Source organism: Modestobacter sp. NPDC049651, from assembly GCF_040659695.1.
GTDB lineage: Bacteria > Actinomycetota > Actinomycetes > Mycobacteriales > Geodermatophilaceae > Modestobacter.
Genome location: NZ_JBFAOG010000020.1, coordinates 1 through 57,671, shown reverse-complemented (window position 1 = coordinate 57,671; position 57,671 = coordinate 1). Strand labels below are relative to the sequence as shown.

At 75.8% G+C, this 57,671-nt stretch carries 51 protein-coding genes and 1 pseudogene (1 of these 52 running past the window's edge); 31 read left to right on the top strand and 21 right to left on the bottom strand.

Features of this window, described 5'->3' with window-relative positions; translation table 11 throughout:
- On the top strand, positions 1-128 hold the end of the coding sequence (locus AB0J00_RS20080) for an NADP oxidoreductase (RefSeq protein ID WP_357748320.1). The gene continues 1,249 nt to the left of window position 1, outside the view; 128 of the gene's 1,377 nt are visible here — the last part of the coding sequence; its start codon lies off the left edge, out of view; it ends in the stop codon at positions 126-128.
- Between the two features lie 18 nt (positions 129-146).
- Complete coding sequence (locus tag AB0J00_RS20075) at positions 147-1,265, top strand: PLP-dependent aminotransferase family protein (RefSeq protein ID WP_357748318.1); 1,119 nt, start codon at positions 147-149, stop codon at positions 1,263-1,265.
- 51 nt (positions 1,266-1,316) lie between these two features.
- Here AB0J00_RS20075 and ppc read toward each other — a convergent pair whose 3' ends face one another.
- The 3 genes from ppc to AB0J00_RS20060 all read right to left on the bottom strand — a co-directional run bounded on the left by ppc (position 1,317) and on the right by AB0J00_RS20060 (position 9,386).
- Positions 1,317-4,121 carry a phosphoenolpyruvate carboxylase gene (gene ppc / locus AB0J00_RS20070; protein ID WP_357748316.1) on the bottom strand — a complete coding sequence of 935 codons (2,805 nt, stop codon included), beginning with the start codon at positions 4,119-4,121 and terminating at the stop codon, positions 1,317-1,319.
- 117 nt (positions 4,122-4,238) lie between these two features.
- Positions 4,239-6,884, bottom strand: a complete 2,646-nt coding sequence (locus tag AB0J00_RS20065) for a hypothetical protein (RefSeq protein ID WP_357748307.1) — start codon at positions 6,882-6,884, stop codon at positions 4,239-4,241.
- Between the two features lie 267 nt (positions 6,885-7,151).
- Positions 7,152-9,386, bottom strand: coding sequence for a fibronectin type III domain-containing protein (locus AB0J00_RS20060; RefSeq protein ID WP_357748306.1), 2,235 nt, complete (start codon positions 9,384-9,386; stop codon positions 7,152-7,154).
- Positions 9,387-9,651: 265 nt separating this feature from the next.
- Between AB0J00_RS20060 and AB0J00_RS20055 the strand changes: the two genes are divergently transcribed.
- A complete protein-coding gene (locus AB0J00_RS20055) occupies positions 9,652-10,569 on the top strand; it encodes an SMP-30/gluconolactonase/LRE family protein (RefSeq protein ID WP_357748303.1) in 918 nt (305 codons plus the stop codon).
- Between the two features lie 78 nt (positions 10,570-10,647).
- Here the strand turns inward: AB0J00_RS20055 and AB0J00_RS20050 are convergent, their stop codons facing one another.
- Positions 10,648-11,844 (bottom strand): ABC transporter permease, encoded by a 1,197-nt coding sequence (locus AB0J00_RS20050; RefSeq protein ID WP_357748301.1) that lies wholly within the window; start codon positions 11,842-11,844, stop codon positions 10,648-10,650.
- The gene (locus tag AB0J00_RS20045) at positions 11,841-12,749 is read right to left on the bottom strand and encodes an ATP-binding cassette domain-containing protein (RefSeq protein ID WP_357748298.1); all 909 of its coding nucleotides are present in this window, start codon (positions 12,747-12,749) and stop codon (positions 11,841-11,843) included. Before AB0J00_RS20045 ends, AB0J00_RS20050 begins: the two co-directional genes overlap by 4 nt.
- A gap of 149 nt (positions 12,750-12,898) precedes the next feature.
- Here AB0J00_RS20045 and AB0J00_RS20040 point away from each other — a divergent pair, with 149 nt between their 5' ends.
- On the top strand, positions 12,899-13,573 hold the full coding sequence (locus AB0J00_RS20040; protein ID WP_357748296.1) for a UdgX family uracil-DNA binding protein: 675 nt from the start codon (positions 12,899-12,901) through the stop codon (positions 13,571-13,573).
- Positions 13,574-13,620: 47 nt separating this feature from the next.
- Here AB0J00_RS20040 and AB0J00_RS20035 read toward each other — a convergent pair whose 3' ends face one another.
- The 3 genes from AB0J00_RS20035 to pdxH are packed head-to-tail and all read right to left on the bottom strand — an operon-like array spanning position 13,621 to position 16,850.
- Positions 13,621-14,805 (bottom strand): sugar phosphate nucleotidyltransferase, encoded by a 1,185-nt coding sequence (locus AB0J00_RS20035; protein ID WP_357748294.1) that lies wholly within the window; start codon positions 14,803-14,805, stop codon positions 13,621-13,623.
- Between the two features lie 42 nt (positions 14,806-14,847).
- Positions 14,848-16,197: an MFS transporter gene (locus AB0J00_RS20030; RefSeq protein ID WP_357748291.1), complete on the bottom strand. Its 1,350-nt coding sequence runs from the start codon at positions 16,195-16,197 to the stop codon at positions 14,848-14,850.
- Complete coding sequence (gene pdxH, locus AB0J00_RS20025) at positions 16,194-16,850, bottom strand: pyridoxamine 5'-phosphate oxidase (RefSeq protein ID WP_357748289.1); 657 nt, start codon at positions 16,848-16,850, stop codon at positions 16,194-16,196. Before pdxH ends, AB0J00_RS20030 begins: the two co-directional genes overlap by 4 nt.
- Before the next feature lie 166 nt (positions 16,851-17,016).
- Here pdxH and AB0J00_RS20020 point away from each other — a divergent pair, with 166 nt between their 5' ends.
- The 11 genes from AB0J00_RS20020 to AB0J00_RS19970 all read left to right on the top strand — a co-directional run bounded on the left by AB0J00_RS20020 (position 17,017) and on the right by AB0J00_RS19970 (position 28,662).
- Positions 17,017-18,135, top strand: a complete 1,119-nt coding sequence (locus tag AB0J00_RS20020; RefSeq protein ID WP_357748287.1) for a citrate synthase 2 — start codon at positions 17,017-17,019, stop codon at positions 18,133-18,135.
- A 10-nt stretch (positions 18,136-18,145) separates the two neighbouring features.
- The gene (gene serC / locus AB0J00_RS20015; protein WP_357748284.1) at positions 18,146-19,261 is read left to right on the top strand and encodes a phosphoserine transaminase; all 1,116 of its coding nucleotides are present in this window, start codon (positions 18,146-18,148) and stop codon (positions 19,259-19,261) included.
- Positions 19,262-19,424: 163 nt separating this feature from the next.
- Positions 19,425-20,603: an inositol-3-phosphate synthase gene (locus AB0J00_RS20010; RefSeq protein WP_357748282.1), complete on the top strand. Its 1,179-nt coding sequence runs from the start codon at positions 19,425-19,427 to the stop codon at positions 20,601-20,603.
- On the top strand, positions 20,600-21,514 hold the full coding sequence (locus tag AB0J00_RS20005) for a hypothetical protein (protein ID WP_357748280.1): 915 nt from the start codon (positions 20,600-20,602) through the stop codon (positions 21,512-21,514). Before AB0J00_RS20010 ends, AB0J00_RS20005 begins: the two co-directional genes overlap by 4 nt.
- Positions 21,511-22,551 carry a methyltransferase domain-containing protein gene (locus AB0J00_RS20000; RefSeq protein ID WP_357748277.1) on the top strand — a complete coding sequence of 347 codons (1,041 nt, stop codon included), beginning with the start codon at positions 21,511-21,513 and terminating at the stop codon, positions 22,549-22,551. The genes AB0J00_RS20005 and AB0J00_RS20000 overlap by 4 nt, the downstream gene beginning before the upstream one ends.
- Complete coding sequence (locus AB0J00_RS19995) at positions 22,548-23,567, top strand: Gfo/Idh/MocA family oxidoreductase (RefSeq protein ID WP_357748275.1); 1,020 nt, start codon at positions 22,548-22,550, stop codon at positions 23,565-23,567. The genes AB0J00_RS20000 and AB0J00_RS19995 overlap by 4 nt, the downstream gene beginning before the upstream one ends.
- Entirely contained in the window at positions 23,564-24,448 is an 885-nt protein-coding gene (locus tag AB0J00_RS19990; RefSeq protein ID WP_357748272.1) for an MBL fold metallo-hydrolase, read from the top strand. The genes AB0J00_RS19995 and AB0J00_RS19990 overlap by 4 nt, the downstream gene beginning before the upstream one ends.
- The gene (locus AB0J00_RS19985; protein WP_357748270.1) at positions 24,445-25,896 is read left to right on the top strand and encodes a YcaO-like family protein; all 1,452 of its coding nucleotides are present in this window, start codon (positions 24,445-24,447) and stop codon (positions 25,894-25,896) included. The genes AB0J00_RS19990 and AB0J00_RS19985 overlap by 4 nt, the downstream gene beginning before the upstream one ends.
- On the top strand, positions 25,893-26,738 hold the full coding sequence (locus AB0J00_RS19980) for a sugar phosphate isomerase/epimerase family protein (RefSeq protein WP_357748267.1): 846 nt from the start codon (positions 25,893-25,895) through the stop codon (positions 26,736-26,738). Before AB0J00_RS19985 ends, AB0J00_RS19980 begins: the two co-directional genes overlap by 4 nt.
- A complete protein-coding gene (locus AB0J00_RS19975; RefSeq protein ID WP_357748265.1) occupies positions 26,735-27,943 on the top strand; it encodes a glycosyltransferase family 4 protein in 1,209 nt (402 codons plus the stop codon). The genes AB0J00_RS19980 and AB0J00_RS19975 overlap by 4 nt, the downstream gene beginning before the upstream one ends.
- On the top strand, positions 27,943-28,662 hold the full coding sequence (locus AB0J00_RS19970) for a PIG-L family deacetylase (protein WP_357748262.1): 720 nt from the start codon (positions 27,943-27,945) through the stop codon (positions 28,660-28,662). The genes AB0J00_RS19975 and AB0J00_RS19970 overlap by 1 nt, the downstream gene beginning before the upstream one ends.
- 12 nt (positions 28,663-28,674) lie before the next feature.
- On the opposite strand, the gene AB0J00_RS19965 is transcribed toward AB0J00_RS19970, so the two are convergent.
- Genes AB0J00_RS19965 through AB0J00_RS19955 form a run of 3 tightly spaced genes read right to left on the bottom strand, consistent with a single transcriptional unit; the run spans position 28,675 to position 33,868 of the window.
- Positions 28,675-30,162 carry a circularly permuted type 2 ATP-grasp protein gene (locus AB0J00_RS19965; protein ID WP_357748260.1) on the bottom strand — a complete coding sequence of 496 codons (1,488 nt, stop codon included), beginning with the start codon at positions 30,160-30,162 and terminating at the stop codon, positions 28,675-28,677.
- Between the two features lie 39 nt (positions 30,163-30,201).
- On the bottom strand, positions 30,202-32,058 hold the full coding sequence (locus AB0J00_RS19960; RefSeq protein WP_357748257.1) for an alpha/beta fold hydrolase: 1,857 nt from the start codon (positions 32,056-32,058) through the stop codon (positions 30,202-30,204).
- Between the two features lie 25 nt (positions 32,059-32,083).
- Complete coding sequence (locus tag AB0J00_RS19955) at positions 32,084-33,868, bottom strand: N-acetylglutaminylglutamine amidotransferase (protein ID WP_357748255.1); 1,785 nt, start codon at positions 33,866-33,868, stop codon at positions 32,084-32,086.
- Between the two features lie 311 nt (positions 33,869-34,179).
- Between AB0J00_RS19955 and sepH the strand changes: the two genes are divergently transcribed.
- From sepH to AB0J00_RS19930, 5 genes are all read left to right on the top strand, one after another.
- On the top strand, positions 34,180-35,145 hold the full coding sequence (gene sepH / locus AB0J00_RS19950) for a septation protein SepH (protein ID WP_357748253.1): 966 nt from the start codon (positions 34,180-34,182) through the stop codon (positions 35,143-35,145).
- A 54-nt stretch (positions 35,146-35,199) separates the two neighbouring features.
- Complete coding sequence (locus tag AB0J00_RS19945) at positions 35,200-37,029, top strand: ABC transporter ATP-binding protein (protein ID WP_357748251.1); 1,830 nt, start codon at positions 35,200-35,202, stop codon at positions 37,027-37,029.
- A complete protein-coding gene (locus tag AB0J00_RS19940; protein WP_357748248.1) occupies positions 37,026-38,852 on the top strand; it encodes an ABC transporter ATP-binding protein in 1,827 nt (608 codons plus the stop codon). The genes AB0J00_RS19945 and AB0J00_RS19940 overlap by 4 nt, the downstream gene beginning before the upstream one ends.
- 27 nt (positions 38,853-38,879) lie before the next feature.
- Positions 38,880-39,290, top strand: coding sequence for a VOC family protein (locus tag AB0J00_RS19935; protein WP_357748246.1), 411 nt, complete (start codon positions 38,880-38,882; stop codon positions 39,288-39,290).
- 106 nt (positions 39,291-39,396) lie between these two features.
- Complete coding sequence (locus AB0J00_RS19930; protein ID WP_357748243.1) at positions 39,397-39,867, top strand: general stress protein; 471 nt, start codon at positions 39,397-39,399, stop codon at positions 39,865-39,867.
- 16 nt (positions 39,868-39,883) lie between these two features.
- On the opposite strand, the gene AB0J00_RS19925 is transcribed toward AB0J00_RS19930, so the two are convergent.
- Together AB0J00_RS19925 and AB0J00_RS19920 are read right to left on the bottom strand one after the other, a co-directional pair.
- Positions 39,884-40,084 carry a hypothetical protein gene (locus tag AB0J00_RS19925; protein WP_357748241.1) on the bottom strand — a complete coding sequence of 67 codons (201 nt, stop codon included), beginning with the start codon at positions 40,082-40,084 and terminating at the stop codon, positions 39,884-39,886.
- Positions 40,085-40,127: 43 nt separating this feature from the next.
- Positions 40,128-40,937 (bottom strand): RNA methyltransferase, encoded by an 810-nt coding sequence (locus tag AB0J00_RS19920; protein WP_357748239.1) that lies wholly within the window; start codon positions 40,935-40,937, stop codon positions 40,128-40,130.
- Between the two features lie 72 nt (positions 40,938-41,009).
- Here AB0J00_RS19920 and AB0J00_RS19915 point away from each other — a divergent pair, with 72 nt between their 5' ends.
- From AB0J00_RS19915 to AB0J00_RS19890, 6 genes are all read left to right on the top strand, one after another.
- Positions 41,010-41,966 carry an NAD(P)-binding protein gene (locus AB0J00_RS19915; protein WP_357748236.1) on the top strand — a complete coding sequence of 319 codons (957 nt, stop codon included), beginning with the start codon at positions 41,010-41,012 and terminating at the stop codon, positions 41,964-41,966.
- Between the two features lie 88 nt (positions 41,967-42,054).
- Positions 42,055-43,152, top strand: a complete 1,098-nt coding sequence (locus tag AB0J00_RS19910) for an ABC transporter permease (protein WP_357748234.1) — start codon at positions 42,055-42,057, stop codon at positions 43,150-43,152.
- 38 nt (positions 43,153-43,190) lie between these two features.
- Positions 43,191-43,880: an ATP-binding cassette domain-containing protein gene (locus AB0J00_RS19905; RefSeq protein ID WP_357748231.1), complete on the top strand. Its 690-nt coding sequence runs from the start codon at positions 43,191-43,193 to the stop codon at positions 43,878-43,880.
- Positions 43,877-44,542, top strand: coding sequence for an ABC transporter ATP-binding protein (locus tag AB0J00_RS19900; protein WP_357748228.1), 666 nt, complete (start codon positions 43,877-43,879; stop codon positions 44,540-44,542). Before AB0J00_RS19905 ends, AB0J00_RS19900 begins: the two co-directional genes overlap by 4 nt.
- Entirely contained in the window at positions 44,539-47,166 is a 2,628-nt protein-coding gene (locus AB0J00_RS19895) for a hypothetical protein (RefSeq protein WP_357748225.1), read from the top strand. Before AB0J00_RS19900 ends, AB0J00_RS19895 begins: the two co-directional genes overlap by 4 nt.
- 16 nt (positions 47,167-47,182) lie before the next feature.
- Complete coding sequence (locus AB0J00_RS19890) at positions 47,183-47,824, top strand: phosphoribosyltransferase family protein (RefSeq protein WP_357748223.1); 642 nt, start codon at positions 47,183-47,185, stop codon at positions 47,822-47,824.
- On the opposite strand, the gene AB0J00_RS19885 is transcribed toward AB0J00_RS19890, so the two are convergent.
- From AB0J00_RS19885 to AB0J00_RS19860, 6 genes are all read right to left on the bottom strand, one after another.
- Positions 47,821-48,648 carry a thioesterase family protein gene (locus AB0J00_RS19885; RefSeq protein WP_357748221.1) on the bottom strand — a complete coding sequence of 276 codons (828 nt, stop codon included), beginning with the start codon at positions 48,646-48,648 and terminating at the stop codon, positions 47,821-47,823. The genes AB0J00_RS19890 and AB0J00_RS19885 overlap by 4 nt on opposite strands.
- A 23-nt stretch (positions 48,649-48,671) precedes the next feature.
- Positions 48,672-49,208 carry an RNA 2',3'-cyclic phosphodiesterase gene (gene thpR, locus AB0J00_RS19880; RefSeq protein ID WP_357748358.1) on the bottom strand — a complete coding sequence of 179 codons (537 nt, stop codon included), beginning with the start codon at positions 49,206-49,208 and terminating at the stop codon, positions 48,672-48,674.
- 32 nt (positions 49,209-49,240) lie between these two features.
- Complete coding sequence (locus AB0J00_RS19875; protein ID WP_357748219.1) at positions 49,241-49,678, bottom strand: hypothetical protein; 438 nt, start codon at positions 49,676-49,678, stop codon at positions 49,241-49,243.
- Between the two features lie 20 nt (positions 49,679-49,698).
- Positions 49,699-51,087 (bottom strand): MFS transporter, encoded by a 1,389-nt coding sequence (locus AB0J00_RS19870; protein ID WP_357748217.1) that lies wholly within the window; start codon positions 51,085-51,087, stop codon positions 49,699-49,701.
- A complete protein-coding gene (locus AB0J00_RS19865; RefSeq protein ID WP_357748214.1) occupies positions 51,084-51,518 on the bottom strand; it encodes a MarR family transcriptional regulator in 435 nt (144 codons plus the stop codon). The genes AB0J00_RS19870 and AB0J00_RS19865 overlap by 4 nt, the downstream gene beginning before the upstream one ends.
- A 73-nt stretch (positions 51,519-51,591) precedes the next feature.
- Complete coding sequence (locus AB0J00_RS19860) at positions 51,592-53,070, bottom strand: NCS2 family permease (RefSeq protein WP_357748211.1); 1,479 nt, start codon at positions 53,068-53,070, stop codon at positions 51,592-51,594.
- A 134-nt stretch (positions 53,071-53,204) separates the two neighbouring features.
- Here AB0J00_RS19860 and AB0J00_RS19855 point away from each other — a divergent pair, with 134 nt between their 5' ends.
- Positions 53,205-53,426 (top strand): DUF2530 domain-containing protein, encoded by a 222-nt coding sequence (locus AB0J00_RS19855; RefSeq protein WP_357748209.1) that lies wholly within the window; start codon positions 53,205-53,207, stop codon positions 53,424-53,426.
- Between the two features lie 94 nt (positions 53,427-53,520).
- Here AB0J00_RS19855 and AB0J00_RS19850 read toward each other — a convergent pair whose 3' ends face one another.
- Positions 53,521-54,327: a DUF3027 domain-containing protein gene (locus tag AB0J00_RS19850; protein ID WP_357748207.1), complete on the bottom strand. Its 807-nt coding sequence runs from the start codon at positions 54,325-54,327 to the stop codon at positions 53,521-53,523.
- Between the two features lie 86 nt (positions 54,328-54,413).
- On the opposite strand from AB0J00_RS19850, the gene AB0J00_RS19845 reads away from it, so the two are divergent.
- Together AB0J00_RS19845 and AB0J00_RS19840 are read left to right on the top strand one after the other, a co-directional pair.
- Positions 54,414-55,895 carry an MFS transporter gene (locus AB0J00_RS19845; protein WP_357748204.1) on the top strand — a complete coding sequence of 494 codons (1,482 nt, stop codon included), beginning with the start codon at positions 54,414-54,416 and terminating at the stop codon, positions 55,893-55,895.
- Positions 55,892-56,419, top strand: coding sequence for a DUF2771 family protein (locus tag AB0J00_RS19840; protein ID WP_357748201.1), 528 nt, complete (start codon positions 55,892-55,894; stop codon positions 56,417-56,419). Before AB0J00_RS19845 ends, AB0J00_RS19840 begins: the two co-directional genes overlap by 4 nt.
- Positions 56,420-56,603: 184 nt before the next feature.
- Here AB0J00_RS19840 and AB0J00_RS19835 read toward each other — a convergent pair.
- Positions 56,604-56,795 (bottom strand): annotated as a pseudogene (locus AB0J00_RS19835) (cold-shock protein); the annotation flags it as partial.
- A gap of 115 nt (positions 56,796-56,910) precedes the next feature.
- On the opposite strand from AB0J00_RS19835, the gene AB0J00_RS19830 reads away from it, so the two are divergent.
- Together AB0J00_RS19830 and AB0J00_RS19825 are read left to right on the top strand one after the other, a co-directional pair.
- Complete coding sequence (locus AB0J00_RS19830; RefSeq protein ID WP_357748199.1) at positions 56,911-57,279, top strand: DUF202 domain-containing protein; 369 nt, start codon at positions 56,911-56,913, stop codon at positions 57,277-57,279.
- Complete coding sequence (locus tag AB0J00_RS19825) at positions 57,276-57,599, top strand: DUF202 domain-containing protein (RefSeq protein WP_357748196.1); 324 nt, start codon at positions 57,276-57,278, stop codon at positions 57,597-57,599. The genes AB0J00_RS19830 and AB0J00_RS19825 overlap by 4 nt, the downstream gene beginning before the upstream one ends.
- Positions 57,600-57,671: the final 72 nt, after the last annotated feature.

Genomic DNA, 57,671 nt, shown 5'->3' with positions numbered 1-57,671 from the left:
ACTGGCGGGCGATCGACGCCGCGGAGGTCGCGCTGGGTGCCCGGCACGGCCGCGCGCGCACCACGATCCACGACCGCGCGGGGCTGCTGGCCGCCGTCCGGGAGGCGGCCGCCCACCGGGAGGGCTGAACCCTGGACAATGGCAGCGTGACCACCGGAACGCAGGCCCCTGCCATCTCCTTCGCGCGCGGTGCCCCGTCGACCGACATCGTCGACGTCGAGGGCCTCAAGCAGGCCGCCGTCGCCGCGTTCGACGCCGACCCCGCGGGCGTCACCGGCTACGGCACCGCGGTCGGCTACGTGCCGCTGCGCCGCTGGATCGCCGAGAAGCACGGCGTCCCCATCGACCACGTGCTGGTCACCAACGGCTCGATGCAGGCCGACGCGTTCCTGTTCGACGAGCTGGTCTCCCCCGGCACGGCCGTGGTCACCGAGCGCCCCACCTACGACCGCACCCTGCTGGGGCTGCGCTCGCGCGGCGCCGACCTGCACCTGGTCACGCTCGAGGAGGACGGCGTCGCGGTCGACGAGATCGCCGCGCTGCTGGACCAGGGCGTGCGCCCGGCGTTCGCGCACATCATCCCGAACTTCCAGAACCCGGCGGGCTACACGCTGTCGCTGGCCAAGCGGCAGCGGCTGCTGGAGCTGGCCCGCGAGCACGACTTCCTGGTGTTCGAGGACGACCCGTACGTCGACATCCGGTTCAGCGGCGAGCCGCTGCCGCGGATGTTCGACCTGGACGGCGGGGCCGCGAGCGAGCACGTCGTCTACGCCTCGTCGTTCTCCAAGACCGTGTGCCCCGGCGCGCGGGTGGGCTACCTGGTCGGGCCGCCGGCGCTGATCGACCGGATCCGGGTGCGGGCCACCAACACCTACATCGCGCCGAGCATGCTGGCCCAGGCCACGGTGTTCCGGTTCGTCACCGGCGAGCGGTTCCCCTCCGCGCTGGAGACGGTGAAGAACGCGCTGGCCGAGCGGGTCGGCGCGCTGGACGAGGCGCTGCGCCGGCACCTGCCGCAGGCGACCTTCGTGCGCCCGGAGGGCGGCTACTTCCTGTGGGTCTCGCTGCCCGCCGGTGAGGGCCACGACGTCGCGACGATCACCGCCGAGGCCGCGAGCCGGGGCGTGGCCATCGTGCCGGGCACCGACTTCCTGCTCGAGGGCGGGGAGAACTCGTTCCGGCTGGCCTACTCGGCGGTGCAGACCGACCAGGTCGACGAGGGCGTCCGCCGGCTCGCCGAGGCGATCGAGGCCGCCCGCTCCTGAGCTCAGTGGAGTCCCAGCGCATCGTTTCCCGAGCGCTGGGACTCCACTGCCTCAGCCGGAGTTGCGCAGCGCCGTCGCGACGCCGTTGATCGCCAGCTGGATGCAGCGGCGCACCAGCTCGTCGTCGGGGCCGTCCCCGAAGTCGGCACGGCGGCGCCGGCGCAGCATCTCCACCTGCAGGTGGTGCAGCGGCTCCAGGTAGGGGAACCGGTTGCGGATCGACCGGGCCAGCGCCGGGTTGTCCGCGAGCAGGTGCTCGTCGCCGGTGACCGCCAGCAGCATCCGCACGGTGCGCTCGTGCTCGGCGACGACCTGGCCGAACACCCGCTCGCGCAGCTCCTCGTCGGGCACCAGCGAGGCGTAGCGGGCGGCCAGGTCCAGGTCGGTCTTGGCCAGCACCATGCCCATGTTCGACAGCACGGTGCGGAAGAACGGCCAGCGCGCGTGCAGGTCCTGCAGCACCTCCAGCCGGGACGGGTCCCCGCCGACCCACGACTCCAGCGCGGAGCCGGTGCCGTACCAGCCGGGCAGCATGATCCGCGTCTGCGACCAGCTGAACACCCACGGGATGGCCCGCAGGTCGGTGATCTTGTCCCCGGCCTTGCGGGACGGCGGGCGGCTGCCGATGTTCAGCTCGGCCAGCTCCCGGATGGGGGTGGCGGCGCGGAACCACTCGACGAAGCCCGGCGTCTCGTGCACCAGCGCGCTGTACGCCGCTCGGGCGCGGGCGGCGAGGTCGTCGAACAGGGCGTAGGTCTCCGCGGCGTCGTCCCCGAGCCCCTCGCTGTTGACCAGCGTCGACTCCAGGGTCGCCGCGACCAGCGCCTCGAGGTTGCGGCGGGCGAGGTCGGGCGTGGAGTACTTGGCCGCGATGACCTCGCCCTGCTCGGTGATCCGCAGCGCGCCCGCCACCGAGCCGGGCGGCTGGGCCTTGATGGCCTCGTAGCTGGGGCCGCCGCCGCGGCCGACCGTGCCGCCGCGGCCGTGGAACAGCCGCAGCCGGATGCCGTGCGCCTCGGCGACGTCGACCAGTGCCAGCTCGGCGCGGTACAGCGCCCAGTTGGCCGCCAGGTAGCCGCCGTCCTTGTTGCTGTCGGAGTAGCCGAGCATGACCTCCTGCAGCTCGCCCTTGCTGGTCACCAGCGCGCGGTACAGCGGCTGGGCCAGCATCGCCTCGAGCGTGCGGCCGGCGGCCTGCAGGTCGTCGATCGTCTCGAACAGCGGGGAGATGTTCACCGTGCTGGCCGGGCCGTCCGGGCCGTCGGGGTCGAGCAGGCCGACCTCCTTGAGCAGGACGGCGACCTCCAGCACGTCGCTCACCGACTCGCACATGCTGATCACGTAGTTCGGGATCGCGCGGGGGCCCAGCAGCCGCACCTGCTCGGCGGCGGCGACCAGCAGGTCCAGCTCGCCGCGGGCCAGCTCGGACAGCTCGGCGTCCGGGCGCACCAGCGGGCGGCGCAGCCGCAGCTCGCCGGTGAGCAGCTCGACCCGGGCGGCCTCGTCCAGCGCGGCGTAGTCGTCGCAGACGCCGGCCCAGGCCAGCAGCTCGGCGAGCACCTCCTCGTGCACCGAGGAGTTCTGCCGCATGTCCAGCCCGCACAGGTGGAAGCCGAACACCTCGACCGCGTCCCGCAGCCGGGCCAGCCGGTCGTCGGCGAGCGCGCCGGCGCCGTGGCTGCGCAGCGACGCGTCGACGGTGGCGAGGTCGGCGAGCAGCTCGTCGGGCGTGCCGTAGGCGGGCAGGACGGCGTCCGGCTGCTCCCCCGGCACGTGCCCGAGCACCCGCAGGGCGGTGGCCGCGAGCCGCCGGTAGATGCCGCGCAGCGCCCGCCGGTAGGGCTCGTCGGCGCGGAACGGTGAGTCGTCCTGCGCGGAGTCGGCCAGCGCGTACAGCTCCGCGGTCGGCCGCACCAGCCGGTCGGACATCGACAGCTCGTCGCCCAGGCAGACCAGCTCGGCCAGGTGGTGGCCCAGCGCCGTCTCCGCCTGCCGGGTGGTGGCCCGGCGGACGGCGTCGGCGGTGACGAACGGGTTGCCGTCGCGGTCGCCGCCGATCCACGAGCCGGGCTGCAGCATCGGGGTGGGCAGCAGGTCGGCGTCCGGCCAGCGCTTCCGCAGCGCCCGGCGCAGCTGCGTGTTGATCTCGGGGACGACCTCGAACAGCGAGAGGTCGTAGTAGCGCAGCGCCTCGTCGATCTCGTCGGCCAGCCGCAGCCGGGACAGCCGGAGCAGCGCCGTCTGCCAGAGGGTGAGGACCTCCCGCCAGAGGTGCGCCGACCAGGCCGGGTCCTCGTCCTCGCGCCGCCGCATGAGCTCGCTGACCGCCCGCTGCACCTGCGAGATGGTGCGGCGGCGGGTCTCGGTGGGGTGCGCCGTGACCACCGGGACGACGAGCGCCCCGGACAGCTCGCGGGCCACCGTCGCGCCGTCCAGGTGGGCGTCGTCCAGCAGCTCGAGGGTGGCCGCGAGGCTGCCCTGCTGCGGCGGCGAGCCCTCCCGGCGGTGGAACCGGCGGCGCCGCTCGTGGTGGACGTCCTCGGCGATGTTGGCCAGCAGCGAGAAGTGGCTGAAGGCCCGCACGACGTGGTTGGCCGACCGGGGGTCCAGGGCGGCGAGCCGGTCGGCCAGGTGCTGGCGCTCGGCCTGCGAGCGGCGGACCTCGAACGCCTCGACGCGGGTGGACTCGACCAGCTCGAGCACCTCGGGGCCGGCCTGCTCGGCGATCACCTCGCCCAGGACCCGGCCCAGCAGGCGGATGTCGTCGCGCAGCTGCGCGTCGTCGGTGCGGTCGTCGGGCTGGTCGGGACCCCCCGGTCGGCGGAGGTCGGCGACGTCGACGGTGGCTTCGGACACACGAGGAGTATCCGGGGGGCGTGTGTCGGACAAATGACGGGGGAGGCCGGAACGGGGACGACCCCGGCGACCGGCCTCTGCAGGGCGGTCGCCGGGGTCGCCGGCTGGTGCGGTGGATCAGGCGTTGCGGCGCCGGCGGGTGATCAGCATGAGCACCCCGCCGCCGACCAGGGCGACGAGCCCGAGGCCGGCCGGGACGAGCACCGGGGCGCCGGTGTAGGCGAGACCCGTGCCGTTGCCGGCGGTGGCCGTCGTTGCGCCGGTCGCTGCGGCACCGGCCGGGGCAGCACCGCCCTGGCTGCTGCCGCCGCCCGGGGCGCCGGCGGGAGCGGCCCCGTCGACCGCGACGTCCATCCGGAGGAACCGCTCGCTGCCGTCCGGCGCGAACCCGGACGCGACCAGCGAGTGCGTGCCGGCCTCGAGACCCGCCGGCACCTCGACGAGCGCGGAGAAGTCACCGTTCGCGTCGGTGCGCACCGTGGCCAGCACCTGCGGGCTGGAGTAGATGACGACCGTCGCGATGGAGTTCGGCTGGAACCCCGTGCCGATCACGGTGATCCGCTGCCCCGGGGCGGCGGTGGTGATCGTGCCGCGGTCGGTGGTCAGGGTCAGCGCGGTGGGCGGGGCGGCGGCCGGGACGCGGGGCACGGTGTCGACCGTGGGGGTCGGCTGCCCGGTGCCCGGCCCCGGCTGCGGGGACGGCTCATCGGTGCCCGGGTCGTCGGTGCCCGGGGTGTCCGGGGTGCCGGTGTCCGGGGTGCCCGTGCCGGGCGTACCGGTGCCCGGGGTGTCCGTGCCGGGGGTGCCCGTGCCGGGGGTGTCCGGGGTGCCCGTGCCGGGCGTACCGGTGCCCGGGTTGTCGGTGTCCGGGGTGTCCGTGTCAGGGATGTCGGTGCCCGGGTCGCTGGGGCCAGGGGTGCCCGTACCGGGGGTGCCCGTGCCCGGGGTGCCCGAGTCCGGGATGTCCGTGCCGGCGTGCGGATCGGTGTCCGCGGTGGCCACCTCGACCGCGCCCAGGTCGGTGCGGGCGGTCAGGGCGCCGGTCCAGCTCCGCTGGACGCGGGCTGCGTAGTTCTGGTCGAAGGGCACCGCGTAGGGGGCGTCGGCGTAGTCCGGGTCACCGGCGTCGATGACCACGCTGTCCGCCGCGGGCTTCGCGGAGAAGATCCCGTGGACGGGGTCCACCTCGGCCAGCTCGGGGTCGACGCCGTAGAGCACGGTCGACGACCCCGCCGCGTCCTCGGGCGCCCGGCCCACGAGCGACCACGCCACCGCGGTGCCGTCCAGCGGCAGGTCGAGGTCGTCGGTGGCGACGTCGGCCGTCGTCCTGGTGCCGGTGAAGATCGAGTTGGTCACCCGGGCCTGCCCAGGGCCGGACCACGAGAGCCCGACGGCGCCGGTGTTGGCGGCGAGCGTGACGTGGTCGAGCTGCGCGTCGACCGTGGTCGGATCGGTGTCACCGGCCACCAGGACGACCGGGCCGGCGCCCGCGTCGTTGCCGGCGATCGTGCTGTTGTCCACGCTCAGCCGGCCGCCCGCGGTGCGCAGCGCGGCACCTTCGGCGGTCGCCCCGTCGATGCCCTCGTTGCCCTCGAAGAGCGACCCCGACACGTGGACGTCCGTCGGGCCGGCGAAGTCGGCGCCGGCGCCGGCCGGCGCGGTGTTGCCGCTCCACCAGGCGGCCAGGTCGACGTCGAGCGGCGGGGGGTTCGTGGCGGCCTGGACGGCGATGCCACCGCCGGAGACGCCCGCCGAGTTCTGGCGGAAGTCCGCCGAGCCGTCGAAGCCGCTGTTCAGCTGCTGGCCCTCGACGAGGACACCGCCACCCCTGCCCTGGGTGGCGTTGCCCGTCATCGAGCCCTCGAAGGTCGTGTCGGTGTCGACGACGTGCAGCCCGCCGCCACCCACGGTGGCGGTGTTGCCGTTGAGGTAGGAGTGCTCGAACGAGAGCGTCGCGGGCCCGGACGTGGTGCCGACGGCGAGACCGCCGCCCTTGCCGGTCGCCTGGTTCTCCTGGAACGTCGCCGCGATGACCATGCCGCCGCGGGGCAGCCGGGCGCCACCGCCGTCGCCGCCGGCGACGTTGTGCGCCAGGGTCGTGTCGTCGGTGATGAAGGCCGGGGAGTCGGCCCACACCCCGCCGCCGTCCCGGCCTGCGTCGTTGCCCTCGACGACCGCCCAGGACCCGATGTAGGCCTGCCCGCCCGTGACCCAGACGCCGCCGCCGTCCCGGCCGGCGTGCCCGCCGCGCACCGTCGTGCTGCTGAGGGTCAGGTTCGTGTTGACGGCGCGGACGACGCCGCCGTCCCCGCTGGTCGTGCCGTTGAGCAGCGTCAGCCCGACGATGCGCACCTTGATGGGGGCATCGGCCGGGCCGGTGGTGTTCAGCACCCGGTCGCGCCCCTCGACGTCCAGCGTGACGCCATCGGGGTTGCCGGCCGACAGGGTGACGTCGTCGGTGATCGACAGGGCGTGGAGCAGGTGCACCGTGCCGGTCAGCTCGCCGTCGAAGAGGACCGTGTCCTCACCGGCCGTGCTGTTGGCCTGGGCCAGCGCGTCGCGCAGCGACCCGGGACCGCTGTCGTCGAGGTTGGTCACCACGATGTCACCGGCCGCCGCCGCGGGACCGGCCAGCGCGACCGCGCCGACCGAGGCGACGGCCAGCGCCGATGCACCCGCGAGCGCCTGGCCGAGCCGCCGGCAGACCGTCCGCCGCGCTCCTCCGCGAGCCGCCGCCCGGCGGTCCGCCCTGTTCCCTGTCATGTCGTGCTCGCCCCGCTCGTCGTCCGGTCCCGCTCTCGGGGACTCACGTGGAAAGGTTTGTATCGGGCGAGACTTGTGCTGTGCGGCGGGTTTGCGCCACATGTGTTGCCAAGGCTGCGTCCAGGCCTCGTCGGCGGTGGAGTGGCGACTCCCCACCCTCCCCTCCCGCCCCACGCGCCACGGGCGGCACACCGGCCCCGGAACGCCGACGACCCCGGCGACCTGCCCCGAGGGGCGGTCGCCGGGGTCGCCGGCTGGTGCGGTGGATCAGGCGTTGCGACGCCGGCGGGTGACCAGCATGAGCACCCCGCCGCCGACCAGGGCGACGAGCCCGAGGCCGGCCGGGACGAGCACCGGGGCGCCGGTGTAGGCCAGGCCCTTCCCGTCCGTGCCGGCGGCCGTGCCGGCGGCCGTGCCGGTGGTGCCCGTGGCCGTCGACTGCACGTCACCCGCGGCGGCCACCGTCACGTTCATCCGCATGAAGCGCTCGGTGCCGTCCGGGGCGACGCCCGAGGCCACCAGCGAGTGCTGGCCCGCGGCCAGCGTGGCCGGCACCTCGACCTCCTTGCTGAAGTTGCCGTCCTTGTCGGTCGTCGCCGTACCCAGGACCTGCGGCTCGGAGTAGATGACGATCGTGGCGGTCGAGTAGGGCAGGAAGCCGGTGCCGATGACGGTCAGCTTGGCACCCGGGGTGGTGGCGCTGATCTGGCCCTTGTCCGTGGTCAGGGTCAGCGGCGCGTCCGGCACCTCGGCCGGCACGACGGGCGCGGCGGCCGCGGCCTGGGTGGACGCCGACGCGCCCGGACCGGCGACCTTGCCGGCCGAGACCGCGACGACGGTGGCCGTGTACTTCTCACCGGCGACTGCACCGAAGCGGACCGACAGGTCCGTGGTCGACAGCGTCTGCCCGGTCGGCAGCAGCGTGACCTCGTAGTGGTCGACCTTCCCGCCGCTCGCGGGGGCCTTCCAGGAGATGAGCACCGAGGAGCGCTCGGCCGTCGCGGAGACGCCGGTGGGCGCACCCGGGACGGTCGCGTCGACGTCCGTGCCGCCGTTGTCCGGGACGGTGGTGACCGGCGGGTTCGTCGGCAGCTGGGGCTCCGGGTTCGTGGGCTGCTGCGGGTTCGTGGGCTGCTGCGGCTCCGGGTTCGTGGGCTGCTGCGGCTCCGGGTTCGTGATGACGACCGCCTCGGCGACGGTGACGTGCTCGACGTTGCTGGCCGGGCTGGCCACGCCGTCGCTGTAGGCCTGGACCGCGATGTCGTAGGTCTGGCCGCCCTGGAGCGTCTTCACGGTGGCGGTCAGGTTCGCCGTCTCCGGGTCCTCGAGGGTCGCGAGGGTGGTCCACGGACCGGCGGCACCGTTGGTGCTCACCTTGTAGGTGTCGACCGGCAGGCCCTGGACGGCCGCGCCCGGGACGATGACGAGGTCGACCTCACCCGGGGTGGCCGAGGTCGCCGAGCTCAGCGTCGGCGCCGACGGGGTGGTCGGGTTCGTCGGCGTGTCGGGCGTGACGACGATGGGCCCGCAGGTGGTGAACGTCGCCCGGACGTAGCCCTGACCGCTGTAGTCGTTGTTCGTCCCGTTCGTCTGGCTGCTGGCGTCGGGGAAGACCTCGCTGTCGATGTAGTTCGCGCCGCCGCCACCGCCGGCGCCGCCGCCGACGGTCGCCTGGCCGGAGGGCACGGCCCCGCTCGCGCCGCCACCGCCACCCAGGTAGCCGCCGCCACCACCACCGGCGTACTCCGCGGCCTTGCCGCCGAGGGCGCCGGCACCGGACTCACCGTTCAGCTCCGGGTCGGCCTCGACGGCGGTGGAGGTCCCACCCGCGCCGGCCTGCTGCAGGCTGCCGCCGTGGCCGCCGGTCGCCGCGAAGGACTGCGGCAGGTTGCCACCGTCCGACCCGTCACCGTCGTTGCCACCGCCGGCGCCACCGAGGGCGTCGGTCGACGTGACGACGACACCGCTGCCGGTGCTCCCGCCACCGCCGGAACCACCGCCGCCGCCCGCGATGAGGACCGGGTAGGCGCTGAGGGTGTCGCCCAGGCGGACCACGGAGGCACCACCACCGCCGGAACCACCGTTCGGCGCGCCACCGCCCGAGGGCTGGGTGCCGCTGGTGCCACCCGCGGCGCCACCGAAGGAGAAGTCACCACCGGTCGACCCGGCCTGCAGGAAGAAGTGCTGGCCGGGCTGGACCGACATGGAGGCCTTGACGAGGCCCCCGAAGCCACCCGCGGTCGCTACGCCGTCGGAGTTGCGCCCCTGACCGCCGAGACCGCCCTGCAGCGTCCAGTCGATCGAGCAGACGTTGTCCGGCACCTGCCACGCCACGTCACCCTCGACGGCCGTCCAGGTCATCTGGTCGCCGTCGACGATCGGCCCCTGGGCGCTGGCCGTGCCGGGCAGCAGGATGCCGCCGCCCAGGCTCAACGACAGGCCGACCGCTCCGGCGGCGAGCGCGCGGTACGTCCGCCGGCGCTCGTTGTGCTCCGAACTCATGGTTCCCCTCACGGGTTCTGCGCGCGCTCCCCGTGTGCGCGGCGACTGCCCGCATTCCTAGTGGCCGACTCAGCCGGTCCACAGCGGTGAAACATGCAATACCTGCCAAAGCGGTGCCGGAACGGTGGCGGGCCTTCGGCGATCTCGCACCAGGGGAAACACCGGGCCCACCAGGCCCACCAGTCCCGGAAGCCCACCTCAGGAGCGCCACCCGTCCCACTGGCCCCACTGCGCCGCCGACCGGCCGATCCGCGACGATGCCGGGGTGATCCGACTGACTGCGCAGCCCGCGTCCCCCTCCCCCGCGTGGCACGGCGAGGGGCCCGTCTGGGACGCCGAGCACGACCGGCTGCTGTGGGTGGACATCACCGGCGGGATGGTGCACACCGGCACGGTCTCCGGCGACGACGTCGTCGAGCAGGCCGCCCGGCGCGCGGGCGGCACGGTCGGGTTCGTCGTCCCGGTGGCCGGCGGTGGCTGGCTGACCGGCGCGGACGGCGGGTTCACCCACCTGCCGGCCGACGGACCCGCGGAGACGTTGGTCGAGCTGACCGGGGAGGGTGGCACGGAGGAGTCCGGCGGCACCCGGATGAACGACGGCGGCTGCGACCGGGCCGGCCGGCTGTACGGCGGCACGATGGCGTTCGACGAGCGGCCGGGCGCCAGCACGCTCTACCGGGTCGACCTCGACGGCACGGTGACCACGGTGTTCGACGGGCTGACCATCTCCAACGGCATCGGCTGGTCGCCCGACGACCGCACGATGTACCTGTCCGACTCCGGCAACGCGGTGGTCTGGGCGATGGACTACGACCTGGACACCGGCCGGGTCGGCGAGCGGCGCGACTTCCGCACCTTCGACGGCCCGCCGGCCGACGGGCTCACCGTCGACGACGAGGGTTGCGTGTGGACGGCGCACTGGAGCGGCGGCATGGTGCAGCGCTGGTCGCCGGACGGCGAGCTGCTGGCGCGGGTCGACGTCCCGACCGACAACACGTCCAGCTGCGCGTTCGCCGGCGCCGACCGCGGGCTGCTGGTGATCAGCACGAGCAACCACAACCTGCCGCACGAGTTGCGGTCGGAGCAGGTGGACGCCGGGCGGTTGTTCACCGTGCGGCCCGGCGTCACCGGCCCGGCGGCGTTCCCCTACCGCGGCCCCCTCACCCGCCTCCGCCAGCGTTGACCAGGTGACCTGATCAACGGGCGTCCCCCCGCACCGACGCTGATGCGGGGGGACGCCGTCCGGTGCAGGGGGACGCGGTCAGCCGCGCTCGGCCGCCAACGCCTCGCGGAGCTTGACCCGGCCGCCGGTGCGCAGCAGCGCGCCGGAGTAGACGCGCCCGCCGATCCGGATGACCGCGGTGATCGCAGCCAGCATGAGGAGTGCGGCGATGCCGACCTCCCACCACTCGGCCTCCCCCGCGGACTGCCGCACCGGCATGACCATCGGTGACAGCCCCGGGATGAACGAGGTCACCGTCGCGAGCGACCCGCCGGGGTTCTGCGCGGCCTGGATCGAGATGACGAACCCGACCACCAGCACCAGCGACGCCGGGGTGATCACGTTGCCGAGGTCCTCCTGCCGGCTGACCAGCGACGCGGCGGCGGCGAACACCGCGGCGTAGAACGCGTAGCCGACCAGGAACCAGAGGACGACGGTGACCACCGGGCCGATGACGTCACCGGGCACGTCGACGACGTCGAACGACAGCGCCCCGACCACGCCGATCACCGCGACCAGCAGGATCTGCGCCAGCCCGAGCACCCCGAGGCCGATGATCTTGCCGGCCAGCAGCTGCCACGGCCGCATGGTCGCCAGCAGCAGCTCGACCACCCGGCTGGACTTCTCCTCCACCACGCCCTGGGCCACGAACTGCCCGAACAGGATGATCAGGCTGTAGAGGACGACGACGCCGACCAGCGCCACGATCGTCGCCTGCAGGTGGTCCTCGGCGTCGGCGTCCAGGGTGACCAGGTCGACCCGCGGCGCGGGCTGCAGCTGCACGCCGGCCGCGTCGAGCTGGCTGGTCATCGACAGGTTCGCCAGCGCGCCCTGGACCAGGTCGCGGGTGTCCTCGCCGCCGCTCTCGACGAGCAGCTCGGGCCGCTCGCCGGCGGGGCTCAGCAGTGCGCCGTCGACGTCCTCGTCGGCGACCGCGGCGCGCGCGGCCGCCTCGTCGTCGAACGGGACGACGGTGACGTCGGTGCCGAGCAGCTGCCCCTGCGCGACCAGCGCCTGCTCGGTCTGCGGGCTCCCGCCGACGACGCCCACCTTGGTCTCGTCGCCGCCGCTGTTGATCGCCACCTGGAACACGAGCATGCCGACGATGAGCAGGATCAGGACACCGGAGCTGACCAGGAAGCCCTTGTCGCGGACGCGGGTGCTCACCTCGCGGCCGGCGACCAGCCGCACCAGCTGGGCCGACGACAGCGGCCGGGTCCCGCCCGGGGCGCTCACGCCGCCACCGCCGGGGTGGCCGTGACGGCCTCGCGGAAGAGCTCGACGAGCGTGGGTTCCCGCCAGGCGAAGTGGCTCACCCGGCCGGTGGCCAGCGCCGCCTTGAGCACCAGCTGGTCGTCGGTGCCGGGCTCGAGGTCGAGCACGGTGTCGCCGCGCTGCTCGGACACGGTGCGGACACCGGGCACGTCGGCGGCCCAGCCCGGAGCGGCGTCGGGGACGACGACCCGCAGCTGGCGGCGGCCCTCGGCGGCCCGCAGCTCGTCCACCGTGCCGCTGGCCACGATCCGGCCGCGGGCGAGGATGCCGACCGCGTCGCACAGCCGCTCGACCAGGTCCAGCTGGTGGCTGGAGAAGACGACCGGCACGCCGCGGCGCGCCTGGTCCAGCAGCGCCTCGGCGAGGGAGTCGACGCCGACCGGGTCGAGCCCGCTGAACGGCTCGTCGAGGATCAGGACGTCGGGCTCGCTGACCAGCGCGGCGGCCAGCTGGACGCGCTGCTGGTTGCCCAGCGACAGCTTCTCCACCTGGTCGTTGCGGCGCTCGGCGAGGCCGAGGCGCTCGGCCCACTGCTCGGCGGCGCGGGCGGCGGGCGCGGCGGCCATGCCGTGCAGCCGGGCGAAGTAGGTGAGCTGCTCGCCGACCTTCATCTTCGGGTAGAGCCCGCGCTCCTCCGGCATGTAGCCGACGCGGCGGCGGGTGCTCTCGTCGAGGCCGCGGCCGTTCCAGCGCACCTCCCCGGCGTCCGCCCGGGCCAGGCCCATGGCGATGCGCATGGTGGTGGTCTTGCCGGCGCCGTTGGAGCCGCAGAACCCGAACATCTGGCCGGGGGCGACGGCGAAGCTCACCCCCTCCAGCACCCGCTTGTCGCCGTAGGCCTTGACCAGCCCGTCGAACTCCAGCACGGTCCCTCCGGTGGGTCGTCGTCGCTTTCCAGTGCGGAAAGACTGGCGGATCACTTTCCGATTCGTCAAGTGACCACCGGGCGCGGCGCGCCGCTCCCCTGTGCACGCCCCGGGCTGCGGCTGTGTTCCCGCTGCGGTGTGATCGGGTCATGAGCAGCGAGAACACCCCGGCCAGGCCGCCCGCCGGCGTGGGGCTGGCCGGGCTGCGCGAGGCGGCAGCCGGCTGCCGCGCGTGCGAGCTGTGGGAGCCGGCGACCCAGACCGTCTTCGGCGAAGGTCCGGAGACCGCCCGCATCGTGTTCGTCGGCGAGCAGCCCGGCGACCAGGAGGACCGCCAGGGCGAGCCGTTCGTCGGCCCGGCGGGGCGGCTGCTGGACCGGGCGCTCGCCGACGCGGGCATCGACCGGCGCGACTCCTACGTGACCAACAGCGTCAAGCACTTCCGGTTCACGCCGACCCCGAAGCGGCGGATCCACCAGTCGCCGGGCGCCGAGCACCTGGCCGCCTGCCGGCCGTGGCTGGAGGCGGAGTTCGCCGTCCTGCAGCCGGAGGTGGTCGTCTGCCTGGGCGCGGTGGCCGCGAAGGCGCTGATCAGCCCGTCGTTCCGGATCACCCGCGAGCACGGGCAGCTGCTGCCCTGGACCCCGCCCGGCGCCGAGCCGCCCGCCGACGACGCGGACACCGACGAGGACGCCCCGCACCAGACCTGGGTCATCGCGACCACGCACCCCTCGGCGGTGCTGCGCACGCCCGACGAGGGCCGGCAGGCCGCCTACGACGCGCTGGTCGCCGACCTCAAGGTGGTCGCCACCGCCCTCGCCTGACGCTGGTGGAGTCCCAGCGCATCACTTCCCGAGCGCTGGGACTCCGCTCAACGCTCGGGTTCGGGGTGGCGGGCGCCGGCGGGCACCTGCGCGCCGTCGTCCAGCCGCGACTCCCGGCCGACCAGCGTGATGTCCCCGTCCCCGTCCCCGCCGACCGTGGCCCGTTCTCCGACGTCCACGTTGTCGTCCAGGACGGCGCGGACCACCGTCGCGCCGGACCGCACCCGGACGCCGGGCAGCAGCACCGAGTCGACGACGGTCGCGCCCTCCTCGACGACGACGCCCGGTGACAGCACCGACCCGCGCACCGTGCCGGCCACCCGGGTGCCCCCGGAGACGAGGCTGCCCTCGACCGTGGCGCCGTCCAGCACCCGGGCCGCGCTGTGCCGCCCGCCGCGGGTGTGCACCGGCCACGACAGCTCGTCCAGGTCGATCGGCGGCTCGGGCGACAGGAAGTCCCGGTGCGCCTGCCAGTACGACTCGACGGTGCCGACGTCCCGCCAGTAGCCGTCGAACCGGTGCGCACGGGCCTTGCCGTCCTTGGTCTGGGCGGGCAGCAGGTGCGTGCCGAGGTCCGCCAGGCCGTCCTCGCCGACCTCGCGGCTGAGCTGCTCGAGCCGGTCGAGGGTCGGCCCGGGTGAGAAGACGAACACCTCGTTGGTCGCGGTCGTCGTCGCCGGCTCGTCGGGCTTGTAGGCGTAGTCGGTGACCCGCTCGCCGTCGACCTGCACGATCCCGTACCGCGCGGCGTCGTCCGCGGCGACCTCGGTGGTGACCATGGTGACCTCGGCGTCCGAGGCCAGGTGCCCGTCGACGACCTCGCGGTAGTCGAGCTTGTAGACGGCGTCGGAGCTGACCACGACCAGCGCGTCCGGAGCGAACTCCCGGATCAGCTCGGCCTGCCGCCACAGCCCGTCGGCGGTGCCCTCGGTGAAGCCCTCGCGGTCGCCGCCGGCCTGGAAGGGCGGCAGCATCATCAGCCCGCCGGTGGTGCGGTCGAGGTCCCAGGGCCGGCCGTTGGCGAGGTGCTCGGTCAGCGACGCGGGCTGGTACTGCACCGACACCCAGACGTCGGCGATGCCGGAGTGCTCGCAGTTCGACAGCGGGAAGTCGATGAGCCGGTAGACGCCGGCGAACGGGACGGCCGGCTTGGCCCGGGTCTCGGTCAGCAGCTGCAGCCGGCCCCCCTGACCGCCGGCGAGCACGAGGACGAGGACCTTCGGGAGAGCCATCTCCCGCCGCTACCCGCCGTGCCCGGTCGCATGCGGCAACCGTCAGGCGGCGTCCTGGGCGGCGGCGGTCTGGGAGGCGCGGAAGGTGCGGAACGACGGCACCAGCACCGCGACCAGCAGCATCACCACCACGATCACGATGCCGCCGGACACCATCGTCGCCGGGATCGACACCGCCGCGGCCAGGCCACCGGCACGCAGGTCACCGAGCCGCGGCCCACCCGCGACCACGACGATGAACACGCCCTGCATGCGGCCGCGCATGTCGTCGGGCGCCGCGGTCTGCAGCATCGAGCTCCGCAGCACCGCGCTCACCAGGTCCGCAGCGCCGGCGACGGCGAGCCAGAACACCGCCCACCACAGCGACCCGGCCAGCCCGAACAGCCCGACGGCGACGCCCCACACGCAGATGGCGGCCAGCACGGCCACGCCCTGCCGGTCCAGCCGGGTCACCCAGCCCGACACCAGGCCCATCAGCAGGGCGCCGATCGAGACGCCGGCCGACAGCCAGCCCAGCGCGTTCGCCGAGTGCAGGAACGTCGTCTCGGCGAGCTCCGGGATCACCGCCCGCGGCCAGCCGAACATCATCGCGACGATGTCGACGACGAACGTCATCAGCAGCACCGGCTGGGTGCGCAGGAAGGCGAAGCCCTCCCCCACCCCGCGCAGCGCCGCGCCCAGCGACAGCGTGCCGTGCGCACCCTCCGGCTTGAGCGAGGGCAGCCCGCGCAGCAGCAGGACGGCGACGACGAAGCCGACCGCGTCGATGGCGTAGGTGATCGGCAGCCCACCGGCGTCGATGAGGAACCCGGCCAGCAGCGGCCCGACGATGACGCCGGCCTGCTGCACGGTCATGTTCAGCGCGTTCGCCGCCGGCACCTTCGCCGCCCCGACCAGCGCGGGGATCGCCGCGCTGCGGGTCGGTGAGTTGACCGCGGTGAGCGCCGACTCCAGCGCCGTCAGCACCCACAGCACCCACAGGTGCCCCCCGCCGGGCAGCAGCGACTGCACGAACAGCAGCAGGCTGGCCACCGCCGTCCCGCCGGAGGTGACCAGCATCAGCACCCGCCGGTCGACGGTGTCGGCGATCGCCCCGCCGAGCAGCCCGAAGACGATCAGCGGCACCAGCGCGACGATCGACGTCAGGCCGACCATCAGCGACGAGCCGGTCACCTGGAACACCTGGTACGGGACGACGACCAGCGTCATCTGCGTGCCGACGACGGTGATCGTCTGCCCGGTCCACAGCCGGCGGAACGCCCGCTCGCGCAGCGGCGAGGTGTCGATGGCGAACCGGCGCCGCTTGGGTGCCGCCGGCGGCGCCCCGATCGGCTCCCCGGTCGGGACGCCGACGTCGACGGGCACCGGCTCCGGCGTCTGCGGCGCGGTCACGGGGCGAGCCGCTGCACGACCCAGCCGCCGCCCTCCTCGTCGTCGCGGACGAACGCCAGCCGGTCGTGCAGGCGGTCGTGGCCGCCCTGCCAGAACTCCACGGTCTCCGGGACCACCCGGTACCCACCCCAGTTGGCCGGCCGGGGCAGCTTCTCGGTGGTCGTCTGCGCGTCCAGCTCCTCGACCCGGGTGCGCAGCAGCTCGCGGGAGTCGACCACCGTCGACTGGATGGACGCCGCGGCGGCCAGCTGCGAGCCGCGCGGGCGGGGATCCCACAGCGAGTCCGAGACCGCGTCGCCGGCCCGCTCGACGGTGCCGGTGATGCGCACCTGCCGCTGCATCGCGTGCCAGGGGAAGACCAGCGCCGCCCGCGGGTTCACCGCCAGCTGCGCACCCTTGGCCGAGGCGTAGTTGGTGCCGAACACGAAGCCGGTGACGTCGTACCCCTTCATCAGCACGATCCGCGCGTCCGGGGCGCCGTCGGCGTCGGCGGTGGCCACGACCATCGCGTTGGGCTCGGGCAGCTCGGCGGCGACGGCGTCGGCGAACCACCGGTCGAACTGCTCGACCCAGGTGGCGGCCAGGCCCTCTTCACCGAACCCCGCGTCGTCGTAGTCCCTGCGCATGCGGATCAGGTCGGGCACGCGGTCCATGCTGTCACCGCAGGTGGTCGCGCCGCGCAACCGCCCGGGCGGCCGGTGTGTGGTCCCGGTCACGCGGCCGCTCTCCGATGCCTCGGTCGTGGGCAGGACGGCCTAAGTTGTGCCTCGTCGAGCGCCGCCCGGCGTCCGGAGCACCGCGCGCAGAGGAGCATGCGAGATGGCCGACGACTTCATCCCCGGCCTGGAGGGCGTGGTCGCCTTCGAGACCACCATCGCCGAGCCGGACAAGGACGGCGGTGCGCTGCGCTACCGCGGCGTGGACATCGAGGACCTGGTCGGGCAGGTGACCTTCGGCAACGTCTGGGCGCTGCTGGTCGACGGGAAGTTCGGGCCCGGGCTGCCGCCGGCGGAGCCGTTCCCCATCCCGGTGCACACCGGTGACGTGCGGGTCGACGTGCAGGCCGCGCTGGCGATGCTCACCCCGATCTGGGGCTACCGCCCGCTGCTGGACATCGACGCCGAGGAGGCCCGCGACGAGCTCGCGCGGGCCGCGGTGATGGCGCTGTCCTACGTCGCGCAGTCCGCCCGCGGCATCGGTGTGCCGGCGGTGCCGCAGAAGCGGGTCGACGAGGCCGCCACGATCGTCGAGCGGTTCATGGTCCGCTGGCGGGGCGAGCCCGACCCGCGGCACGTCGCCGCCGTCGACGCCTACTGGACGTCGGCCGCCGAGCACGGCATGAACGCCTCCACCTTCACCGCCCGGGTGATCGCCTCCACCGGCGCGGACGTCGCGGCGTCGCTGTCCGGCGCGATCGGCGCGATGTCCGGTCCGCTGCACGGCGGTGCGCCCTCGCGGGTGCTGCACATGCTGGACGGTGTCGAGCAGACCGGCGACGCCCGCACGTACGTGAAGGACCTGCTGGACCGCAAGGAGCGGCTGATGGGCTTCGGCCACCGGGTGTACCGGGCCGAGGACCCGCGCGCCCGGGTGCTGCGCCGCACCGCCCAGGAGCTCGGCGCGCCCCGGTTCGAGGCCGCGCTGGCGCTGGAGCAGGCCGCACTCGCCGAGCTGCGCGAGCGGCGCCCCGACCGGCCGATCGAGACGAACGTGGAGTTCTGGGCGGCCGTCGTCCTGGACTTCGCCGAGGTGCCCAGCCACATGTTCACCTCGATGTTCACCTGCGCCCGCACCGCGGGCTGGTGCGCGCACATCCTGGAGCAGAAGAACACCGGCCGGCTGGTGCGCCCCTCGGCCCGCTACATCGGCCCGGCGCCCCGCAAGCCGCAGGACGTCGAGGGCTGGGACAGCATCTCGACCACCGCCATCCCCGCCTGAGGAGACGACGATGACGATCACCATCCCCGCCGACCTGCTGCCGAGGGACGGCCGGTTCGGCTGCGGGCCGTCCAAGGTCCGCCCCGAGGCGCTGCAGGCGCTGGCCACCGACGGGGCGGCGCTGATGGGCACCTCGCACCGCCAGGCCCCGGTGAAGAACCTGGTCAAGCGGGTCCGCGAAGGCCTCACCCAGCTGTTCGACCTGCCCGACGGCTACCAGGTGGTGCTCGGCAACGGCGGGTCGACCGCCTTCTGGGACGCCGCGGCGATCGGGCTGATCCGCCGGCAGAGCGCGCACGGCACCTACGGCGAGTTCTCCGCCAAGTTCGCCTCCGGGGTGGCCGACGCGCCGTTCCTGGACGAGCCGCTGGTGACCAGGGCCGAGCCCGGCTCACTGGCGCTGCCGCCGGCCGCCCCGGGGGTCGACGTCTACGCGTGGGCGCACAACGAGACCTCGACCGGCGTCATGGCGCCCGTCGTCCGCCCGGCCGGGGCGGACGACGACGCCCTGGTGGTCATCGACGCCACCTCCGGCGCCGGTGGCCTGCCGGTCGACGTGTCGCAGAGCGACGTCTACTACTTCGCGCCGCAGAAGTCCTTCGCCGCGGACGGCGGGCTGTGGATCGCGCTGATGTCGCCGGCCGCGCTGGAGCGGGTCGCCGAGATCAAGGCGACCGACCGCTGGATCCCCGGCTTCCTGGACCTGTCGATCGCCGTCGACAACAGCAGCAAGGACCAGACGTACAACACCCCCGCGGTGGCCACGCTGTTCCTGCTGGCCGACCAGATCGACTGGATGCTGGGGCTCGGCGGCCTGTCCGGGGCGGTCGCCCGCAGCCGGGAGTCCTCCAGCCGGCTCTACCGCTGGGCCGAGGACACCAAGTACACCCAGCCGTTCGTGAACCGGGTCGACGAGCGGTCGCTCGTCGTCGGCACGGTCGACTTCGACGACTCGGTGGACGCCGCGCTGGTGGCGAAGACGCTGCGGGCCAACGGCGTCGTGGACGTCGAGCCGTACCGCAAGCTCGGCCGCAACCAGCTGCGGGTGGGCATGTTCCCCGCCGTCGACCCGGACGACGTCAGCGCGCTGACCGCCTGCATCGACCACGTGGTCGGACAGCTGTAGATGAACAACCGGATTGCGCGCCATCTTCTGGTCGCGCGATCCGGTTGGGCGTGTGAGGGTCGACACAGGACCCGGGGAGCGGCCCCGGGAGCGACCTCGAGGAGCACCTGTGTCGGCAACACCACGACGGGTCGGTACCGCCATCGTCGGGCTCGGGGGCGCCGTGGCCACCACCGCGGTGGCCGGGCTGGAGCTGCTGCGGCTGGGGGTGGTGGGCGCCGACGGGCTCCCCCTCGCCGGGCTGCGGATCGACGACCTGCCGCTCGAGCAGGCCACCGGGATCGCCGGCTACGACCAGCTGGTCGTCGGCGGCTGGGACCTGGACGGGTCCGACCTCTACAAGGCCGCCGAGCAGCACGGCGTGCTCGACGCCCACCAGCTCGCGCAGGCCGAGCCCCTCCTGTCGACCCTCACCCCCTGGCCCGCCGCCGGCGACGCCGACTTCTGCCGCAACGTGACCGGCGGCAACGTCGTGCTCGCCGAGGGCCGCCGCGCCCAGGTGGACGCCGTCCGCGCCGACCTGCGCCGGTTCCGCGAGGAGCAGCAGCTCGACGGGCTGGTGCTGCTCAACCTCGCCTCCACCGAGCGCTGGCCCGACCCGGCCGCGCCCTGCCTGCAGACCCCCGAGGCGTTCGAGGCGGGGCTGGACGCCGACGACCGGGCGATCACCCCGGCGATGGTCTACGCCTACGCGGCCATCACCGAGGGCGTGGGCTACGCCAACTTCACCCCGTCGCTGTCCGCCGACGTCCCGGCGCTGGTGCAGCTGGCCGAGCAGCGCGGCGTACCGATCGCCGGCAAGGACGGCAAGACCGGCCAGACGATGATGAAGACGGTGCTCGCGCCCGCCTTCCGCAGCCGCGCGCTCACCGTCGAGGGCTGGTACTCCACCAACATCCTCGGCAACCGGGACGGGCTCGCGCTCGACGACCCGGCGTCGCTGGAGAGCAAGCTGCAGACCAAGGGCAAGGTGCTCGACTCGATCCTCGGCTACCCGGTCGAGGACCACGTCGTCCGGATCGACTACTACCGGCCCCGCGGCGATCAGAAGGAGGCCTGGGACGCGATCGACCTGGTCGGTTTCCTCGGCCAGCGGATGCAGCTCAAGGTCGACTTCCAGTGCCGGGACTCGATCCTGGCCGCGCCGCTCGCCGTGGAGATCGTCCGGCTGGTCGACCTCGCCCAGCAGCGCGGCGAGGGCGGCGTGCAGCGGCACCTGGGCTGGTTCTTCAAGGCGCCGATCACCGCGGACGGCAGCACCCCGGAGCACGCGCTGCACCGCCAGGAGAGCGTCCTGCTCGACTGGCTCCGGGACGGCGCCGCCACCGGCGACCGGGCGTGACGGCGGCACCCCGACCCTCGACCGCCCCCGCGCTGCACCCGCTGCGCCCGCTGCTGCGCGAGATCGGCGACGCCAAGCGCGTGCGCACCGCGTCGGCGCCCGGCTCGCTCGCCGAGCAGGCGTTCGGCCGCGCGTGGGCCCGGCTGGTCGAGGGCGAGGACCCCGGGACGGTGGCGCTGTCGGAGACCGCGGCCGCGGTCGCCCGGGCCCGGCTGGCCGGCATCGATGCCACCGTCCTGGCCACCGCCGGGCTGAGCAGCGACGAGGCCCAGCAGGTGCTGCGGCGCGCCTTCGACGAGGTCAGCGGCGGCATCGACGCGGAGCTGGCCGACCGGCTGCGGGCGGCGCTGCCCGCCGTCCGCCCGGCCGGCCCACCCCCGGCCCTGACGGCCGCCCTCAACCGCCAACCCCGGGCCGGGGCCACCAGCCCCGGCCGGCCGCGGATCGTCGTCGAGCCACCGGAGAGCCACGGCGACCACTGCCTCACCGTCGCCGTCTACGGCTGCCTGATCGCGCCCGCGGTGGGCGCCGACCCGGTCACGCCGTTCCTCGTCGGGCTCGCCCACCACCTGCACAACGTGGTGCTCCCCGACGCCGGGTTCGCCGGCGAGGTGCTGCTCGGCGACGCGCTGGACCGGGTGATCGGCACGCTGGAGAGCCGCGAGCTGGCCACCCTGCCGGCGCCGCTGGCCGAGCAGCTGCGGGGCGTGCTCCCGCTGCGCGCCGACGCGGTGGCGCCGGAGTCGCAGGCCTTCCACGCCGCCGACGTGCTCGACCGGGTGCTGCAGGTGCACCACCACGCCCGCGCGGCCGCCTTCACCGCCGCGCAGGCGCTGGACGACCTGGAGCTGGTGCACGCCGGGCCGGTGCAGGCGTTCCACCTCGACGTCCTCGCCGCGGCCGGGTTGTGAGCGCCGCGGTGACGGTGGCCGGGGTGCCGGTGGTCGACGGCATCCCGTTCGCCCGCGCCGGCCGGGAGGAGCTGCGCGACCGGGTCTGCGACCTGCTGGCCGACGGCGAGGTGGACCGGGCGCGGGTCGCCCTGCTCGCCGACGCCGACGACTGGTGGACCGAACCGGCACCGCCGGCCGACCAGCTCGCCCGGGTGCCGGCGGCGGCGACCCTGCGCGAGGCGATGCAGTTGCTCGGCATGGGCCGGGTGGGCGACTACTTCGCGCACCGCTGGTCCGACCCGACGCACCTCGCCGGGCTGGCGCTGCTCGGGCAGCACTGGCCCGGTGACCGGCCGGTCGTCGACGTCGCCTGCGGCATCGGCACCCAGCTCCGCGAGCTCGCGCGCCGTGGGCTGCCGGACCTGCTCGGGGTGGACGTGGTCTGGTCCAAGCTGTGGCTGGCGCAGCGCTTCGTCTGCCCCGGCGCGCGCTACGTGTGCGCCGACGTCACCGCCCTGCCGGAGCTGCCGGACCTGCCGGTGCGCGGCCCGGCCTACGTCGTCTGCACCGACGCCTTCTACTTCGTCCGGGACAAGCCCGCCGCCGCGGCGGCCATGGCCCGGCTGGCGGGGCCCGGCGGCACCGTCGTCGTGGGGCACGCGCACGTGGCCGACCCGCACGGCGCGCCCCTGCCGCCCGACGAGTACGCGCGGCTGCTCGACGCCACCGTGCTCTACGACGACGAGGAGCTGACCCGCTCGCTGCTCGAGCACCGGCCGCCCCGCCCGGCACCCGCCGCCGACCTGGTCGGCAGCGAGGCCGTCGGCCTGGTGGCCGGCGACCTCCGGTCCCCCGCCCCGGTCGACCTGGGCGAGCCGCTCGGCCCGCTGCGGCCCAACCCCCTCTACGTCGACGGCGCGCTGCGCTGGCCCAGCGAGCGGTACGCCGCCGAGTACGGCCCCCGCTCGGCGTACCTGCCGGCGCGCTGGCCCGACCCCCTGCCGGCCGACGCGGCCCGCCGGCGGCTGCTGGTCGACCTGCCGGAGCACTGGTGACCGGGGTCGGGTGGGGGGTGGCCGGCTGCGGCTGGGTGGCCCGCGACCACGCGCTGCCGGCGTTGCGGCAGGTGCCCGGCGCCCGGCTGGTGGCCCTGCACGACCGCGACCCGGCTGCCCTGGCCCGGGTGCCGGCCCAGGCGCCGGCACCCGAGGTCCGGAGCACCACCGACCTGGCGGACTTCCTGGCCACCCCCGGCCTGGACGCCGTGTACGTCGCGGTGCCCAACTCCGCGCACCGGCAGGTCGTCGAGGCGGCCGCCGCCGCGGGCGTCGCGGTGCTGTGCGAGAAGCCGCTGGCCGCCGACGTCGCCGACGCGGAGGCCGCGGTCGCCGCGGCCGATCGCGCCGGCGTGCTGCTGGGCACCGCCTTCGACCAGCGCTGGCACCCCGCGCACGTGCGGCTGCGCGAGCTGGTGCCCGAGCTCGGCACGGTCACCGCCGTCCGGGTCGTCTACTGCTGCTGGCTGCCGGCCGACTGGTCGCCCGACGGCGCGCCGCACGACAACTGGCGGGTCGACCGGGCCCGCGCCGGGGGCGGCGCCGCCATCGACCTGGCGCCGCACGGCCTGGACCTCGCGGGGGTGCTGCTCGGCGAGGACGTCGTCGAGCTCACCGCGGTGCTGCAGTCCCGCGTGCAGGACTACCCGGTCGACGACGGCGCGCTGCTCACCGGGCGCACCGCGAGCGGCGTGCTGGTCGACCTGCACGTCGCCTACAACACCCCCGACGCGCTCCCCCGACGCCGGCTGGAGGTGGTCGGCACCCGCGGCCTGGCGGTCGCCGTCGACACGATGGGCCAGACCGCCGGCGGCTCGCTGACGCTGCACCGCCCCGAGCCGGTCGACGTCCCGTTCGCCGGCACCGACCCGTTCAGCGAGCAGTTCGCCGGCTTCGGGGGCGCCGTCGCCGGCACCTCGCCCTGGCCGTACCCGGCCGACCGCGACCTCGCCCTGCACCGCCTGCTCGTGCAGGCCCTCGACACCGCCACCGACCGTTCCGGAGTCGCCCCGTGACCTCGCCCGACACCAACCCCTACCGCGGCCTGCTGCCCGACCTGCCCGCCTTCGCCTGCACCAACTGCGGGCACTGGCAGCGCTGGCCCGCACCCGGGCCGCAGGTCTGCCCGGTCTGCGCCGACGTGCGCAACGCCCTGCCCGAGCACGGCTTCGAGTTCGTCACCGCCAAGGAGGCCGACGAGCTGGTCACCGGCTTCTGGCGGCCCACCGCCGTCGCCGGGGTGACCGAGTTCGGCACCGAGCCGCGCTTCGGGCTGGACAGCCGCGGCTGGGTGATCGAGACCGACGCCGGGCTGGTCGGCTTCGAGTGCGCCCCCTGGTACACGGCGGACATGCTGGCCGAGCTGCGCCGGATGGCGGCCGAGAAGGGCGGCTTCGACGTGCTGGCGTCCAGCCACGTGCACGGCTACGGCGCGCTGTGGCAGCTGCAGCAGGAGCTGGAGCCGGCCACCGTCTGCGTCGGGGTGCGCGACCTCGAGTGGACCAAGGCCTTCCGGGTCACCTGGCCGGCCGACGACGTGCTGGAGCTCGCGCCCGACCTGACCCTGCACCGCACCGGCGGCCACTTCCCGGGGCACTCGGTGCTGCACGACAGCCGGCGCGGCGTGCTGTTCTGCGGCGACTCGCTCAAGGTCGACCTGGACGCCGACGGCGCCCCGGTCGGCCTGAGCGCGCACAAGGCGTTCCACGCGCAGATCCCGCTGTCGCACGGCGAGCTGCGCGAGTACCTGGCGGTCGTCGCCGAGCTGGAGTTCGGCGCCGTGGCCACGCCGTTCGAGCTGGTCCCGGGGGTCACCACCGACCACGTCGTCCACCTGGTGCAGCGGTTGCTCTCGCGCCGGCCGGACGCCTCGCCCGTCGCGCTGGCGGAGCTGTGAGCACGCCCACCCAGCGGTACCTCGCCTCGTTCCCCGACGGCGTCGAGGAGTTCGCGGTCGAGGGCCTGGACACCCTCGACGTCCCGCTGCACAGCGCGTTCCTGGCCTCCTCGCCGGCGCACCCCGGCGGCAGCGGGCTCGGCTACGGCGCCACCCGCGAGGAGGCCCGCACCGGCGCGCTCGGCGAGATGGCCGAGATGGCGCTGTCCATCCGCGCCCACCAGGGCCTGGACCGGGTGCACGGCTCCTACCGGGAGCTGGCCCGCACCGAGGGCCGCGACCGGGTGCAGGACCCGCGCACGCTCTGCCTGGAGGCCGGCAGCGACTACGACGACGACCGGTCGCTGCAGTGGCTGCCGATGACCCGCACCCGGGACGGCGAGCAGGTGCTGGTCCCCGCCGAGCTGGTCGTCTCCGCCCCCGAGGAGCTGCCCGGCGACCCGCCGCCCGCCGGCTGGCTGACCACCGTCATCACCAACGGGCAGGGTGCGGCGTTCGACGCCGACCGGGCGGTCCGGCACGCGGTGCTGGAGCTGCTGCAGCGCGACGGCAACGCCACCACCTTCCGGGCGCTGGACCAGGGCGTGGTGCTCGACCTGGCCGGGCTGCGCGACCCCGACGCGCTGGCGCTGCTCGACCGGCTCGACGCCGCCGGCATCGACGTGCTGGTCAAGCTGGCGAGCAGCGAGCACGGCGTCGTCTCCGTGTACGCCGTCGGCTGCTCGCGCGACGGCTCGGAGCCCGACCCGGTGATGGTCACCGCGTGCGGCGAGGCCGCCGACCCCGACCCGGACGCCGCCGTGCGCAAGGCGCTGTTCGAGTTCGCCGCCGCCCGCAGCCGCAAGGCGTTCATGCACGGCCCGCTGGACGCGGTCGCCGCCGCCACGCCCCCCGGCTACCTGGACCAGTGGCTGCGCGGGCACCCGCCGGAGCGGATGGTCGAGGAGGACCGGGCGCTGCAGGCGATGCTCGGCTGGACCCGGCTGGGCACCGACCGGCTGACCGACCTGCTGCGCGGCTCGGTGCTGTCCCGGCGGAGCACCGTGGCGCTGGCCGACCTGCCCGCCGGCGGGGCCGACGTGCTGGCCGGGCTGACCGCCGAGGGGCTCGACGTGCTGGTCGACCTGCAGCCCTCGCAGGGCGACGCGGTGGCGGCCAAGGTGCTCGTGCCGGGCCTGGAGGCGGAGACCATGTCCTACGGCCGGATCGGCGAGCGCGGGGTGCGCCGGCTGCTCGACCGCGAGGGCCCGGGCGCCGGGCTCGCCGTCGTCGGGGCCGACCCGGGCGGCTGGGCGCGGGTGCACCTGACCGCCGACGCCGAGGAGCGGCTGGGCGGCCCGGCCTGGTTCGACCGCGCCGGCGCCGACCGCGTCGTCGGCGAGCTGTACGCCCTGTACCGAGAGCCCGGCCGGCACGTGGCAGCGCTGGCGGCGGGGGTGGCGTCGTGAGCCTGCGCTACGCCTACAACACCAACGGGCTCACCTCCCACCGGCTGGACGACGCACTGGCCTTCCTGGCCGACAGCGGCTACGCCGGGGTCGCGCTGACCCTCGACGTGCACCACCTGGACCCCTTCGCCGACGACGCGTTCGCCCAGGCCGAGCGGGTGCGCCGCCGCTGCGACTCCCTCGGCCTGGGGGTGGTGGTCGAGACCGGGGCCCGCTTCCTGCTCGACCCGCGGGTCAAGCACGAGCCGACCCTCGTGCACCCCACGGCGGAGGGACGGGAGCGCCGGCTCGCCTACCTGCGGCTGGCCTGCGACCTCGCAGAGGTGCTGCAGGCGGAGGCGGTCAGCTTCTGGGCCGGGGTGCCGCAGCCCGGCGTCGACCGCGACGACGCCTGGCGCTGGCTGGTGACCGGGGTGCGGGAGCTGGTCGGCAGCCACGGCGGGCGGTCCTACGCGCTGGCCGTCGAGCCGGAGCCCGGGATGCTCGTCGAGGACGCCGACGACTGGGCAGCGCTCGCCGCCGCGGTGCCGGGGCTGACCCTCGCGCTGGACACCGGGCACTGCGTCGTCAGCGGCCGGTACTCCCCGCAGGAGGCGGTGACCGCGTTCGGGCCGCACCTGGGCGCGGTCGCCGTCGAGGGGATGCGCCGCGGCGTGCACGACCACCTGCCGCTGGACGAGGGGGACGTCGACCTCCCCGCGGTGCTCGCCGCGCTGCGGGGCTGCGGCTACGACCGGCTGGTGAGCCTCGAGCTCTCCCGCGACGGCCACCGGGCGCACCAGATGGTGCCCCGTTCCATCGAGCTGCTCAGAGAGGCCGAGAACGTGAGGACCCCGGCATGAGGATCTGCTTCGTCAGCCGCCGCTACTGGCCCGCGGTCAGCGGGATGAGCGTCTACGCGGAGAACCTGCTGCGCGAGCTGGTCGCGCTCGGGCACGACGTCACCCTGGTCAGCCAGTACCGCGACGACGAGGCCGGCACCCGGGTGTACGGCGGCGGGCCTCCCCCGGCCTCCCGGGTGCCCGCCGGGGTCGAGGTGCACGCGCTGCCCAGCCGCGGCGAGACCGTCGTCCCCGCCGACTGGGAGGGGGACATCGAGGACATCGTGCGCACCGTCGTCGGGCTGCACGAGCAGCGGCCCTTCGACGTGCTGCACGCCCAGTACGGCTACCCGCCGGGCCTGGCGGTGCTGGAGGCGTCCCGGCGGACCGGGGTGCCGAACCTGGTGAGCATCCAGGGCGGCGACGGCCACTGGGTGGGCACCTGCTGCAGCACGCACGCCGAGGCGATGCGCGCGGTACTCGACCACGCCGGCGCGGTGCTCATCGGCAGCGCCAGCTTCCGCGACGAGGTGGTCGGCAACCTCGGCACCGACCCGGCCCGCTTCACGATCGTGCCGGGCGCCACCGACACCGTCCGCTTCACCCCCGGCGACCGGCCGCTCGGCAGCCTCGCCGACCCGCCGGTGCTGCTGTTCCACGGCCGGGTCGACCGGCGCAAGGGCGTGCTGGACCTGCTCGAGGCGCTGCCCGACGGCGTCCGGCTGGTGGTCTCGGGCATCGGCCCCGACCTCGACGAGGCGCGGTCGCGGGCCGACGAGCGCACCACCTTCCTCGGCTACGTGCCCCCCGACGAGGCGCCGGCGGTCTACCGGTCGGCCGACGTGTTCGTCAGCCCCACGTACAGCGAGGGGTTCAGCAACACGCTGCTGGAGGCGATGGCCAGCGGCCTGCCCACGGTGAGCACCGACAGCGTCGGCGTCGTCGACTGCCTCCGGCACGAGGAGAACGGGCTGCTGCACGAGCCGGGCGACGTCACGGGCCTGCGCAAGGAGCTGGACCGGCTGCTCAGCGACGCGGACCTGCGCACCCGGCTGGCGACCACCGCGCTGGAGGAGGTGCGCCGGCTGTACTCCTGGCCGGTGCTGGCCCGCAGCATCGACGGCGTCTACGCCGAGCTGGCCGGCACGGCGCCGGACCTCGACTGGACCGCCCCGGCGACCGTCGACCCGAGCTGCCGGTTCCGGTCCGCGGCGCACCTGCTCTGATGCGGGTGCTCGCGGTCAGCCCGCACCTGGACGACGCGGCGTTCTCCGCCGGGGCGACGCTGGCGGCGCTGGCCGACGCCGGGCACCGGGTCACCGTCGTCACCTGCTTCACCCGCAGCGTGCCCGACCCGACCGGCTTCGCGCTGGCCTGCCAGCTGGACAAGGGGCTGCCCGCCGGCGCCGACTACATGGCCCTGCGCCGCGCCGAGGACGCGGCCGCGACGGCGGTGCTCGGCGCGGCGGGGGTGCACCTGGACCTGCCCGAGGCGCCGCACCGCGGGTACACCAGCGCAGCCGACCTGTTCGCCGGCGTCCACCCGGGTGACGACGTCTGGCGCGAGGTGGCGGACCGGCTGGCCGGGCACGAGGCCGACCTCTGGCTGGCGCCGCAGGCGCTGGGCGCCCACGTCGACCACCTCCAGGTGCTGCGCGCGGTCGCCTCGCTGGACCGGCCGGTGCTGTGGTGGCGGGACAGCCCGTACGTGCTGCGCCGCCCCGACGCCGCGCCCGGCGCCGACCTCCCGCCCGGGATGTCCCCGGTGCAGCTGCCGCAGCTGCCGGACCGGCGCGCCGACGCCTGCGCCTGCTACGCCACCCAGCTGGGCTTCCAGTTCGGCGGCGAGGCGGGGATGCGCGCCGCGCTGGCCGGGCTGCCGGAGGTGCTGCTCGCCGGGGCGGCGGCCCGGGACGCGCTGCCGGTGCCCGCGCCGGCCCGCTGATCCGCTCCGCCGTCAGGCGGGCGGCAGGATCCAGGTGTCCTTGCTGCCGCCGCCGCGGCCGGAGCTGACCAGCAGCGACCCCTCGTCCAGCGCGACCCGGGTCAGCGGCGCGGGCAGCGCCCGGGTGGTGGTGCCGGCGACGGTGAACACCCGCAGGTCCGCCCGCCGCGGCACGACGAGCCCGTCGACGACGGTGGGCACGGTGGAGAAGTCGACCGGCTCCTGGGCGACGAACCGGTGCGGCGCGGCCGCGACCTCCACCTGCAGCTCGGCGAGCTGGGTCGCCGAGCACGCCGGGCCGAACACCACGCCCGAACCGCCGTAGCCGTCGACCGGCTTGACCACCAGCTCGTGCAGCCGGTCGCGCACCTCGGCGAGGTCCTCGTCGTCGGCGAGCACCCAGGTGCGGACGCCGTCCAGCAGCGGCTCCTCCCCCAGGTAGAACCGGATCATCTCCGGCACGTACCGGTAGACGGCCTTGTCGTCGGCGACGCCGTTGCCCGGCACGTTGGCCAGGGCGAGCTGCCCCGCGCGCACCGCGTCGCCGAGCAGCACGTCGACCGGGGTGCCGATCGGGGTGACGTGCCCGGCCAGCTCGGTCTCCTCGAACCGCCGGTAGAGGACGTCGACCGGCTGCCGCTCGCCGTCCACCTGCACCGCGACCCCGCCGTCGGGCCGCGGCCACAGCCGGTCGGGGGTGACGACGGCGGCGCCCAGCGCCCCGGCGAGCAGCCGGTGCTCGAACCACGCGGAGTTGGCCGGGCCGTCGGTGAGCAGCCCCAGCCGCGGCACCCCGTCGCAGCCGGGCGGGGCGGCGTCGGCCAGGGCGGCGCGCAGCAGCGCCGACGCCTCGGCCGGGTCGGCGAGCCCGGCGGCCTCGCCGGCCGCGTACAGGCCGGGCAGCGCCGCGCGGCCGCTGTCCCGGTTGGCCAGCGCGTACCCGATCCCCGAGGGCACCCGCAGGTTGTCCTCGAGCACCACCCAGCCACCGGGCCCGCGCAGCAGGTCGAAGCCGGCGACGGTGGCCCGCTGCTGGCCGGCGGCGGCCAGGCCCACCGCCGTCGCCCGGAAGCCGGGGCTGGCGGAGACCACCCGCTCGGGCACCCGCCCGGCGCGGACCACCTCGGCGTGCCGGTCGGGGTCGCTGCGCCGCCGCCCACCGGGCCGGTAGACGTCGGCGAGGAAGGCGTTGAGGGCCCGGGTGCGCTGCTCGGCGCCGCGGCTGAGCAGCGCCCAGTCCTCGGCCGGCAGCACCCGGGGCACCGGGCAGAACGGGAAGGGCCGCTCCTCGACGCGGCCGTCGACGAAGCTGCCGAAGACCACGCCCCGGGCGCGCCGCTCCTGGGCCATCGCGCCCACCACGGCGGCGACGCCGACGGCGCCGAGCGCGTCCAGCGCACCGGCCACCGGCGCGTAGCCCGCGCGCACCCGGCCGGCCGGGTCCACGGCCTCGTCCACGGCCGAACCGGGGTACCGGGCGAAGACGCCGGTGTCGCTCATCGCGCCCTCACGCCGCCGATGGAAGCACGGCCGCGCAGCTCAGAGCCAGCGGTCGAACCACTCCGCCACCCGCTCGGCGAGCTCCAGCTGGTTGTCGCGTCCCACGATCGTGTGACCCTCGCCCCGCAGCAGCAGCAGCTCGCTCGGCGCGCCGAGCGCCGACAGCGCCTGGTGGGCCTGCACGGACTCCAGCACCGGCACGTTGGTGTCCCGGTCGCCGTGGCACAGCAGCACCGGCGCGGTCAGCCGGTCCAGCGCGGTCATCGGCGACAGCTCCGCCAGCAGCTCCCGCTCGGTCACCGGGTCGCCGTACTCGGTCACCGACGCCGCGGCCATCCACGGCTCGGTGCCGGCGAAGAACGTCCGCAGGTCGCTCATCCCGGCCAGCGTCGCGCCCGCGGCGAACAGCTCCGGCCAGCGGGTGAGCGCCACCAGGGTGAGGTAGCCGCCGTAGGACCAGCCGTGCGCCCCGATCCGCGCGGGATCGGCCAGGCCGGCCTCGACCAGGTACCGCACGGTGGCCGGCACGTCGGTGAAGGTGTCCGCCCGCGCCGCCCGGTCGTCCAGCGCGGTGAACGCCCGCCCGCGCCCACCGGAGCCGCGGACGTTCGGCGCGAAGACGGTGAACCCCGCGGCCGCCAGCGACTGGGCCAGCGCCGAGTACCCGGGGCGCTCCTGCCCCTCCGGCCCGCCGTGGAAGGTGATGACCGTGCGGTTCGGGCCGTCCACCCCCGGCGGCACGTACAGCCAGCCGTCCAGCTCCGTGCCGTCGCCACCGGGGTAGCGGCGGGCGACCGGCTCGACCAGCAGCTGCGGGTCGGGCCGGTGCGGCGACGCGGGCAGCGGGGTGGCCGGCGTGACGCCGTCCAGCGGCACCCACCACAGCGAGCGGGGCGCCCGCGGGCCGGTCAGCTCGGCCAGCAGGTGGGTGCCGTCGGCGGTCAGCGACCAGCCGGGCAGCACCGGCAGCGGCAGCGGGACGGCGCGCACCAGGTCGCCGCCGTCGAGCTCCCGGACCTCCAGCTCGGTCCCGCCGTCGACGTTCCACACGCACAGCACGGTGCCGTCGGCGCGCAGGGCGTAGGCCTCGAGGTCGGCGTCCGGACGGCGCAGCACCACCTCCGCCTCACCCGGCACCCGGTCGGCCGACAGCGGCACCCGGACCAGCCCGGTGCGGTCGCTGCCCGGCACCCCCGGCAGCCCGGGCAGCGCGGCCCGCAGGTGCAGCGCGGAGCCGTCGGGGGCGAACCGGCCGTCCTCGGACGCCGCCCCGCCGGGTGCGCCGAGCGGCACGGCCCGCCGCTGCACCCCGGTGGCCACGTCGACGAGCACCACGTGCCGGTGGCCGCGCGGGCCGCGGCGGGCCAGCACGGTGCGCTCGTCGGCGGCGACCGCCGTGACCGCGAGGAACCCGCCGCTGGCCAGCGTGCGCTGGGCGCCGGTGGCGACGTCGACCAGCACCACGTCGGCGTCCGGGCCGTCGCCGGGGGCGATCGAGCAGACGTAGTGGCCGGGTGCGGTCCAGCCGCCGGCGAACACGGTGGCCCGCGGGTCGCCGCCGGCCACCAGGTGCCGCTCGCTGCCGTCGGGCCGCACCGCCCACAGCTCCGCGCAGATCGACCCGCCGGGGCTGACCAGGTGGGCCAGCCACCGGCCGTCGGGCGACCAGGCGACGGAGACGACCTCGTCGGCCGGCCCGGACAGCACCGCGGGCGGCGTCCGCTGGTCCAGCGTCGCGACCTCCAGCCGGGGCAGCCCGGACCGGTCGGTCACGTAGGCGACCCGGTCGCCGCCCGGGGCCAGCGCAGGGCACCAGGCACCGGCGGCGCCGGCGATCTCGGCGATGGCGAGGCGCGCCTGCGTGGTCAGGCCGGTCCGGCGCAGCGCGTCGGTCACCAGGGCACCTCCTGGGGCGGGGCGATCAGCGGATCCCGTGCCGCTGCAGCCAGAGTTCCAGCAGACCGGCCTGCCAGAGCTGGTTGGCCCCCAGCGTGGTGCGGTGCGTGTTGGGGGCGGCGAGCAACCGCTCCACGTAGTCGCCGCGGAACAGCCCGCGCTCCCGGGCCTCCGGGGCGCGCAGCGCGTCGCGGACGGTCGCCAGGTACTCGCCGTGCAGGTCGATGATCGCCGGCACCGGGAAGTAGCCCTTCGGCCGGTCGATGACGTCGGCGGGGATGACCGCGCGGGCGGCGTCCTTGAGCACGCCCTTGCCGCCGTGCAGCAGCTTCAGCTCCGGCGGGACGGCGGCGGCGAGCTCGGCGAACTCGTGGTCCAGGAACGGCACGCGGGCCTCCAGCCCCCACGCCATCGTCATGTTGTCCACGCGCTTCACCGGGTCGTCGACCAGCATGATCGTGGAGTCCAGCCGCAGCGCCCTGTCCAGCGTCGTCGCAGCACCCGGGCGGGCGAAGTGGTCGGCGACGAACTGCCGGCTGACGTCCTCGGTGAGCAGCCAGCGCTCGCCGAGGATGCCGGCGAGCTCCCGGTGCGGCCGGTCGATGAACACCCGCGCGTACGCGTCGACGGCCCGGTCGACCGGCACGCCGGCCAGCGGCGGGTACCAGTCGTAGCCGGCCAGCACCTCGTCGGCGCCCTGGCCGCTCTGCACCACCTTCACGTGCTGGCTGACCTGCTGGGAGAGCAGGTAGAAGGCGACCGCGTCGTGGCTGACCTGCGGCTCGGCCATCGCGCCGATGGCGCCGTCCAGGCCCGCGTGCACGTCGGCGCTGGGCACCAGCAGCCGGTGGTGGTCGGTGCCGAAGGTCTCGGCGACGACGTCGGAGTAGGCGAACTCGTCGCCGGAGCGCTCCCCGACCGCCTCGAACCCGATGGAGAAGGTGGCCAGGCCCTTCTGCCCCTCCTCGGCCAGCAGCCCGACGACGAGGCTGGAGTCCAGCCCGCCGGACAGCAGCACGCCCACCGGGACGTCGGCGACCATCCGCCGGCGCACCGCGACCCGGAGCTGGTCGAGCACCCGCTCCTGCCACTCGACGGCGTCCAGCCCGGCGAGCTCCGGGCGGCGCTCGTGCACCGGCCGCCAGTACTCCCAGTCGGACTCCCGCCCGTCGGGCTCGTAGGTGCGCACGGTCGCCGGCGGCAGCTTCCGCACGCCCGCGAGGATCGTGTACGGCGCCGGCACCACGGCGTGGAAGGACATGTAGTGGTGCAGCGCCACCGGGTCGACCTGGGTGTCCACGCCCCCGGCGCGGACCAGGGCCGGCAGCGACGAGGCGAAGCGCAGCCGGCCGGGCCCGGGCGCCAGGTAGAGCGGCTTGATGCCGAACCGGTCGCGGGCCAGCACGACCCGGCCGGTGGCCCGCTCGGCGACGGCGAGGGCGAACATGCCGAGGAAGTGCTCGACGCAGGCGGCGCCCCAGCGGTGGTAGGCCTTGAGCACCACCTCGGTGTCGGAGGTGGAGAAGAAGCGGTAGCCGGCCTGCTGGAGCTCCGCGCGCAGCTCCTGGTAGTTGTAGATGATCCCGTTGAAGACCACGGTGAGCCCGAGCTCGGCGTCGACCATCGGCTGGGCGCCGGCGTCGGTGAGGTCGATGATCTTCAGGCGGCGGTGCCCGAACGCGACCGGGCCGGACTGCCAGCCACCGGACCCGTCCGGCCCGCGCCGCTGCAGCTGGTCGCACATCGACGCGACGGCGGCCATGTCGGCCACCCCGCCGTCGAACCGCACCTCACCCGAGATCCCGCACACGCGCGCTCCTCCCCTGCCCGGCCGCGGCCCGGCTCCGTCCCACGATGACCCGCGGGCGCTCCCTCTGTGCGGACCGGGCCGGCCTGGCGCACACCGGAACGTCCATCCTGGTGCGTTCCACGGCATCCGGCGACCGCACCGTGACCCACCGTCGAGGACACTCCCCGCCCCGTTGTCGAGGCGACCCGCCGGGCCGGGCGTGTCTGCGGGTGTGACTGGTGGGACGCAGATAGTTTGGTGGTCGTCCTGTTCCCGGGCGCGGTCCGCCGTTCGCCGGGAACCGCCCCGTCCGCTGCTGGAGGCCGCCTCTCATGCGCTCCTTGCGTCTCGTGGCGCTCTCCGACGACGGCAAGCGCCTGGTGCTCGCCCCGGACGTCCCGGAGTCGATGGACTCCGGCGAGCGGTTCGAGGTGGCCATCGACGACCGGCTGCGCGCCGCCGTCCGCGGTGACCAGCTGCGCCCCGCGCAGACCTCCCTCGACCTGGGCAACGCGCTGCCGCCGCGGGTCATCCAGGCCCGGATCCGCGCCGGGGAGACCCCCGAGCAGGTGGCCCACGCGTCGGGCACCAGCGTCGAGCGGATCATGCGGTTCGCCCACCCGGTGCTGCAGGAGCGCACCCGCGTCGCCGAGCAGGCCCGCGAGGCGAAGGTGCGGCTGTCCGAGGGCACGCCCACCGTGCCGCTGGAGCAGTTCATGGCCGAGCGGCTGCGGCTGCTCGGCGCCGACCTGGACGCCGTCCGCTGGGACGCGCACCGCGCCGAGGACGGCACCTGGCAGGTGCGCGCCGCGTGGCGGGCCGGGCACAAGTCCGGCACCACGCGCTGGCGCTACGACATCCCCACCAAGACCGTCGCCCCGATCGACGCCGCGACCACCGACTTCGCCGAGGGCACCCGGCTGGTCCGGGTCGTGCCCGACGTGCCGGCCGGGGTCACCGTGCTGCGCGCCCGGCAGCACGGCGACGACCACGACGGCACCGCCGCCGGGCTCGCCGACGACGACCTCGAGCTGCCCGACGACGAGCACGGCACCGCGGGCGACGCGGAGCCGGCCGGGCCCCGCGCCGGCCACGACGAGGACGACGTGCGCAACGTCGTCCCGGTCGACGGCGTGCCGGTGGACGTCCTGCTGGCCACCTCCGACGAGATCCCGCACGACCTGGCCACCCAGGACACCGTGGTGCTCGGCGACCTCACCGACGAGGAGACCTCCGACCCGCGGGCCCGCATCCCCGCCTGGGAGGACATCGTCTTCGGCGTCCGCCGGCACCGCTGACCGCTCCGTAAAGCGGTCGAGACCGTCCGCCCCCGGGCCTAGCCTGGGCGGGCCATGACCGAGAACCGCGCCCCGTCCGCACCGGCCCGGGGCCGGCTCGCCGCGCTGGCCCGGCTGCTCCCGCTCGCCCGCCCCTACCGGGGTCTCATCGCGCTCACCTTCGCCGGTGCGCTGCTGGCGACGCTGGCCCAGCTGGTGGTCCCGCTGGTCACCCAGCGGGTCGTCGACGGGCCGATCGCGGACGGCGACAAGGGCGGGCTGGTCCCGCTGCTGGCGCTCGCGCTGGTCTTCGGCGTCGCCGAGGCGGCGCTGTTCTTCGTGCGCCGCTGGGCGATGGGCAACAGCAGCCTGGCGATCGAGCGCGACCTGCGCGACACCCTCTACCAGCGGCTGCAGCGGCTGCCGGTCGCCTTCCACGAGGGCTGGTCGTCGGGGCAGCTGCTGTCCCGGGCCACCTCGGACGTCGCCACGGTGCGCCGGTTCATCGGCTTCGGCGCCGTCTTCCTCGTCGTCAACCTGGTCACCTGCGCGGTGGTCGGGGTGCTGCTGGTGCTCCTCTACTGGCCGCTGGGGCTCGCGGTGCTGCTCACCGGGGTGCCGCTGGTGATGGTCGGGATGCGCTGGGAGGCCCGCTACAACGAGGAGTCCCGGCAGGTGCAGGACCAGGAGGGCGAGCTGGCCACCGACGTCGAGGAGGCCGTGCAGGGCATCCGGGTGGTCCGGTCGCTGGGTCGCAGCGGCCTGGTGTTCGGCCGCTACGACCGCAAGGCGGTGCGGATGCGGGACCTGCAGCTGGGCAAGGTGCGCACGCTGGCGCTCATCTGGTGCCTGTTCGAGTTCCACCCGCAGGTCACCCTCGGGGTCATCCTGGTCGGCGGCTCGCTGGCGGTGCAGTCCGGCGCGCTCACCCTCGGCGGGCTGGTCGGCTTCGTCGCGCTGTTCACCGTGCTGCTGTGGCCGATCCTGTCGCTGGGGTTCCTGCTCGCCCAGGCCCAGGAGACGGCGAGCGCCTGCGACCGGATCGGCGAGCTGCTCGACGCGCCGCTCACCGTGCAGGACTCCCCGGGTGCCCGGCCGGCCCGGATCGCCCGCCCCGCCCGGCTGCGGTTCGAGCGGACGGTGTTCCGCTTCCCCGGCGCCGGCGCCCCGGTGCTCGACGGCATCGACCTCGACGTCGCCCCCGGCGAGACCGTCGCGCTGGTCGGCGCGACCGGCTCGGGCAAGACCACGATGACCGCCCTGGTGCCGCGGCTGTTCGACGTCACCGGCGGCCGGGTGACCCTCGACGGCTCCGACGTCCGCGACCTGCCGCTCGCCCAGGTGCGCAGCGTCGTCGCGACCGCCTTCGAGGAGGCGACGCTGTTCTCGATGAGCGTCCGGGAGAACGTCACGCTCGGCCGCCCGGACGCGACCGACGCGGACGTCGCCGAGGCGCTGCGGGTCGCCCAGGCCGAGTTCGTGCACGACCTGCCCTGGGGTCTGGACACCCGGATCGGCGAGCAGGGCCTGTCCCTGTCCGGCGGGCAGCGGCAGCGGCTCGCGCTGGCCCGCGCGGTGCTCGGCCGGCCCTCGGTGCTGGTGCTCGACGACCCGCTCTCGGCGCTCGACGTGCACACCGAGGCCAAGGTCGAGCAGGCGCTGCGCGAGGTGCTCGCGGAGACCACCGCCCTGGTGGTCGCGCACCGCGCCTCGACCGTGCTGCTCGCCGACCGGGTCGCGCTGCTGGAGCACGGCCGGATCACCGCGGTCGGCCCGCACCGCGAGCTGCTCGCGACCGTGCCGGCCTACCGCGAGCTGCTCTCCAGCGAGGCGGGGCTGGTCGGTGGTCAGGGGCTCGTCGGTGGTCAGGAGCTGGCCGGCGCCGGCGAGGGGGGCCTCCGGTGACCGCGACGCCGGACGCGGCCGCCGACTGGCGCGGCGTCGCCACCGAGGACGCCGACGAGCTGTCCGCGTCGGCCAGCACGTTCCTGCGCGGCCGCTCGCGGCGGCTGCTCGGTGAGCTGCTGCGACCGCACCGGCGCCGGCTGTGGGTGCTGCTGGGGATCATCCTGGTGCAGAACACCGCCTGGCTGGCCGGCCCGTTCCTGATCGGCGTGGGCATCGACCACGCCGTCCCCGCGCTGCTGGCCGGCGACGCGTGGCCGCTGGTCTGGACGACGACCGCCATGGTCGTCGCCGCGCTGGTCGACACCGTGTTCCGCTGGCTGTTCCTCACCGGCGCCGGGCGGGTCGGGCAGGCGGTGCTGCTCACCCTGCGCCGGCGGGTGTTCCGGCACGTGCAGCACCTGCCGCTGTCGTTCCACGAGCGGTACACCTCGGGGCGGACGATCAGCCGGCTCACCAGCGACGTCGAGGCGCTGGCCGAGCTGCTCGACGAGGGCCTCGACGGGCTGCTGACCGCGCTGTTCAGCATCACCGCGGTCGGGGTCGTGCTGCTGGTGCTCGACTGGCGGCTCGGGCTGGTCGCGCTGGCCGGGCTGCCGCTGCTGTACCTGGTGGCCCGCTGGTTCCAGCGGCAGTCGACGCTCGCCTACCGGCGCACCCGGGAGACCATCGCCGCGCTGATCGTCCAGTTCACCGAGACCTTCGGCGGCATCCGCGCCGTGCAGGCCTTCCGCCGGGAACGGCGCAACGACGAGCTGCACGCGGAGCTCAACGAGGCCAACCGGGAGGCCAACCACCGCGCGTTCTGGCTGATCGCGGTCTTCGTGCCGACGGTGACGATGATCGGGAACCTGGTCACCGTCGCGGTGCTCGGCTACGGCTCGGTGCTCGTCATCGACGACGCGCTGACCGTGGGCGTGCTGACGTCGTTCCTGTTCTACCTGCGCCGGTTCTTCGACCCGCTGCAGGACATCGCGATGTTCTACAACAGCTACCAGTCCGCCGGCGCCGCGCTGGAGAAGCTGTCCGGGGTGCTCGAGGAGCGCTCGACGGTGCCCGAGCCGGTCGATCCGCTGCCGCTGCCGCGGGCCGCCGGGGAGGTGGTCTTCGACGGGGTGCGGTTCGGCTACGGCGCCGCGACGGTGCTGCCCGACCTCGCGCTGACGGTGCCGGCGGGGCAGACCGTCGCGCTCGTGGGGGCCACCGGCGCCGGCAAGTCGACGCTGGCCCGGCTGGCCGCGCGGTTCTACGACCCGGTCGCGGGGCAGGTCCGGCTGGACGGCGTCCCGCTGGACCGGCTCGCCGACGCCGACCTGCGCCGCGCGGTGGTCATGGTGACCCAGGAGAGCTTCCTGTTCTCCGGCTCGATCGCCGACAACATCGCCTTCGGCCGGCCCGACGCGACCCGGGCGGAGATCGAGGCGGCGGCGCGGGCCATCGGCGCCGACGGGTTCGTCCGGGCGCTGCCGGAGGGCTACGACACCGACGTCCGCAAGCGCGGTGGGCGGCTGTCGGCCGGCCAGCGGCAGCTGGTCAGCTTCGCCCGCGCGTTCCTCGCCGACCCGGCGGTGCTGGTGCTGGACGAGGCGACCAGCTCGCTGGACGTGCCCAGCGAGCGGCTGGTGCAGCGGGCGCTGCAGACCCTGCTGGCCGACCGGACGGCGCTGATCATCGCCCACCGGCTGTCGACGGTGGAGATCGCCGACCGGGTGCTGGTGATGGACGCCGGGCGGATCGTCGAGGACGGCCCGCCCGCCGAGCTGGTCGCCGGCACCGGCCGGTTCGCCGACCTGCACCGGGCGTGGGCGGACAGCCTCGTCTGAACGCCGGGTGCCACTAGGGTCCGGCGGATGGCGGCCCCCTCCCCCTACGTCCTGCTGCCGGGCACCGCGCGGCAGGCGCTGACCGGTTACGCCGAGCTCTTCGGCGGCCGGGCCGAGCTGCACACGTACGCCGACTTCGGCCGCTCCGACGGGCCGGGGGACGCGATCGCCCACGGCGAGCTGGTCGACGGGCCGGTCACGCTGTTCGCGGCCGACGCCGCCGGGGACGAGCCGCCGCTGCGCACCCAGGGCCTCATGCTGTCGCTGCTCGGCGCGGCCGACCCGGCGGCGCTGCGCGCGTGGTTCGCCGGCCTGGCCGACGGCGGCCGGGTCGTCCAGGCCCTCGAGCGCCGCCCCTGGGGCGCCTCCGACGGCCAGGTCGTGGACCGGTACGGGGTGCACTGGCTGATCGGCTTCGAGGAGGACCCGCCGGGCTGAGTGCGGAACAGGTCACCGCGGAAGATCGTTTGCCCTGGGGCCCGGGGCGGGCAGGTACGTCCCGGCAGGGCCGGGACGTCCGGCCACCTCCAGACGGGAGACCCCCATGCCCCCCTCGGTGTCCATGCCGGCCAACGGAGTGCAGGTCGGGTCGTACGACGACTACGCCGCGGCGCAGCGGGCCGTCGACTACCTCTCCGACGAGAAGTTCCCGGTCGAGAACGTGACGATCGTCGGCAGCGACCTGCGCCTGGTCGAGAAGGTGCTCGGCCGGCTCACCCTGGGCCGCGCCGCCGCCGCGGGCGCGGCCAGCGGCGCCTGGTTCGGCCTCTTCGTGGGCCTGCTGCTCGGCATCTTCGCCGACGAGGGCAACTGGCTGGGCTCGGTGCTCACCGGTCTCCTCTTCGGCCTGGTGTTCGGCGCGGTCGCGGGCGCGGTCGGCTACAGCGCCACCCGAGGCCAGCGCGACTTCACCAGCACCAGCCAGGTGGTGGCCGGCCGCTACGACGTGCTGTGCGCGCCGCAGGTCGCCGAGGAGGCGCGGGCGCACCTGGCCCGCCTCGCGCTGCGCGGCTGACGGGCCGGCGAACCGGTCACCAGCCCCCACTGGGGTGCGTGCCGTCGGAGCCGCGGTACGCGTCGACGTTGCCGGTGCCGTTGAGCCCCCGGCGGCCGGACTGCGCTCCGGCGTCGGGGTTCAGCCGGGCACCGCGGGCCCGCGCCCGGCGGTCGTGCACCGCCATCGCCGCGAGCAGCGCCACGAGCAGGACCCCCGCCACCACCAGGAACGTCATGGCGGAACGGTAGGTGTCCGTGACCGGGCGCGCCAGGACGCGGTCAGCGGAGCGTGGCGAAGGCGACCGCGGCCGCGGCGGCCACCCCGAGGGAGTCGACCCCGGTGCGCATCGGGATCCGGGCCCGCACCCGGGCGGCCTGCTGCGCCTCGGGGGTGAGCCCGGGGCCCTCGGCGCCCAGCAGCACCGCCGTCCGCGGGTGCGCGCGGGGGTCGACGTCGGTGAGGTCGACGGCGTCGGCGGCCGGGGTCATCGCCACGGTGAGGTAGCCGGCGTCGTGCAGCCGGTCGAGGTCGGCGGGCCAGTCGCCGAGCACCGCGAACGGCAGGCCCAGCACGTGGCCCATCGACACCCGCACCGAGCGCCGGTACAGCGGGTCGGCGCAGCGGGGGTCCAGCAGCAGGCCGTCGACGCCGAGGGCCACCGCCGAGCGGGCGATCGACCCGAGGTTCTCGTGGTCGTTGAGCGCCTCCAGGACGGCCAGCCGGCGCGGCCGCGCCGGGTCCGGGCCGGCCAGCAGCGCGTCCAGGTCGGCGGGCGGCAGCCGGTCGGCCGAGGCCAGCACGCCCCGGGTGAGCCGGAACCCGATGACGTCGGACAGCACCCACTTGTCGGCTTCGTACGCGGCGACGCCCGCGGGGAGGTCCAGCGCCGCCACCCGCCCGGGGACGCCGAACACCGCGCGCACCGGGTACGGCGAGGCCAGCAGCCGCTCGACCGCGGGCACGCCCTCGACGATCACGGGGCCGGTGCCGCGCTCGGTGCCCGGACGGCGGTCGCCGGCGACGAGGTCGCGGAAGTCGGCCACCCGCTCGTCGCCCGGGTCGGTGATCAGCTCAGGGACGACGGCCACGGCGACGATGATCCCTGCCCGCTCCCCCGGGCTCGGCAGGCGGTGCCCGGCCGGGCACCGCAGGATCACCGGGTGGACAGCGCAGAGACCGTCGTCGTCGGTGGGGGGATCGCCGGGTTCGCCTGCGCCCGGGCGATCGGCGCCTTGGGGCTGCCGGTGCGGGTGCTCGACCGGGGCCGCGCCCCCGGCGGCCGGATGGCGAGCCGCACCCTGCACGGCCGCCCGGTCGACCTGGGGGCCAGCTACCTGACCGTCCCCGACGGCTCGCCGTTCGCGCCCGTGGTCGCCGACTGGACCGCTCGCGGGCTGGCCCGGCCGTGGACCGACACCTTCGCGACCGCGGACGCCGACGGGCTCACCGGCACGACGACCGGCCCGCTGCGGTACGGCACCCCCGGCGGGCTGCGCTCGCTGGTGACCGACCTGGCCACCGGCGTCGCGGTGACCACCGGCCGGGACGTCGGGGCGGTGACCGGCGCCCCGGCGGTCGACGGGGAGCCGGCGGCCGCCGTGGTGCTCGCGTTGCCCGACCCGCAGGCCGCCCGGCTGGTCGACGCGCCCACCGCCGGCCGGCTGGGCCTGGACCCGGACGGCTGGGAGCCGGTGCTCGCCGTCGCGCTGGGCTTCGCCGACCGCCGCTGGCCGGCCGACCTGCACGGCGTCTTCGTCAACGACCACCCCGAGCTGGCCTGGCTGGCCGACGACGGCGACCGGCGCGGCGACGGCGCGCCGGTGCTGGTCGCGCACACCACCGGGGCGCTCGCCGCCCGGCACCTGGCCGACCCCGACGCCGCCACCGGCACCGTGGTCGACGCCGTCGTCCGGCTGCTCGGGCTGGACGCCGCGCCTGCGTGGACGCACACCCACCGCTGGACGTACGCCCGGCCGGGCACCCCGCGCGAGCAGCCGTTCGGGCGGGACGGCCGGCTCGGGGTCTGCGGCGACGGCTGGTCGGCGCCGCCCCGGGTGGAGAGCGCCTGGCGGTCCGGCGACGCGCTGGGCCGGGCGCTGGCCGCCGAGCTCGGCTGACCCGAGGAGTCAGCCCCGGATCGTCGGGTAGGGCAACCGCCGGCGCGGCCTGCGCCGGTGACGACGGAAGCGGTGCGCGGTGGGTGGATTGGCGGGGCCTCCGGGCCCGGCGCAGGCAGGAGCCGAGAAGGAGCGGTCGGGCGGCAGCACGCCCCGCGCGCTGGTGCGCGGCATCCTCCTGCCGGCGCTGATCGCGACGCTCAACGGCGTCGCGTTCGTGGCGGTCTACACCGCCGCGTTCCACGACCCGGTCGCCCACGACCTGCCGGTGGCGGTGGTCGGCAGCGACCAGCAGGCCGAGCAGGCGCAGCAGCAGCTCGACCGGTCGGCGTCCGGGCAGTTCGAGGTGCGCCGCTACGCCGCGCCCGGCCCGGCGGGCGAGGCGCTGACCTCGCACGACGTGTACGGCGTGCTGGACCTGACGGCCACCCCGGCCCGGCTGCAGGTGGCCGGCGCGAACGGCCAGCAGGTGACCCAGCTGGTGCAGCAGGCGCTGTCGCCGCTGACCCAGGCCAGCGGGCAGCCGCCGCAGGTGCAGGACGTGCGGCCGCTGGTGGCCGGCGACAGCCGGGGGCTGGCGCTGTTCTACGCGGCCTTCGGCGTCGTGCTGGGCGGCTTCCTCTTCGGCATCTCGTCGTTCTCCTCGGCGCCGAAGCTGCTGCTGCGCTACCGGGTGCTGAGCATCGTGCTGTTCGCGGTGCTGGCCGGCTCGATCATCGGCTGGCTGGCCGACGTCGTGTACGCGGCGCTGCCGGCCGGCTTCCTGCTCGTCTCCTCGATCGTCGCGCTGCTGGCCACCGCGTGCGGCGCGACGGCCGCGGTGCTGTTCCGGCTGGTCGGGTCGGCCGGGCAGATCCTCACCTCGATCGGCCTGGTGATCATCGGCAACGCCACCAGCACCGGCACGCTGCCGGCGCAGTTCCTGCCGCCGTGGATGGAGCCGCTGGCGCACGTGCTGCCCTCGGGGGTCGCCGTCCGGGCGCTGCGCGGCGCCACCTACTTCGACGACGACGGCGTCCGGTACGCCTGGATCGTGCTGGGCCTCTGGACCGTCGTGCCGCTGCTGCTCATCGGCGGCCTCGACGCCCTGCAGCGGCGGCGGCAGCACGCCGGCCGGCACGAGCCGGGCACGGACGACGACCGCCCGGTGCCGGAGCTGGTGGGCGGGCGCGCCGACCCCGCCTGACCGCGACCGGGCAGCGCCGCCTCCTAGGCTGCCCGGCGATGAGCAGCGACGAGGACGGCCCGGCCGCGGTCTGCGTCGACGTGGTCAAGACCTACCGGACGGCGACCGAGTCGGTGACCGCGCTGGACGGCGTGACGCTGGCCGTGCCCCGCGCCCGGGTGACCGTCGTGGTCGGCCCGTCGGGGTCCGGGAAGTCATCGCTGCTGCGGCTGCTGGCGTGCATCGACTCCCCCGACGCCGGCGAGGTGCGCATCGCCGGGCAGCGGGTGGACCGGCTCGGTGCCCGCGGGCGGCGCCGGCTGCGGCAGCGGCAGGTCGCCTACCTGTTCCAGCGGCCCGGGGAGAACCTGCTGCCCTACCTGGACGCCGTCGAGCAGGTGCGGCTGGCCGCGGAGCTGCGCGGCGCCCCGGTGCCCGCCGACGAGGCACGGGACCTGCTGGACCGGCTGGGGCTCGGGCACCGCGCCGACCACTCCCCCGGCCGGCTGTCCGGCGGCGAGCAGCAGCGGCTCGCCGTCGCCTGCGGCGTGGTCGGCGGGCCGGCGCTCGTGGTCGCCGACGAGCCGACCGCGGAGCTCGACACCGCCGCGGCCGAGCGGGTGCTGGCCGCGATGGAGGAGCTCGCCGCGGGCGGCGTCGGGTTCGTCGTCTCCTCGCACGACCCCCGGGTGATGGCGATCGCCGACGGCTTCATCCGGCTCGACCACGGCCGGCTGGTGGCGGCGTGACCGGCGGGTTCGCCGGCACCGGCCTGGTCAAGCGGTTCACCCGGGGCGCGGAGACGGTGACCGCGCTGGCCGGGGTCGACCTGGCGGTCGGCGCCGGTGAGCTCGTCGCGCTGGTCGGCCCGTCCGGATCGGGGAAGAGCACGCTGCTGGCGCTGCTGTGCGGCTGGGAGACCCCCGACGGGGGCACGCTGACCTACCGCGGCGCACTGGCCGACCGCCGTCCGGACACCCTGGGCTGGCCCGAGCTCGCCCTCGTGCCGCAGGCGCTGGGCCTGGTGCCCGACCTGTCGCTGGCCGACAACGTGCTGCTGCCGGCCCGGCTGCGCGGCACCCTCGCCGCCGAGGCCGACCGGGCGCGGGCGCTGCTGGCCGACGTGGGCGTCGACCACCTCGCCGACCGCTACCCGCACCAGGCGAGCCTCGGCGAGCAGCAGCGGGTCGCGGTCGCCCGCGCGCTGCTGCTGCGCCCGGCGGTGCTGCTGGCCGACGAGCCGACCGCCCACCAGGACCGCGGGCACGCCGACGGGCTGCTCGACGCGGTCACCGCGGCCGCCCGGGACGGCGCGGCGGTGCTGCTGGCCACCCACGACGAGGTCGCCTGGGCGCGCGCCGACCGGGTGCTGTCGATGCGCGACGGGCTCCTCACCGAGGGCGCGCCGTGAGCCGGCCGCTGTGGCGGCTGGCCCCGTGGCGGCGGGCCCCGCTGCTGGGCCTGCGGGCACCGGCCGCCGTCCTGGCCGTGCTGGTGACCAGCGCTGTCCTCGCCTGCGCGGTCGCCTCGGCCCCGCTGTTCCTGTCCTCGGCCCGGTCGGCGGCGCTGCAGGCCCAGCTGTCGTCCCAGTGCGCCGAGGCCGGCTGGGTGCAGACCGGCGGCTGGGTGTCCGCCCCGGACGCCGACCGGGCGGTCCAGCAGGCCTGGCAGGACGAGGGCCGGGCCAGCGACCTGGTGCTGTCCACGACCGTGCTGACCGGCACCGAGAAGGGACCGGAGGGAGGCCTCGGCGTGGTGTCGGCGGCCGGGGCGGAGGCGGCCGAACGGCTGTCGCTGACCTACCGGCCCGACGCGCTCGCGCACGTGCGGGTGGTCGACCAGCGGCCCGGCGACGGCATCTGGGTGCCCGACGCGTTCGCGCGCGGCGCGGGCATCGCCCTGGGCGACCGGATCACCGTGGGCGGCGTCCCGGTCGACGTCGTCGGGGTCTACCGCGACCTCTGGTCGACCGACCCCGGCGCCTACTGGTGCGACTACCGGCTGCTGTACGCCAACGACGTCAGCGCCAACCGCGCCCCGCCCGCCTGGGGTCTGGTCACCGACCCGGCCACGTTCCACCGGCTGGCCGCGGGCGGGGACTACAGCGCCGTCGCGCAGGTCGAGGTGCCGGCGGACACCCTCACCGCAGCCCGCGCACGCGACCTGGTGGCCGCGCAGGACCGGGCCCAGGCTCGGGCCGAGACGCTCGTGGGCGGCACCAGGTACGCGCAGACCAACCCCCGGTTGGCCGACGCCGTCGACCGGGCGCAGCTGGTCCGCAACGGGCTGCGCGGACCGGTCGTGCCGGTCGCGGTCGCCGGTGGGCTGCTCGCCCTCGTGCTGGTGGCCTCGGCGGGCAGCTTCTGGGCCGACCGGCGGGCCACCGAGGTGCGCCTGCTCGCCGCCCGGGGCGTCGGGCCCGGCCCGCTGGCCGGCAAGGCGGCGCTGGAGCTCGGGCTGCCCGCGCTGGCCGGCGCGGCGCTGGGCTGGGCCGCCTCCCGGCTGCTCATCGGCGTGCTCGGCCCGGCCGACGACCTCGACCCGTCGGCGACCACCGCGGCGGTCTGGAGCGCGGGGGCCGCGTTCGTCGTCGGGCTCGCCGCGGCGGCCGCGGTGGCCGGCCTGCGCGCCCGCGGCACCGCCGAGAAGCCGGTCGGCGCGGCGGGCCGGTGGCCGGGGAAGGTGCCGTGGGAGCTCGCCCTGCTGGTGGCGGCGGTGTGGTGCTGGGCGCTGCTGCAGAGCCGGGACGCGGTGGTCAGCGTCGGCAACGTCGCCCAGGTCAACGGGCTGCTGGTGGCGTTCCCGCTGCTCGCCGTCGCGGGCGCCGCGGTGCTGCTGGCCCGGCTGCTCACCGCGCTGCTCCCCCGGCTGCGCCGGTGGGCGGGCCGCCGCTCCCCCGCGGTGTTCCTCGCGGTCAACCGGCTCGCGGCCGCCCGGCTCGCGGCGGCGACGCTGCTGGTCGCGGTGACCCTGCCGGTCGCCGTCCTCGGCTACACCGCCACCCTGACCGCCAGCTCGCAGCGCACCCTCGACGCCAAGGTCGGCGTGCAGGTCGGGGCCGCCCGCGCGGTCACCTCGGTCACCCGGTTCGAGCCGCCCGCCGCGATCGACCGGGTCGGCACGCTCGTCGTCCGCTACAACGGCAGCGTCACCGTCCCGGCCGACGGGTCGCCCACCGAGCAGGACGCCCAGGTGCTGGCGGTCGACCCCGCCTCGTTCGCCCGCACCGCGTTCTGGGACGACTCGTTCGCCGACCGCTCCCTCGCCGACCTGGCCGCCGCCCTCGAGGGGCCGGCGGTCGACGGCCGCATCCCGGTGGTCGCCACCCGGCTGCCGCCCGGCGACCCCGACCTGCACGTCGGCCGGCTCGCCGTCGACGCCCAGGTGGTGGCCACCGCCCGGGTGCTGCCCGGCCAGCGGCTGGACCAGCCGCTGGTGCTGGTGGCCGCCGACCGGCTGCCCGAGGTGCCGCGCACCGCGATCGCCGGCCGGGTCGCGGAGGTGTGGACCGACGGGCCGCTGGGACCCGCGGTCGACGCGGTCACCGCGGCCGGGGGCCGGGTCACCCAGGTGCTGGACCCGGCGCTGGTGCAGTCGACCGCCAACTTCCTCGGGATCACCTGGACCTTCGGCTACCTGTCGGCGCTGGCGGTGTTCGTCGGGGTGATCGCGGTCGGCGGGCTGCTGCTGTACCTGGAGGCGCGCTCCCGCACCCGGGTGTCCGGCTACGTGATGGCCCGCCGGCTGGGCCTCTCCCGCGCCGCGCACCTGCGCTCGCTGGTCGTGGAGCTCGCCGGGGTGGCCACCGCCGGGCTGCTGGTCGGTGCGGTGCTGGCCGCGGGTGCGGTTGCCCTGGTCTACCGGCGGCTGGACGTCGACCTGCTCCGGCCGCCGACCGAGCTGCTCGCCGTCCCGGAGCGGGCGGTGCTGCTGACCGTCGCGGTCACGCTGCTGGTCGCCGGGCTCGCCGCGCTGTACGCCCAGCGGGCCGCCGACCGGGCCGACCCCGCCACCGTCTTGCGCGAGGACGCCTGACGTCGACACTTCCGGTGTGCCCCTGTTCCGCGACCGCGCCGACGCCGGACGGCGGCTGGTCGAGCCGGTCGCCGCGCTCGTGCCGGCCGACCGCCCGCTGACGGTGGTCGGGCTGCCGCGCGGCGGGCTGGCCGTGGGCGCGGCGTTGGTCGCCGGGCTCCGGGCACTGGGCCGGACGGCGCGGCTGGAGGCCGTCGCGGTGGCCAAGGTGCTGGCCCCCGGGGACCCCGAGCTGGCGCTGGGTGCGGTCACCGCGCACGCGACGGTGCGCGGCGAGCGGGCCTGCCGGCTCAGCGGCGTGGACGACGAGCGGTTCCGCGCGCTGGCCGCGGCGGCCCGGGAGCGGCTGGCCGACCGGCTGACCGCGCTGCCGCCGCCCGCCGCACCGGACGGCGACGTGCTGCTGGTCGACGACGGGCTGGCCACCGGGGCGACCGCCGAGGCCGCGGTGGCGGAGCTGCGGGCCACCGGCGCCGGGTGGCTGGGCCTCGCCGTCCCGGTGGCCGATGCCTCGGCGTGGAGCCGGGTGCGGCCGGCCGTCGACGGCGGCGTGGCGCTGGTGCAGCGCGCGCCGCTGCGGGCGGTGAGCGTCGACTACGCCGACTTCCGCCAGCTCACCGACGCCGAGACGCGCGCCGCGCTGGCCGCCGCCGGCTAGCCGCGCGGGGCGCGGGCGAGCTGGCGGCTCTGCGCGACCAGCCGGCCGGTGGAGTCCCAGATCCGGTAGTCCTCGTCGATCCAGCCGCCGGCGATCTCCCCGGACCGCGCCTCGACCAGGCACCAGCCGGGCGCCGGCAGCGCGCGCACCAGCACCTGCAGCTGGACGGTCGGCGCCCAGCCGAACCGGCCGATGGCCCAGCTCGTGGGCGGCAGCGCGTCGGCGAAGGTGACCAGCGCCAGCGGGTCGGGCTCGCGGTCGTCGGCGAACCGCAACCAGGCGCGCATCACCGGCTCCTGGCCCGGCTGCCCGAGCGCCCAGCCGGCGGTCTGCGGGTCCAGCCGGGTCTCCACCCGGCGGGACAGCCCGGGCACGCCGATCGAGGGCGGCGCCAGGTGGGCGTGCTCGGCGATCGAGATGCAGTGCTCCACCGGCGTGGCCGCCGGCGCCGGGACGGCGACCTCCGGGCTGCTCTCCTCCAGCGTCGCCGTGGTCGCCTGGACCGTGACGGCCGGGCCGTCCGCGTCGGCGAGCACGACGGCCGAGTGCGCCAGCGTCCGGCCGGCCGGCCCCGCGGTGACGGTCAGCGTGGCCGGGCCCGCCGACGGCGCCCGCAGGTAGCCGGCCGACAGCGCCACCGGGTGCGGGTGCGGCGACTCCAGCACCGCGGCCCGCGCGGCCACCGACAGCAGGTAGCCGCCGTTGAGGATGCCGCCGCCGACGTCCCAGCCCGGGTCCAGCCGGGCGGTCAGCACACCACCCTCGCCCCGCTGCACGGCGGTCGCGGTGTCGAAGGCGGTCGGCTGTAGGACGTCGTGCTGCACGACCGACAGCCTGCCACCCCCGCTCAGGGCAGCGGCCAGCCGGTGACCCGTTCGTAGCGCGGGCCGGGCCCCAGGTGGCTGCGCCACAGCACCACCTCCGCGGCCGGCCAGCGCGGCCCGCGGTACCCGGCCAGCCGGTCGGGCAGGTCGCCGTCGGCCGGCTGCCCTGCCCGCCAGCGGCCGAGCGTGAGGTGCGCCCGGAACGGCCGGTCCTCGACCGGGAGGCCGGTGGCCCGCGCGGCTCCGGCCAGCCGCCCGGCCAGGGCGGTCAGCTCGGGCAGGTCGCCGTCCAGGCCCGCCCAGCAGACCGCCGGACGCCGCCGTGAGCCGAACCGCCCGGCCCCGGCGAGCTGCAGGGTCAGCGGTGGGGTGGCCGCGACCGCGGGGGCGACCCGCGCGGTGAGCGGCGCGAGCCGGTCGGCGGGCACCGTGCCGAGGAACAGCAGCGTGAGGTGCCAGCGGTCCGGCGCTGTCCACCGGGGTGCGCCGGGGTCCTCGCGCAGCGGCGCCAGCGCGGCCGCGAGGTCGGCGACGGCCGCCGGTGGTGGGTCGACGGCCAGGAACAGCCGCCCGGCCGACTCCGGCGCAGCGGTCAGCCGGACACCACCAGGCCGGCCGCCTCGAGCGCGCCGACGAGCCGCAGCCGCTCCAGCTCCCGGGCCTCGGACGGCACGCCGGCCAGCGCGTGCGGCACCTCGAGCAGGTCGGCGGCCTCGATCAGCACGTCGTCGTAGGCGGCGAGCAGGCCGCGGCGGCGGGCCACCGGGGCGCCCGCGGGCACCGCGGCGACCGCGCGGGACAGCCGGCGGACGTCGGCGGCGACGGCCTGCAGCGGCCGGCGCACCGGAGGCGCCGGCGGCGGGGCGGTGCCGGCCGCACGGCGGCGGGCCCGTCGTTCGAGCGCGGCCTGACCGGTGAACCAGCGCAGGGCGACGACCAGGCCGCCCAGGCCGAGGAGGAGGACGCCCGTGGCCGCGCCCAGACGCAGCAGCGACGCCCCGACGTCCGTGGGAACCGGGCCTCCAGGCACGTCCCCGACGGTACGCCGGATCAGCGGACCCGGTCGCCCGCGACCTGCTCCCCGGGCACCTCGCCGTCCGCCTCCTCCTGGAGGTTCCCGCGCAGCGCGGCGACGTTCGGCTGGGTGGTGGCGACGTGCAGCTGCAGGCGCGGCGGGGCGACGTGCAGCTCGAGCCGGACCCGGTGCCCGCGCAGCAGCAGCCCGCCGGCCGCGAGCGACACGACGAGGCAGACCAGGCCGCCGCCGATGAGCCCCCACGGTGGGCCGAACCGCTCGGACAGCCAGCCGATCGCCGGGGCGCCCAGCGGCGTGCCGCCCATGAACGCCATGAAGTACAGCGCCAGGATGCGGCCGCGCATCTCCGGCTCGACGCCGAGCTGGACGAAGCTGTTGCAGGCCACCGCGAAGACCAGGGCGGCCGCGCCGGTCGGCACGCAGACGGCGGCGAAGGCGTAGTAGTCGGTCATCAGCCCGCTGACGATCAGCAGCACGGAGAACACGACGGCGGAGACGACCAGGAACCGCTGCAGCGGGCGGCGGCTGCGCCGGGTCGACAGCAGCGCGCCGGTGAGCGAGCCGACCGCGTAGCAGGTCGACAGCAGCCCGAAGGCGCCCGCGCCGAGGCCGAACACGCCCTTGGCCATGAGCGCGATGGTGATCTGCGAGTTGAACCCGAAGGTGCCCAGGGTGAAGGCCAGCCCCATGGCCAGCAGCAGGTCGGGGTGCCGCCGGGTGTACGACAGCGCCGCGCCGAGCTGGCCGCGGGCCCGGGCCACCGGCGGGCTGGGGTGGAGCTCGGAGCGGCGCATGGCCAGCAGCGCCGCGATCGTGCAGGCGAAGCTGCCGGCGTTGACCAGGAACGCCAGCGACGTGTTGCCCCCCGCGACCGCGATCAGCGCACCGGCGACGGCCGGGCCGATCAGCCGGGCGGCGTTGAAGGCCGTCGAGTTGAGGCTGACCGCGTTCGCCAGCCAGCGCGGCCCGACCATCTCCGACACGAACGCCTGCCGCGCAGGGGTGTCCAGCGAGCCGACGACGCCGAGCAGCAGCGCGAGCAGGTAGACGTGCCACAGGGCGATCGAGTCGGTGGCCACCAGCAGGCCGAGGCCCAGGGCCAGCACGCCCATGACCGCCTGGGTGATGATCAGCAGCTTGCGCTTGTCGTAGCGGTCGGCGAGCAGCCCGCCGTAGAAGCTGAAGACCAGCGTCGGGCCGAACTGCAGGGCGGTGGTGATGCCCAGGGCCACGCCGCTGTCGCCGGACAGCTGGAGCACCAGCCAGTCCTGGCCGATCCGCTGCATCCAGGTGCCGACCTGGCTGACCAGGTTCGCCGACACGAACAGCCGGAAGTTGTGCACGGTCAGCGCCCCGAACATGCGGGACGCGGTGCTGGTGCGGGTCTCGGTCGTCGCCGTCACCCGCTGGCGAGCTTGTCCATGATCGCCGCGGCCTCGCGCAGGGTGGTGCGCTCCTCGGCGGTCAGCTGCTGCAGCTGCCCGGACAGCCACGCCTCGCGGGCGCGGACCTCCTCGGTGAGCAGCTCCTCGGCCGCCGGGGTGAGGTCGATGACGACCTGCCGCCCGTCGGTGGGGTGCGGCGTCCGGGTGACCAGGCCCTTGCTCTCCAGCGCGACGACCACCCGGGTCATCGACGGCGGCTGCACCCGCTCGTGCGCGGCCAGCTCGCCGGGGCTCATCGCGCCGTGCCGCTTGAGCGTGGACAGCGCCGCCAGGTGGGTGAGCGTCACCGAGGTGTCGACCCGCTGGTTGCGCAGCCGCCGGGAGAACCGCATCACGGCCAGGCGCAGGTCATGGGCCAGCGCCGCGGTGTCCAGCGTCGTCCGAGCCACGCCCCGAGGATAGCCGATCCGAAGCCTGCCTAACGACTTCGGCCCGTCCGGCCACCCCGGGGGTGGTGCCGGCCTAGAGGAGCTGCTGGATGGGGTCGAGCGCGAAGTAGACGACGAACAGCACCGCGACGACCCACATCAGCGGGTGCACCTCGCGCCGCCGGCCGGTGGCCGCGTGCAGCAGCACCCAGCTGACCACGCCGGCGCCGATGCCGTTGGTGATCGAGTAGGTGAACGGCATCAGCGCGATGGTGAGGAACGCGGGGATGACCAGCGTCAGGTCGCTCCAGTCCAGCTCGCGCACCTGGCCGATCATCATGGCGCCGACCAGCACGAGCACCGGGGCGGCGGCCTCCGAGGGCACGACCTGCACCAGCGGCGTGAAGAACATCGCGACCAGGAACAGCGCGCCGGTGACGACGCTGGCCAGGCCGGTGCGGGCGCCGTCGGCGACCCCCGAGGCGCTCTCGATGAAGGTCGTGTTCGACGAGACGCTCGAGGCGCCACCGGCCGCCGCGGCGACCGAGTCGACCAGCAGCACCGGCTGCGAGCGGGGCAGGTTGCGGTCCTCGTCGAGCAGGTCGGCCTCGGCGCCGACGGCGGTGATCGTGCCGACGGTGTCGAAGAAGTCGGCGATCATGATCGAGAAGACGATCAGGACCGCGGCCAGGACGCCGATCCGGGAGAACCCGCCGAACAGCGAGAAGTGGCCGATCAGCCCCAGGTCGGGGGCCTCGAAGACCTTGCCCGGCCAGGTGGGCACGGTGAGCGCCCAGCCGTGCGAGTTGTCGGCGCTGCGCGGGCCGACGTCGGCGATCGCCTCCACGATGATCGCGAAGACGGTGGTGGCGACGATGCCGATGAGCAGCGCCCCGCGCACCCGGCGCACCAGCAGCACCGCGGTCAGCAGCAGGCCGACGACGAAGGTGAGCAGCGGCCAGCCGGCCAGCGCGCCGTTGACGCCGAAGCTGATCAGCGAGCCCTGACCGGGCCGGATGACGCCGGCGTCGGCGAGGCCGACGATGGTGAGGAAGAAGCCGATGCCGGCCGCGATCGAGGCCTTGAGCTGGGTGGGGATGGCGTTGAACACCGCGCGCCGGAAGCCGGTGAGCACCAGCACGGTGATCAGCAGGCCCTCGAGCACGATGAGGCCCATGACCTCCGCCCAGCTGAGCTGGGTGGCGGCGTAGACGCCGGCGATCGCGTTGATGCCCAGGCCCGCGGCCAGCGCCAGCGGGTAGCGGCCGACGATGCCCATGACGATGGTCAGCACGCCGGCGACGGCGGCGGTCACCGCGGCGACCGAGGCCCCCGGGAGCGTGCGGCCGTTGATGTCCGCGCCGGAGAGGATGATCGGGTTCAGCACCACGATGTAGGCCATCGTGAAGAACGTGGTGAACCCGCCGCGGACCTCGCGGCCCACGGTCGAGCGGCGCTCGCTGATGCTGAAGTACCGGTCCAGCCCGTTGCGCGGGCGGACCTTGGGTCCCGGGCTGCGCCGGGCCTGGTCCGTGGCGGCGGAACTGCCGGCGGGGCGGGGGGTCTCGGACACGGCGGTACTCCAGGCGACGACGGAAATCCCGCCCCTCGTCGGGCGGCGGCAGGCGGGCAACAGCGTGACACACCGGCTCCGACCTGCGGTCACGCTGGTGTGAACGCGCCGGGACGACGGCCTAGGGTGCTCCCGTGCCGACGCCCACCCGCCCCTCCCCGCCGCCGCTGCAGGTCGACACCGCGAAGGTGGTGCTCGTCTGCACCGGGCTGTGGGTGGTCGCGCTGGTCGTGCTGCTGCTGCTGGGCGACCGGGTCGACCGGGTGTGGACCTGGACCTGCGTCTGCGGCATCGGCCTGGCCGGGATCGGCCTCGCGATCATGGCCGCCCAGGGCCAGCTCCGCCGCCGGGGCTGACCACCCACCCCGCGAGCGCCGGCAACGGCTCAGCGCAGGTCGGGGACGGCAGCTGGCCGCGGTGCGGTCCGGTAGGACCGCGGTGTCACAGCCCTCAGATCACGTCGAAGTCGGCGGTGTCGTAGCGGGCCGAGGTGGTGACCTCGACCGGCTCCTTGTGCTCGAGCGTCGCCTGGCTGTGCGCGCCGCAGCCGTAGTCGGCGGTCACGACCCGGCCGTCCGCGGGGGCGTAGGCGTTCGCGCAGGCGCCGAACGACAGCCGCAGCGAGCCGGCCAGCGGCAGCCAGAACCCGCAGGTCGAGCACGGCCCGGGCGCGTGGCGCGCCATCGACGACGCCGGCCCGTACTCGCCGTCCCGCCACCGGACGCCGGCCTCGGCGCGACCCTCCGGCGAGAGCACCCGCTCCCGGCCGATGCCGAGCTCCTCGGCGACCACCCGGCCGGCCGGGTCGTCGGCGGAGTCGTCGTCGGCGAGGTAGGCGGGCACCAGGCGGGGGTCGTCCTCGGTGGCCGGCAGCACGTCGCCCACCGACAGGTCGCCGGGGCGCAGCCGCTCGTGCCACGGCACCCAGGCCGGGGCCAGCAGCGCCGCGTCGCCGGGCAGCAGGACGACCTCGTCGACGGTGACCTGCTCCTCCCCCGGCACCCGGGCCACGGTGACCGCCCAGTGCCAGCCCACGTAGCCGGGCAGCGCGGCGGCGAAGGAGTGGGTGACGACCGCGCCGAACGCGGCCGGGTCACCGGCGGGCTCGGCGACGGCACCGAGGTGCTCCCCGACGGCCGAGGCGCTGCCGGCGACCTCCACGGCGGCGGCCGAGGCCTGCTCGACGGCCGCGGCGAGCACCGGGTCGGGCTGTGATCCGTGGGCGGCGGGGTACGCGGGGTCCGACACGTCCCCCATTGTCGCGGATGGCCCCCGGTGCGCGCCCGCCCCGTCCGCTCGTCGGCGCGGCCGCTCCCCCGGCGACCTGCGGCACGATGGACGGCGTGTCCTCCCCCAGCAGCCCGGGCCGGCCCCGGCGACCGTGGTCGCGGGGCTCGACGTCGGCCGCCCGCACGGGGCCGGACACCGCACCGGCGCACGGGACGCGCCAGCAGACCCGCCCGATGCCGGTCGCCGACGACCAGGCGCCGGGTGCCCCGCGGAAGATCACCGTCACCCGGGTGGCCGCCGTCCGCAGCCGGGAGCTGACCGGCGCCGCCGTCCGCCGGGTGCGCGCGGCCGGCCGGGCCGACGGCGCCGGGGAGACCGGGCTCTCGCAGCTGCTGTGGGTGAACGCGCTGCAGACCGCGGGCGACGCCCTCATCGCCGTCTCGCTGGCCGGCACGCTGTTCTTCGCTGCGGCGTCCGACGCCCAGCGCGGCAACGTGGCGCTCTACCTGCTGGTCACGATGGCGCCGTTCGCCGTGCTCGCGCCGGTGATCGGCCCGCTGCTCGACCGGCTGCAGCGCGGCCGCCGGCTGGCCCTGGCGGCGACCTTCGCCGCGCGCACCGTGCTGGCGCTGGTGATGGCCACGCACTTCGACGACTTCTGGCTGTACCCGGCGGCCCTCGGCGTGCTCGTGTGCAGCAAGGCGTTCAACGTGCTGCGCGCGGCGGTGGTCCCCCGCGTGCTGCCGGCCGCGCTCACCCTGACCTCGGCGAACGCCCGGCTGTCGGTGTTCGGCCTGGTCACCGGCGGGGTGCTGGGCGCGGTCGGCGCGGGCGTCGCGAAGGTGTTCGGCTTCGGCCCGGAGCTGTGGGTCACCGCGGTGGTGTTCGGCGCGGGCGCCGTCCTGTCGCTGCGGCTGCCCCGGCACGTCGACGTCCCGGCCGGCGAGGAGCAGGCCGACGTGCTGCGCACCGCGCCGGTCCACCTGGACGGCGGCCGGACCCGTCGGCCGACCACGGCGCACGTGGCGACCGCGCTGCGGGCCACCGCGGCGCTGCGCGGGCTGAGCGGCTTCCTCACGATCTTCTCGGCGTTCCTCGTGCAGGCGAGCGTCGAGGACGGCTGGCACGCCACCCTCGCGCTGGGCGCCATCGCGGCCGCGGCGGGGATCGGCAGCTTCGCCGGGACGGCGGCCGGCTCGCGGCTGCAGTCGAGCCCCGACCGGGTGGTGCTGGTGGCGGCGGGGGTCGCCGCGGCGGTCACCGTGGTCGCCGCCGTCCTCTACAGCTTCCCGATGGCCGCCCTGGTGGCGTTCGTCGCCGCGGTGACCAACGCGCTGGGCAAGGTGTCGCTGGACGCGATCATCCAGCGCGAGGTGCCCGACGCGCAGCGGGCGTCGGCGTTCGCCCGGTCGGAGACCTGGTTGCAGCTGGCCTGGGTGGTGGGTGGTGCACTGGGGATCGCGCTGCCCAGCACCGGCTGGCTCGGGTTCACCGTCGCCGCCGCGCTGCTGGTACTCACCGTCGGGCTCACCGTGTGGAGCCTGCGCACCCATCGTGCGCCCGCGCCGCCCGACCGATCAGAGGAGTGGACGTGAACACCGCCGTGCGTGCGGGGACCGGGGTGCTGCTGCTGGCGGGCCTGACGACGCTGGCCGGCTGCGGCGACGGCGGTGGCTCCGGCGAGTCCCGGGCGCCGCTGGTGGGCGTCGCGGTGGCCGGCCAGGAGATCAGCATCGAGCCGACCCAGTACTGCCTCAACGGCGACGGACGGCGCTACTCCGTCTCCCCGCCGGTGCTCGAGGTGACCCCCGACCAGGACGTCCGGCTGCGGGTCCCCGACGCGGTCGCCGACCGGGGCTGGGCCGTGCAGGTCTGGGACGAGGGGCTGGAGCAGAAGCTCGGCGACGTCGAGGTGGACCGCGGCACGCAGGTCTACGACGAGATCACCACGTCCGACGTCGTCCCGGCGACGTTCTACCTGGTGGTGGTCGAGGACACCGACAAGGAGCGGTGCAGCGGCCTGTCGGGCGCGTGGCCGGTCGGGTTCATCCGGACGGCGGGCGGGGCGGCCGCCTCGACGTCCGCACCCGCCTCGTCTTCCGCGCCGGCGACGCCCTGACCGGTCAGGCGTCGAGGTCGTCGGCGACCGCGCGCAGCACGGCGGCGACCCGCTTGTCCGGGTACCTCCCCCGGCGCAGGCCGGCGGAGGCGGAGTCGAGCAGCTTGATGAGGTCCTCGATGAGCGGGACCAGGTCGTCGGGCTTCTTGCGGGTGCCGGCGACCACCGACGGCAGCGGGTCGAGCACCTGCACCTGCAGCGCCTGGTCGCCGCGGCGACCGGCGACGATGCCGAACTCCACGCGCTGGCCGGGCTTGAGCGCCGTGGTGCCGGCGGGCAACGCGTCCTTGTGCACGTAGACGTCCGGACCGCCCTCGCGCGCGAGGAAGCCGAAGCCCTTCTCCGCGTTGAACCACTTCACCTTGCCGCTGGGCACGTTCGATCCCTCAGTCGTGTCGGAGCCGACCCGGCCGGGTCGGCCGGAGCCCTCCAGGTTAGCCGTCCGGGCGCCCCGCGGGTCCCGGTTTCCCGGGCCTCCCTACGCTGGCTCCGTGCCCGCCCCGGCCGGTGACCCGGCAGCTCCGCCGCACCCGGACTACCGGTTCAGCCTGGCCAACGAGCGCACCCTGCTGGCCTGGCTGCGCACCGCGCTGGCTCTGGTCGCCGGCGGGGTGGCGATGGCCCAGTTCGCGCCGGACCTCGGGGTCGAGGGCGGCGGGCCGGTCGTGGCCGTCGGGCTGGTGCTCGCCGGGCTGGCGACGGCGGCCGCCGGGCACCGCCGGTACGTGCGCAACGAGCGGGCCATCGCCGCCGGGCAGCCGCTGCCGGCCAGTCCCGCGGCCGGGTGGCTGACCGGGCTGCTCGTCGTCCTGGTGCTGGTGGTGCTGGCGCTGGTGCTCACCCAGGTCGTGCGCGGGTGAGCGCGCCGGTGGAGACGCAGGCGGCGCGCACGGTGCTCGCCTGGCAGCGCACCGGGCTGGGCGTGCTCGGGGTGGCCGCGCTGCTGCTGCGGGCCGCCGTCGAGCACGGCGACCTGCCGGTGGCGGCGATCGGGTCGGGGGTGGCGCTGGCGGGGCTGGTCGTGCTCGGGGTGCTCACCCGCCGCCGGGCGGTCGCCGCCCAGCGGGCCGCGGACGCCGAGGGCGACGCGCGGGCGCCGCGGGCCGCGGCGGTCGCGACCGGCCTGGTGCTGCTCACCGGGGTCGGCGCGCTGACCGCCGACCTGCTGCTGCGCCGCTGAGCGGAGTGGATCCGTCGGCGGGCACGCGGCGGGTCCACACCGCCCCCGGTGAGCGGCCCACGCCCGCCCAGT

Excerpts from the sequence above, each read along its gene's own strand:
- serC (WP_357748284.1), top strand. The coding sequence starts at position 18,146 with ATGACGATCACCATCCCCGCCGACCTGCTGCCGAGGGACGGCCGGTTC.
- AB0J00_RS20065 (WP_357748307.1), bottom strand. The coding sequence starts at position 6,884 with ATGACAGGGAACAGGGCGGACCGCCGGGCGGCGGCTCGCGGAGGAGCG.
- AB0J00_RS20035 (WP_357748294.1), bottom strand. The coding sequence starts at position 14,805 with ATGGCTCTCCCGAAGGTCCTCGTCCTCGTGCTCGCCGGCGGTCAGGGG.
- AB0J00_RS19945 (WP_357748251.1), top strand. The coding sequence starts at position 35,200 with ATGACCGAGAACCGCGCCCCGTCCGCACCGGCCCGGGGCCGGCTCGCC.
- AB0J00_RS19930 (WP_357748243.1), top strand. The coding sequence starts at position 39,397 with ATGCCCCCCTCGGTGTCCATGCCGGCCAACGGAGTGCAGGTCGGGTCG.
- AB0J00_RS19935 (WP_357748246.1), top strand. The coding sequence starts at position 38,880 with ATGGCGGCCCCCTCCCCCTACGTCCTGCTGCCGGGCACCGCGCGGCAG.
- AB0J00_RS19975 (WP_357748265.1), top strand. The coding sequence starts at position 26,735 with ATGAGGATCTGCTTCGTCAGCCGCCGCTACTGGCCCGCGGTCAGCGGG.
- AB0J00_RS20020 (WP_357748287.1), top strand. The coding sequence starts at position 17,017 with ATGGCCGACGACTTCATCCCCGGCCTGGAGGGCGTGGTCGCCTTCGAG.
- AB0J00_RS20040 (WP_357748296.1), top strand. The coding sequence starts at position 12,899 with ATGAGCAGCGAGAACACCCCGGCCAGGCCGCCCGCCGGCGTGGGGCTG.
- sepH (WP_357748253.1), top strand. The coding sequence starts at position 34,180 with ATGCGCTCCTTGCGTCTCGTGGCGCTCTCCGACGACGGCAAGCGCCTG.
- AB0J00_RS19970 (WP_357748262.1), top strand. The coding sequence starts at position 27,943 with ATGCGGGTGCTCGCGGTCAGCCCGCACCTGGACGACGCGGCGTTCTCC.
- AB0J00_RS19965 (WP_357748260.1), bottom strand. The coding sequence starts at position 30,162 with ATGAGCGACACCGGCGTCTTCGCCCGGTACCCCGGTTCGGCCGTGGAC.
- AB0J00_RS20060 (WP_357748306.1), bottom strand. The coding sequence starts at position 9,386 with ATGAGTTCGGAGCACAACGAGCGCCGGCGGACGTACCGCGCGCTCGCC.
- AB0J00_RS19925 (WP_357748241.1), bottom strand. The coding sequence starts at position 40,084 with ATGACGTTCCTGGTGGTGGCGGGGGTCCTGCTCGTGGCGCTGCTCGCG.
- AB0J00_RS19850 (WP_357748207.1), bottom strand. The coding sequence starts at position 54,327 with ATGGGGGACGTGTCGGACCCCGCGTACCCCGCCGCCCACGGATCACAG.
- AB0J00_RS19905 (WP_357748231.1), top strand. The coding sequence starts at position 43,191 with ATGAGCAGCGACGAGGACGGCCCGGCCGCGGTCTGCGTCGACGTGGTC.
- pdxH (WP_357748289.1), bottom strand. The coding sequence starts at position 16,850 with ATGGACCGCGTGCCCGACCTGATCCGCATGCGCAGGGACTACGACGAC.